50 protein-coding genes and 1 tRNA gene (1 of these 51 cut by a window edge) are annotated in these 55,309 nt (G+C 67.7%); 18 read left to right on the forward strand and 33 right to left on the reverse strand.

What is annotated here, in order from left to right:
• Positions 1–326: 326 nt before the first annotated feature.
• From queF to yaaA, 4 genes are read right to left on the reverse strand one after another with little or no spacing between them, the layout of a single operon-like run.
• Entirely contained in the window at positions 327–1,184 is an 858-nt protein-coding gene (gene queF / locus AC1DF3_RS27350) for an NADPH-dependent 7-cyano-7-deazaguanine reductase QueF (RefSeq protein WP_286538589.1), read from the reverse strand.
• Entirely contained in the window at positions 1,181–2,074 is an 894-nt protein-coding gene (locus AC1DF3_RS27355) for an alpha/beta fold hydrolase (RefSeq protein ID WP_478141497.1), read from the reverse strand. Before AC1DF3_RS27355 ends, queF begins: the two co-directional genes overlap by 4 nt.
• A 10-nt stretch (positions 2,075–2,084) precedes the next feature.
• Positions 2,085–2,945, reverse strand: a complete 861-nt coding sequence (locus AC1DF3_RS27360) for a 2OG-Fe(II) oxygenase (protein WP_478141498.1) — start codon at positions 2,943–2,945, stop codon at positions 2,085–2,087.
• Entirely contained in the window at positions 2,942–3,751 is an 810-nt protein-coding gene (gene yaaA, locus AC1DF3_RS27365) for a peroxide stress protein YaaA (RefSeq protein WP_286538585.1), read from the reverse strand. Before yaaA ends, AC1DF3_RS27360 begins: the two co-directional genes overlap by 4 nt.
• An 87-nt stretch (positions 3,752–3,838) precedes the next feature.
• On the opposite strand from yaaA, the gene AC1DF3_RS27370 reads away from it, so the two are divergent.
• The 3 genes from AC1DF3_RS27370 (at position 3,839) to galU (ending at position 8,756) form a co-directional block, all read left to right on the forward strand.
• Positions 3,839–4,816 carry an MBL fold metallo-hydrolase gene (locus tag AC1DF3_RS27370; RefSeq protein WP_286538584.1) on the forward strand — a complete coding sequence of 326 codons (978 nt, stop codon included), beginning with the start codon at positions 3,839–3,841 and terminating at the stop codon, positions 4,814–4,816.
• An 85-nt stretch (positions 4,817–4,901) separates the two neighbouring features.
• A complete protein-coding gene (locus tag AC1DF3_RS27375) occupies positions 4,902–7,772 on the forward strand; it encodes a valine--tRNA ligase (protein WP_286538582.1) in 2,871 nt (956 codons plus the stop codon).
• 93 nt (positions 7,773–7,865) lie between these two features.
• Positions 7,866–8,756, forward strand: coding sequence for a UTP--glucose-1-phosphate uridylyltransferase GalU (galU, locus tag AC1DF3_RS27380; protein ID WP_286538580.1), 891 nt, complete (start codon positions 7,866–7,868; stop codon positions 8,754–8,756).
• Here the strand turns inward: galU and AC1DF3_RS27385 are convergent.
• The 5 genes from AC1DF3_RS27385 to cysM are packed head-to-tail and all read right to left on the reverse strand — an operon-like array spanning position 8,737 to position 12,661.
• Entirely contained in the window at positions 8,737–9,747 is a 1,011-nt protein-coding gene (locus AC1DF3_RS27385; RefSeq protein WP_478141499.1) for an SGNH/GDSL hydrolase family protein, read from the reverse strand. The two genes, galU and AC1DF3_RS27385, sit on opposite strands and share 20 nt — an antisense overlap.
• The gene (locus AC1DF3_RS27390) at positions 9,744–10,967 is read right to left on the reverse strand and encodes a glycosyltransferase family 61 protein (RefSeq protein WP_286538575.1); all 1,224 of its coding nucleotides are present in this window, start codon (positions 10,965–10,967) and stop codon (positions 9,744–9,746) included. Before AC1DF3_RS27390 ends, AC1DF3_RS27385 begins: the two co-directional genes overlap by 4 nt.
• A gap of 1 nt (position 10,968) precedes the next feature.
• Positions 10,969–11,196, reverse strand: coding sequence for a sulfurtransferase TusA family protein (locus AC1DF3_RS27395; RefSeq protein ID WP_286538574.1), 228 nt, complete (start codon positions 11,194–11,196; stop codon positions 10,969–10,971).
• A 26-nt stretch (positions 11,197–11,222) separates the two neighbouring features.
• The gene (locus tag AC1DF3_RS27400) at positions 11,223–11,753 is read right to left on the reverse strand and encodes an NUDIX hydrolase (protein WP_286538573.1); all 531 of its coding nucleotides are present in this window, start codon (positions 11,751–11,753) and stop codon (positions 11,223–11,225) included.
• 5 nt (positions 11,754–11,758) lie between these two features.
• Complete coding sequence (gene cysM / locus AC1DF3_RS27405; RefSeq protein ID WP_478141500.1) at positions 11,759–12,661, reverse strand: cysteine synthase CysM; 903 nt, start codon at positions 12,659–12,661, stop codon at positions 11,759–11,761.
• A gap of 40 nt (positions 12,662–12,701) precedes the next feature.
• Here cysM and AC1DF3_RS27410 point away from each other — a divergent pair.
• A tRNA-Leu gene (locus tag AC1DF3_RS27410) sits at positions 12,702–12,786 on the forward strand.
• Positions 12,787–13,085: 299 nt separating this feature from the next.
• Here AC1DF3_RS27410 and AC1DF3_RS27415 read toward each other — a convergent pair.
• Together AC1DF3_RS27415 and AC1DF3_RS27420 are read right to left on the reverse strand one after the other, a co-directional pair.
• Complete coding sequence (locus AC1DF3_RS27415) at positions 13,086–14,342, reverse strand: cation:proton antiporter (RefSeq protein ID WP_286538569.1); 1,257 nt, start codon at positions 14,340–14,342, stop codon at positions 13,086–13,088.
• 46 nt (positions 14,343–14,388) lie between these two features.
• Positions 14,389–15,318, reverse strand: a complete 930-nt coding sequence (locus tag AC1DF3_RS27420) for an NAD-dependent epimerase/dehydratase family protein (RefSeq protein WP_286538567.1) — start codon at positions 15,316–15,318, stop codon at positions 14,389–14,391.
• A gap of 39 nt (positions 15,319–15,357) precedes the next feature.
• On the opposite strand from AC1DF3_RS27420, the gene AC1DF3_RS27425 reads away from it, so the two are divergent.
• Entirely contained in the window at positions 15,358–16,422 is a 1,065-nt protein-coding gene (locus tag AC1DF3_RS27425; protein WP_286538564.1) for a CDP-6-deoxy-delta-3,4-glucoseen reductase, read from the forward strand.
• Between the two features lie 28 nt (positions 16,423–16,450).
• Positions 16,451–17,422 (forward strand): Bug family tripartite tricarboxylate transporter substrate binding protein, encoded by a 972-nt coding sequence (locus tag AC1DF3_RS27430; protein ID WP_478141501.1) that lies wholly within the window; start codon positions 16,451–16,453, stop codon positions 17,420–17,422.
• Here AC1DF3_RS27430 and AC1DF3_RS27435 read toward each other — a convergent pair whose 3' ends face one another.
• From AC1DF3_RS27435 to AC1DF3_RS27470, 8 genes are all read right to left on the reverse strand, one after another.
• Complete coding sequence (locus AC1DF3_RS27435; RefSeq protein WP_478141502.1) at positions 17,423–18,139, reverse strand: ABC transporter ATP-binding protein; 717 nt, start codon at positions 18,137–18,139, stop codon at positions 17,423–17,425.
• 1 nt (position 18,140) lies between these two features.
• Entirely contained in the window at positions 18,141–18,911 is a 771-nt protein-coding gene (locus tag AC1DF3_RS27440) for an ABC transporter ATP-binding protein (RefSeq protein ID WP_478141503.1), read from the reverse strand.
• A 14-nt stretch (positions 18,912–18,925) separates the two neighbouring features.
• Entirely contained in the window at positions 18,926–20,107 is a 1,182-nt protein-coding gene (locus tag AC1DF3_RS27445) for a branched-chain amino acid ABC transporter permease (protein WP_286538562.1), read from the reverse strand.
• Between the two features lie 10 nt (positions 20,108–20,117).
• The gene (locus AC1DF3_RS27450) at positions 20,118–21,047 is read right to left on the reverse strand and encodes a branched-chain amino acid ABC transporter permease (protein ID WP_286511123.1); all 930 of its coding nucleotides are present in this window, start codon (positions 21,045–21,047) and stop codon (positions 20,118–20,120) included.
• 255 nt (positions 21,048–21,302) lie between these two features.
• Complete coding sequence (locus AC1DF3_RS27455; protein ID WP_286524908.1) at positions 21,303–22,595, reverse strand: replication-associated recombination protein A; 1,293 nt, start codon at positions 22,593–22,595, stop codon at positions 21,303–21,305.
• Between the two features lie 12 nt (positions 22,596–22,607).
• The gene (gene lolA / locus AC1DF3_RS27460; RefSeq protein WP_478141504.1) at positions 22,608–23,240 is read right to left on the reverse strand and encodes an outer membrane lipoprotein periplasmic chaperone LolA; all 633 of its coding nucleotides are present in this window, start codon (positions 23,238–23,240) and stop codon (positions 22,608–22,610) included.
• An 11-nt stretch (positions 23,241–23,251) separates the two neighbouring features.
• On the reverse strand, positions 23,252–25,639 hold the full coding sequence (locus AC1DF3_RS27465; RefSeq protein WP_286538560.1) for a DNA translocase FtsK: 2,388 nt from the start codon (positions 25,637–25,639) through the stop codon (positions 23,252–23,254).
• A 130-nt stretch (positions 25,640–25,769) separates the two neighbouring features.
• Positions 25,770–26,444 carry a Crp/Fnr family transcriptional regulator gene (locus AC1DF3_RS27470; RefSeq protein ID WP_286538558.1) on the reverse strand — a complete coding sequence of 225 codons (675 nt, stop codon included), beginning with the start codon at positions 26,442–26,444 and terminating at the stop codon, positions 25,770–25,772.
• A gap of 166 nt (positions 26,445–26,610) precedes the next feature.
• On the opposite strand from AC1DF3_RS27470, the gene trxB reads away from it, so the two are divergent.
• The 3 genes from trxB to rpmG all read left to right on the forward strand — a co-directional run bounded on the left by trxB (position 26,611) and on the right by rpmG (position 28,172).
• Positions 26,611–27,561, forward strand: coding sequence for a thioredoxin-disulfide reductase (trxB, locus tag AC1DF3_RS27475; RefSeq protein WP_286524911.1), 951 nt, complete (start codon positions 26,611–26,613; stop codon positions 27,559–27,561).
• Positions 27,562–27,753: 192 nt separating this feature from the next.
• A complete protein-coding gene (gene rpmB / locus AC1DF3_RS27480) occupies positions 27,754–27,987 on the forward strand; it encodes a 50S ribosomal protein L28 (RefSeq protein WP_028251282.1) in 234 nt (77 codons plus the stop codon).
• 11 nt (positions 27,988–27,998) lie between these two features.
• Positions 27,999–28,172 (forward strand): 50S ribosomal protein L33, encoded by a 174-nt coding sequence (gene rpmG, locus AC1DF3_RS27485; RefSeq protein ID WP_007830291.1) that lies wholly within the window; start codon positions 27,999–28,001, stop codon positions 28,170–28,172.
• A gap of 119 nt (positions 28,173–28,291) precedes the next feature.
• Here rpmG and AC1DF3_RS27490 read toward each other — a convergent pair whose 3' ends face one another.
• From AC1DF3_RS27490 to AC1DF3_RS27500, 3 genes are all read right to left on the reverse strand, one after another.
• Positions 28,292–29,506 (reverse strand): DesA family fatty acid desaturase, encoded by a 1,215-nt coding sequence (locus tag AC1DF3_RS27490; protein ID WP_286524913.1) that lies wholly within the window; start codon positions 29,504–29,506, stop codon positions 28,292–28,294.
• 130 nt (positions 29,507–29,636) lie between these two features.
• Entirely contained in the window at positions 29,637–30,908 is a 1,272-nt protein-coding gene (locus AC1DF3_RS27495; RefSeq protein ID WP_286534421.1) for an RsmB/NOP family class I SAM-dependent RNA methyltransferase, read from the reverse strand.
• Positions 30,909–30,920: 12 nt separating this feature from the next.
• A complete protein-coding gene (locus AC1DF3_RS27500; protein WP_478141505.1) occupies positions 30,921–32,777 on the reverse strand; it encodes a M48 family metallopeptidase in 1,857 nt (618 codons plus the stop codon).
• A gap of 35 nt (positions 32,778–32,812) precedes the next feature.
• On the opposite strand from AC1DF3_RS27500, the gene AC1DF3_RS27505 reads away from it, so the two are divergent.
• Positions 32,813–33,058, forward strand: coding sequence for a DUF1653 domain-containing protein (locus AC1DF3_RS27505; RefSeq protein ID WP_286524918.1), 246 nt, complete (start codon positions 32,813–32,815; stop codon positions 33,056–33,058).
• 16 nt (positions 33,059–33,074) lie between these two features.
• Here the strand turns inward: AC1DF3_RS27505 and purN are convergent, their stop codons facing one another.
• Entirely contained in the window at positions 33,075–33,659 is a 585-nt protein-coding gene (gene purN / locus AC1DF3_RS27510; protein ID WP_478141506.1) for a phosphoribosylglycinamide formyltransferase, read from the reverse strand.
• Between the two features lie 143 nt (positions 33,660–33,802).
• Here purN and AC1DF3_RS27515 point away from each other — a divergent pair, with 143 nt between their 5' ends.
• The 3 genes from AC1DF3_RS27515 to AC1DF3_RS27525 all read left to right on the forward strand — a co-directional run bounded on the left by AC1DF3_RS27515 (position 33,803) and on the right by AC1DF3_RS27525 (position 37,592).
• A complete protein-coding gene (locus tag AC1DF3_RS27515) occupies positions 33,803–34,984 on the forward strand; it encodes an acyl-CoA dehydrogenase family protein (protein ID WP_478141507.1) in 1,182 nt (393 codons plus the stop codon).
• A 24-nt stretch (positions 34,985–35,008) separates the two neighbouring features.
• The gene (locus AC1DF3_RS27520) at positions 35,009–36,124 is read left to right on the forward strand and encodes an acyl-CoA dehydrogenase family protein (protein ID WP_478141508.1); all 1,116 of its coding nucleotides are present in this window, start codon (positions 35,009–35,011) and stop codon (positions 36,122–36,124) included.
• 88 nt (positions 36,125–36,212) lie between these two features.
• Positions 36,213–37,592, forward strand: a complete 1,380-nt coding sequence (locus tag AC1DF3_RS27525) for an alpha/beta fold hydrolase (protein ID WP_478141509.1) — start codon at positions 36,213–36,215, stop codon at positions 37,590–37,592.
• Between the two features lie 14 nt (positions 37,593–37,606).
• Here the strand turns inward: AC1DF3_RS27525 and AC1DF3_RS27530 are convergent, their stop codons facing one another.
• Positions 37,607–38,164: an HNH endonuclease gene (locus AC1DF3_RS27530; protein WP_286369795.1), complete on the reverse strand. Its 558-nt coding sequence runs from the start codon at positions 38,162–38,164 to the stop codon at positions 37,607–37,609.
• A 164-nt stretch (positions 38,165–38,328) separates the two neighbouring features.
• Here AC1DF3_RS27530 and AC1DF3_RS27535 point away from each other — a divergent pair, with 164 nt between their 5' ends.
• The 4 genes from AC1DF3_RS27535 to AC1DF3_RS27550 all read left to right on the forward strand — a co-directional run bounded on the left by AC1DF3_RS27535 (position 38,329) and on the right by AC1DF3_RS27550 (position 44,512).
• Positions 38,329–39,366 carry a bifunctional riboflavin kinase/FAD synthetase gene (locus AC1DF3_RS27535; protein ID WP_478141510.1) on the forward strand — a complete coding sequence of 346 codons (1,038 nt, stop codon included), beginning with the start codon at positions 38,329–38,331 and terminating at the stop codon, positions 39,364–39,366.
• A 109-nt stretch (positions 39,367–39,475) separates the two neighbouring features.
• Positions 39,476–42,319 (forward strand): isoleucine--tRNA ligase, encoded by a 2,844-nt coding sequence (gene ileS / locus AC1DF3_RS27540; RefSeq protein WP_478141511.1) that lies wholly within the window; start codon positions 39,476–39,478, stop codon positions 42,317–42,319.
• A complete protein-coding gene (lspA, locus tag AC1DF3_RS27545) occupies positions 42,319–42,822 on the forward strand; it encodes a signal peptidase II (RefSeq protein WP_286524932.1) in 504 nt (167 codons plus the stop codon). Before ileS ends, lspA begins: the two co-directional genes overlap by 1 nt.
• A gap of 34 nt (positions 42,823–42,856) precedes the next feature.
• The gene (locus AC1DF3_RS27550) at positions 42,857–44,512 is read left to right on the forward strand and encodes a Na/Pi cotransporter family protein (protein WP_478141512.1); all 1,656 of its coding nucleotides are present in this window, start codon (positions 42,857–42,859) and stop codon (positions 44,510–44,512) included.
• Between the two features lies 1 nt (position 44,513).
• Here the strand turns inward: AC1DF3_RS27550 and AC1DF3_RS27555 are convergent, their stop codons facing one another.
• The 5 genes from AC1DF3_RS27555 to AC1DF3_RS27575 all read right to left on the reverse strand — a co-directional run bounded on the left by AC1DF3_RS27555 (position 44,514) and on the right by AC1DF3_RS27575 (position 49,934).
• Positions 44,514–45,497 (reverse strand): quinone oxidoreductase family protein, encoded by a 984-nt coding sequence (locus AC1DF3_RS27555; RefSeq protein ID WP_301813871.1) that lies wholly within the window; start codon positions 45,495–45,497, stop codon positions 44,514–44,516.
• 23 nt (positions 45,498–45,520) lie between these two features.
• Positions 45,521–46,318, reverse strand: a complete 798-nt coding sequence (locus AC1DF3_RS27560; protein WP_286534433.1) for an SDR family oxidoreductase — start codon at positions 46,316–46,318, stop codon at positions 45,521–45,523.
• Positions 46,319–46,334: 16 nt separating this feature from the next.
• Complete coding sequence (locus AC1DF3_RS27565; RefSeq protein WP_478141513.1) at positions 46,335–47,255, reverse strand: DMT family transporter; 921 nt, start codon at positions 47,253–47,255, stop codon at positions 46,335–46,337.
• Between the two features lie 92 nt (positions 47,256–47,347).
• The gene (locus AC1DF3_RS27570) at positions 47,348–48,961 is read right to left on the reverse strand and encodes a gamma-glutamyltransferase family protein (protein ID WP_478141514.1); all 1,614 of its coding nucleotides are present in this window, start codon (positions 48,959–48,961) and stop codon (positions 47,348–47,350) included.
• 1 nt (position 48,962) lies between these two features.
• Positions 48,963–49,934, reverse strand: a complete 972-nt coding sequence (locus tag AC1DF3_RS27575) for a Bug family tripartite tricarboxylate transporter substrate binding protein (protein ID WP_286534439.1) — start codon at positions 49,932–49,934, stop codon at positions 48,963–48,965.
• A 97-nt stretch (positions 49,935–50,031) separates the two neighbouring features.
• On the opposite strand from AC1DF3_RS27575, the gene AC1DF3_RS27580 reads away from it, so the two are divergent.
• A complete protein-coding gene (locus AC1DF3_RS27580; protein WP_286534441.1) occupies positions 50,032–50,961 on the forward strand; it encodes a LysR family transcriptional regulator in 930 nt (309 codons plus the stop codon).
• Positions 50,962–51,015: 54 nt separating this feature from the next.
• On the opposite strand, the gene AC1DF3_RS27585 is transcribed toward AC1DF3_RS27580, so the two are convergent.
• From AC1DF3_RS27585 to AC1DF3_RS27600, 4 genes are all read right to left on the reverse strand, one after another.
• On the reverse strand, positions 51,016–52,527 hold the full coding sequence (locus AC1DF3_RS27585; RefSeq protein ID WP_286534442.1) for a tripartite tricarboxylate transporter permease: 1,512 nt from the start codon (positions 52,525–52,527) through the stop codon (positions 51,016–51,018).
• 10 nt (positions 52,528–52,537) lie between these two features.
• Positions 52,538–53,026 (reverse strand): tripartite tricarboxylate transporter TctB family protein, encoded by a 489-nt coding sequence (locus AC1DF3_RS27590; protein WP_478141515.1) that lies wholly within the window; start codon positions 53,024–53,026, stop codon positions 52,538–52,540.
• A gap of 104 nt (positions 53,027–53,130) precedes the next feature.
• On the reverse strand, positions 53,131–54,918 hold the full coding sequence (gene tfpB / locus AC1DF3_RS27595) for a type IV pilus assembly ATPase TfpB (RefSeq protein ID WP_286524947.1): 1,788 nt from the start codon (positions 54,916–54,918) through the stop codon (positions 53,131–53,133).
• A 7-nt stretch (positions 54,919–54,925) separates the two neighbouring features.
• Positions 54,926–55,309, reverse strand: the 3' portion of a protein-coding gene (locus AC1DF3_RS27600) for a class I SAM-dependent methyltransferase (RefSeq protein ID WP_286534445.1). Its footprint extends 360 nt past the window's final position; the window shows 384 of its 744 coding nt (coding positions 361–744); its start codon lies off the right edge, out of view; it ends in the stop codon at positions 54,926–54,928.

Genomic DNA, 55,309 nt, shown 5'->3' on the forward strand with positions numbered 1-55,309 from the left:
CTTCGTCAACCTCGAGAGGCTTTTTCTCTCCCGCCAGTCACTTCGATCAACTCGCAAACCTCGAGAGGCTTTTTCTCTCCCGCCAGTCACTTCGATCAACTCGCAACCCTTAAAGCTGCTTCGTCGCCGTCGTTTTCAGCGGAGCCTTCGATTATGACACAGTTTTTAGAACCAGATCAAGACCGAAGGGCCTTTTTTCTCTACCGATCGTTTCGGGGTGGTGATGCTTCCCGAGGGAGGCTCAACCACCGAGTCGCCTCAGCAGAGCCATCGATTATGGCACGGTTTCGAGGGTTTCCCCTTGCCTCCCCAAACTTTTCGCAGACCTACTGCCGGGCCGTCCGTATGTTGGCAGGCAGCGCCTGCGGCCAGCTGGTGCGGAAGGGATTGATGTCCAGGCCGCCGCGCCGCGTGTAGCGCGCATAGACAGCCAGCTGGGTGGGCTGGCAGCGCTTCCAGATGTCCGTGAAGATGCGCTCGGCGCAGGGCTCGTGGAATTCGTTGTGGTTGCGGAAGCTCACTATATAAGCGAGCAGTCCGGCCTGGTCGATGGGCGGGCCGTTGTAGCGGATCTGCACGCTGCCCCAATCCGGCTGGCCGGTCACCAGGCAGTTGCTCTTGAGCAGCCGGCTGGTCAGGGTCTCGGTCACAGGGGGCTGGGTCAGGTCGGCGGACAGCAGTTCGGGCGCCGGCTGGTAGTGCGAGCACTCGATGTCCAGGCGGTCGAGGTCGAGGCCGTCGAGTTCATGCACCGGCTCCAGGTCGAAGGCATCGGGCGCCAGCAGCCTGACGCCGATGCCCGCCGTGCGATCGCTGCCGCGCCACACGGCTTCGCCGAGGTCGGTCCGCAGGCGATCCCGCACCGCCTGGGCATCCGCGAACACGGTACTGTTGAAGCTGTTCAGGTAGAGCTTGAAGGACTTGCTCTCGATGATGTTGGGCGTTTCGCAGGGAATCGTGAAATGCGCGATCGCCAGCTGCGGCTTGCCGCGCGGGTTGAGCCAGCTCAGTTCGAAGGCGGTCCAGAGGTCGGCGCCGAAGAAGGGCAGCTTGTCGCTGGCGATGCCCATCGCGTCGCGCTGGGCCGCCCGCGGGATCGGAAACAGCAGGCTGGCGTCGTACTGGTCGACGTAGGCGGATGCGCGGCCGAGCTGCGACTGCTCCGGGGTGTTGTCCAGGCTCATGAGCGGCTCTCGGCGTTGTCCAGAAAAGGAAGAATGTGATGCATGAGAAGTTCGACCACCGGCGGCGGCAGGTCGTGCCCCATGCCCGGGATCGAGACGAAGCGGGCACCGGGTATGCGCTGCGCCGAATCCCGCCCACAGGCGATCGGCACCAGGGTGTCGGCCTCGCCGTGCAGCACCAGCGCCGGACTGGCGATGCGCGGCAGCAATTCGGCGCGGTCGCGGTCGGCGACGATCGCGAGCATCTGCCGCACCACGCCGGCTGGCCGGTAGGCGCGGTGCATGTAGCGCCGGATGCGCTCGGCGACCACCTGGTCGTCCTGCGGGTAGGCCGGGCTCTGGATAAGCCGCACCATCCCCATGCTGCGTGCCACCAGCGCCGCCTCGGTGCGGCTCGGCGGACGCCGCAGCAGGGCGGCAGCGACGTCGGGACGCGGGCCCGGCAGCTGGCGGGCGCCGCTCGAACTCATGATGCTGACCAGGCTCGCGGTGCGCTGCGGCGCGCTGGCCGCCAGGCGCTGGGCGATCATGCCGCCCATCGAGGCGCCGACCACGTGGGCGCGTGCTATGCCCAGTGCATCAAGCACGCCCAGCGAATCATCGGCCATGTCCTGCAGGCTGTAGGCCGAGCGCACCGGCAACCCGATGCGGCGGCGCACGCTCTGCCATAGCAGGTTGCCGGCACCGGCTTCGTCGAAACCCTGGCTCAGGCCGATGTCGCGGTTGTCGTGGCGCACGACCCGGTAACCGGCGTCGACCAGCGCCTGCACGAAATCGTCGGGCCAGCCGATCAGCTGCATGCCGAGCCCCATGACCAGCAGCGCCACCGGCCGCCCCTCCCCGCCGCTGTCCTCGACCTCGATCTCGATCCCGTTGGCTTTGATCTTCATGGTGCCTGCGTCAGATGAATTCGCGTTCGCGCAGCCACTTGGTCGCGACCCACTTTTCGCCGGACAGCACGGGCGCACCGCCGTGCAGGGTCCGGGTCGAGGGGTCGGGCTTGTCGTAGCTGAAGAAGACGCCGGTGCCGCGCTTGGGCGCGACCTCGAGGCCGACGTCGGGGAAGGTCGTGCCGCCGCCCTGTCCGGGTTCCTGCAAGTACATCACCAGGGTGGCCACGCGCTGCCCGCCGCGGCGCAGGATGGTCGGCGTGCCGGGCTCGCCCGGATCGAAATAGTCGTAGTGCGGGCGGTACTGGGCGCCCGGCGCGTAGCGCAGGATCTGCAGCCCCTCGCCGAACTCGATCGGCCAATTCAGCAGCGCCGCGATGCGCTGCTCGAGCCGGGCGACGATGGCGTTCTCGCCGCGCTCGAAGAACATGCCGTCGCTGGTTCGATCGACGTTGAGGGCTTCACCGCCGGTCTGCGTCTCGACCGTGAGCGAGCGCGCGAGGCGCAGGCGGGCGGCGGCGATCAGGCCCTCGCATTCCTCGTCGGACAGCAGGTCCCCGAACACGATGACGCGCGGAAGGCGCATGGTCTGGAGCACCTGCACGCGGCGGTCGCCGGCGTCGATGTACAGCGGAGAACTCGACAGGTCCGGGCCCGGCAGGCCGGCGGTCGATGCCTCGGCCGGCAAGGGCTCGGCGACCGGGACGACCGCGGCCTGCCTCTCGATGCCCTGCAGGGCGAGATCGATCGCGGCGTCCTGCCAGCCGGAGGTCCGCATCGCAGCACGCAGGCTGGGCACCGAATGGCCGGCCGCGAGCTGCGCCACGATCCATTCGCGGAGTTCGGGGCTGATCGCCTGGCCCGTGCTCATGCCGGCCTCCGGCGGAACACCATCCGATCCGGCCTCGACGCGGTGGCGTCGAAGGCATAGCCCTCGAGGTCGAATCGCTCCAGCGCCTGGGGCGTGGCCGCCTTGTGCAGCACCGCCCAGCGCGCCATCAGGCCGCGTGCCCGCTTGGCGAAGAAGCTGATGATCTTGTAGCGCCCCGGATCGGCCTTGGCGCCGGTGCCGGCCTTCCATTCCTCGAAGATGCACTCGACCACGCGGGCCTTGAGCACGCGCCGGTCGACCGACTTGAAGTACTCCTGGGAGGCCAGGTTGATCACCACCGGCGTGCGATCGGCCACCAGCCGCTCGTTGAGATGCTCCGCGATGCGCGGACCCCAGAAGGCATAGAGATCCTTGCCATGGCGGTTGGCGAGCTGGGTGCCCATTTCCAGCCGGTAGGGCTGCAGCAGGTCGAGCGGGCGCAGCACGCCGTAGAGTCCGCTCAGGATGCAGACGTGGTCCTGGGCCCAGGCCAGCTGCCTGGCGTCGAGGGACTTGGCGTCGAGCCCGCCGTAGACGTCGCCGTCGAAGGCCAGCGCGGCCTGCTTGGCGTTCTTCGCGCTGCCCCTGGACGCCCAGGCCGCGTAGCGCGCCACGTTGAGCGCCGACAGCTTGTCCGACAGGTGCATGAGCTCGGCGATCTGCTGCGGGGATTTCTCGCGCAGGATCCGGATCAGCTCGGCCGCGGGGCTCCTCGGGCCCTCGAAACGCGCCTGCGTGGCGGGAACGGCGTCCGGGACCGGGGTGTCGTAGTCGAGCGATTTGGCAGGGGAAAGCAGAAACAGCATGGCCGAATTATCGATCGCCGGGCCAACCGGCGCGACCCGGTATAGAGTGCGCCTGCAATCCCCACCCCATTCAGCTGGAGACCCGAGATGAAGCTTGCCCGCCTCTTTCGTACCGGTGCGTTCGTGCTGGTCGCCGCCTGCGCCGGTACCGCGCTCTGGCATCCGCCCGCTGCCCACGCCACGGCGCCGCTCGCCAAGGAGCAGGCGCCGGGCTTCTACCGGCTGATGGTGGGCGATTTCCAGGTCACGGCCCTGTCGGACGGGACGGTCGCGCTGCCGGTCGATCAGTTGCTGACCCGCACCACGCCCGCCCAGGTGAAGAAGATCCTGGCCCGCTCCCACCTGGAGAGCCCGCTGGAGACCTCGGTCAATGGCTACCTGATCAATACCGGCAGCAAGCTGGTGCTGGTGGACACTGGCGCCGCGGCCCTCTTCGGCCCCACGCTGGGCAAGCTGGTAGCGAACCTCAAGGCCGCCGGCTACCAGCCCGAGCAGGTCGACGAGGTCTATATCACCCACCTGCACCCCGACCACGTCGGCGGCCTGCTGGCGGGCGACAAGCCGGCCTTCCCGAACGCCACGGTGCGCGCCGACCGGCACGATGCCGACTACTGGCTCAGCCAGTCCAACATGGACCAGGCGCCGGCCGACGCCAAGGACTTCTTCAAGGGCGCGATGGCGTCCCTCAACCCCTACATCGCGGCCGGCAAGTTCAAGCCCTTCGACGGCGACACCGAACTGGTCCCCGGCATCCGGGCCCAGGCGGCCCGCGGGCATACGGCCGGCCACAGCATCTTCATCGCAGAAAGCAAGGGCCAGAAGATCGTCTTCTGGGGTGATCTGATGCACGTGGCGGCCGTGCAGTTCGAGAACCCTTCGGTGACGATCCAGTTCGACACCGACTCCAAGGCCGCGGCCAAGGAACGGCGCAAGGCGTTCGCCGACGCGGCACACCACGGCTACCTCGTGGCCGGGGCGCACCTGGCCTTCCCGGGCATCGGCCGCCTGCGGGCCCAGGGGGCGGGCTACGTCTGGTTGCCGGTGAACTACGCGCCGCCCCAGTGACGCGCCCGCGCAGTCGAATAAAATCCCCTGACCTTCACCCCCACAAGCGGCATCCTGCGGGATGCCGCTCGTCTTTGCAAACGCCATGAGCGACACCCTGCCCCAACCCGGCCTCGAGAGCCTTTCCAAATCCTTCGAACCCGTTGCCATCGAGGCGCACTGGGGTCCCGAATGGGAGCGCCGCGGCTATGCCGCCGCCGGCTACCGCGGCACGCAGAAGCCCAAGGATGGCGCGCCCTCGTTCGCGATCCAGCTGCCGCCGCCGAACGTGACCGGCACGCTGCACATGGGCCACGCGTTCAACCAGACCATCATGGACAGCCTGGCGCGCTACCACCGCATGGCCGGCGCCAACACGCTGTGGGTGCCGGGCACCGACCACGCGGGCATCGCGACCCAGATCGTGGTCGAGCGCCAGCTGCAGGAGCAGAAGCTCAGCCGCCACGACCTCGGGCGCAAGAACTTCGTCGCCCGGGTCTGGGAGTGGAAGCAGCAGTCCGGCAACACCATCACCAACCAGATGCGCCGCATGGGCGACACGGTGGACTGGAGCCGCGAATACTTCACCATGGACGACGACCTGTCGAAGGTCGTCACCCAGACCTTCGTGCAGCTCTATGAAGAGGGCCTGATCTACCGCGGCAAGCGGCTGGTCAACTGGGACCCTGTGCTCAAGACGGCGGTCAGCGACCTCGAAGTCGAGAGCGAGGAAGAAGACGGCTTCCTGTGGCACATCGCCTATCCGCTCGAGGACGGTTCGGGCACGCTCACGGTCGCGACCACCCGGCCCGAGACCATGCTCGGCGACACCGCGGTCATGGTCCACCCGGAGGACGAGCGCTACAAGCACCTGATCGGCCAGCGCGTCAGGCTGCCGCTGGCCGACCGGCTGATCCCGGTGATCGCCGACGACTACGTCGACAAGGAGTTCGGCACCGGTGTCGTCAAGGTCACGCCGGCGCACGACCCGAACGACTACGCGGTGGGCCAGCGGCACAAGCTCGAAAGCATTTGCGTGCTGACGCTGGACGCCACCATCAACGACAACGCGCCCGAAAAGTACCGCGGGCTCGACCGCTTCGTGGCGCGCAAGGCGGTGGTGGCCGATCTCGAGGCGCTGGGCCTGCTGGTCGAGACGAAGAAGCACAAGCTGATGGTGCCGCGCTGCGCCCGCACCGGCGCGGTGGTCGAGCCGATGCTGACCGACCAGTGGTTCGTCGCCATGACCAAGCCCGACGCCAGCGGCCAGTCGATCGCGCAGAAGGCGATCGAAGCCGTGAGTTCGGGCGAAGTCAGCTTCGTGCCCGAGAACTGGGTCAACACCTACAACCACTGGATGGAGAACATCCAGGACTGGACCATCTCGCGCCAGCTCTGGTGGGGTCACCAGATCCCGGCCTGGTACGACGCCGAGGGCAAGGTCTACGTGGCGCGCAGCGAAGAAGAGGCGCAGGCCCAGGCACCCGGCAAGACGCTCACGCGCGACGAGGACGTGCTCGACACCTGGTATTCGTCGGCGCTGATTCCGTTCTCGTCGCTGGGCTGGCCCGAGAAGACGCCGGAACTCGACCTCTACCTGCCCTCCACCGTGCTGGTCACGGGCTACGACATCATCTTCTTCTGGGTCGCCCGGATGATCATGATGACCAAGCACTTCACGGGCAAGGTGCCTTTCAGGCACGTCTACATCCACGGCCTGGTGCGCGATTCGCACGGCAAGAAGATGAGCAAGTCCGAAGGCAACGTGCTCGACCCGGTCGACCTGATCGACGGCATCGCACTGCCCGAACTGCTCGACAAGCGCACCCAGGGCCTGCGCAAGCCCGAGACCGCGCCCGCGGTGCGCAAGAACACGCAGAAAGAATTCCCGGACGGCATCCCGGCCTTCGGCGCCGACGCGCTGCGCTTCACCTTCGCCTCGCTGGCCTCGCTGGGCCGCAGCATCAATTTCGACGCCAAGCGCTGCGAGGGCTATCGCAACTTCTGCAACAAGCTCTGGAACGCGACCCGCTTCGTGCTGATGAACTGCGAAGGCCAGGACTGCGGCCTGCGCGAGCACACCAAGGAAGAATGCGCGGTCGGCGGTCCGGCCCACGGCTACCTCCAGTTCAGCCAGGCCGACCGCTGGATCAGCTCGAAGCTGCAGCGCGTCGAGGCCGAGGTGGCCAAGGGCTTCGAGGAGTACCGGCTCGACAACGTGGCCAATGCGATCTACCAGTTCGCCTGGGACGAGTTCTGCGACTGGTACCTGGAAATCGCCAAGGTCCAGATCCAGCAAGGCGACGCGGCGCAGCAGCGCGCCACGCGGCGCACGCTGATCCGAACGCTCGAGGCCCTGCTGCGGCTGGCGCATCCGGTGATCCCGTTCATCACCGAAGCGCTGTGGCAGAAGGTCGCGCCAGTGGCCGGCCGCGAGGGCGAGTCCGTGATGATCGCCGCCTACCCGAAGAGCCAGCCCGAGAAGATCGACGAAGCCGCCGAGGCCCACGTGGCCCGGCTCAAGTCGCTGGTCGATGCCTGCCGCACGCTGCGCGGCGAGATGAACGTCTCGCCCGCCACGCGAATGCCGCTCTACGCCGTGGCCGACGATGCCGCGAGCAGCGCCTTCCTGCGCGATGCGGCACCGGTGCTGCAGGCGCTGGCCAAGCTCAAGGAAGTCAAGGTGTTCGACGACGCCGCGGCCTGGTCGGCCGCCGCCGAGGCGGCCCCGGTGGCGGTGGTCGGGGACGTGCGCATCTGCCTGCACATGGAAATCGACAAGGCCGCGGAAAAGGTCCGCATCGGCAAGGAGCTTGCGCGAATCGAGGGCGAGATCGCCAAGGTCAATGCCAAACTCGGCAACGAAGCCTTCGTCGCCAAGGCGCCTCCCGCGGTGATCGACCAGGAGCGCAAGCGGCTGACGGACTTCAGTGCCACGCTCGAACGGCTGCGCGACCAGCTTGTCCGCCTCGGCTGACAGACTGGCTGCAGCCGAGGCCTTTAGTATTGGGGTCGGTACCTCCGGGTGCCCTCCCGCCCTCCCTTTCATCCTTCAGATCGACGAAAGCCCATGTCCCAAACTTCGACGCGCATTCGCAAGGCCGTGTTTCCCGTAGCAGGCTTTGGCACCCGATTCCTGCCGGCCACCAAGGCCCAGCCCAAGGAAATGCTGCCGGTGGTGGACAAGCCACTGATCCAGTACGCGGTCGAGGAAGCCTATGCCGCCGGCATCCGCGACATGATCTTCGTCACCGGACGCAACAAGCGCGCGATCGAGGACCACTACGACACCGCCTACGAACTCGAGTCGCAGCTCGAGGCCAGCGGCAAGACCGCATTGCTCGAAATCGCCCGCTCGGTGATGCCCGAGGACATGACCTGCTCCTATGTGCGCCAGCCCCGCATGCTGGGCCTGGGCCACGCGGTGCTGTGCGCCGAGCACCTGGTCGGCGACGAACCCTTCGCAGTCCTGTTGGCCGATGACCTGATGGTCGGTCCCGACAACGGCGAGCCGGTGCTGGCGCAGATGACGCGGGTCTTCGATCGCCTTGGCGGCTCGTTGCTGGCGGTGCAGGAAGTCCCGCTGGAACATGTCAAGCGCTATGGCATCGTCGCTGGCGAGGCAGTCGAGGACGGCCTGGTCAAGGTCAGCCGCATGGTCGAAAAGCCCAAGCCCGAGGAAGCGCCCTCGCGCCTGGGCGTCGCCGGCCGCTACATCCTCACACCCGGCGTCTTCGCCGAGATCCGCAACCAGCCCAAGGGCGCCGGCGGGGAGATCCAGCTGACCGACGGCATCGCCGCGCTCATGAAGAAGGAATCGGTCCACGCCTACGCCTACAAGGGCACGCGCTACGACTGCGGCAGCAAGGAGGGCTTCCTGCAGGCCACCGTCGAACTGGCCCTGGCACACCCGGAGGTGGGCGCGTCGTTCCGCGACTACCTCAAGAGCCTGGCGCTCTAGCCGCCTCGAACAGCGGCTCGAGGAAGCGAACGACTTCCTCGTCGCCGATCGGCGTCAGCGGCAAGCCGAAATCAACGATCAGCTGCTGTACCAGCGATTGCGCCCACAGCGTGTTGATCGCGACGCCGCCGTGGTCGTCCGACAGGGTCGAATTGTGCGGATCATCGCCCACGGAGTGCGTCACCCGGATGCGGGGCCCGATGGCGATCGTCCGGTAATCCGGCTTGCCGGCTGGCGTGCGGGTGCCCGTCAGGGCCGCCAGCCACGCGCCGAAGTCGGCGAATGCGATTCGAGGATCGCCCGCACCGATCCCGCGAATGGCGCCGTTGACCAGGGCGAGCGCGGCCCTGAAGTTGGCGGTTTCCTCGGCGGTCTGCCACCGATCTACATACAGGGGATCGTCCGCTTCCCCGGACAGGCCGACCAGCACGATGCGCGCCGCCGGATGGGCGCCGTGGATCAGCGCGACCGCCCGTCCGATTTCGCGCGCGCAGTGTTCGGCGACGGCGCGCAGTGCCGGCGCCGACGGGTCCTTGGCCGCCAGATCCACATGGGGCGTGAAGTCGTTGCTGCCGATCCGGATCACGACGACGCCGCCGCGCCAGCGCTCGGGCTGCTTGTTCATCAGCGCCACCAGCCGGGGGGCCTGGCGGATCCGATTGCCCATCAGGTGCTCGCAGGCGGCCCCCGTGACGGCGAAGTTGTAGAGGTAGTCTTCCTTCCTCGGCACGCGATGCCCGTTCAGGCCCACCAGCTCGCGCAGCCGGGCGACGCGGTTGCGCGACCCCCAGCGCACCCAGGGCCCGAGATCGATTTCGTCCGGACGCAGGCGGGCGAGGGCCTCGGTCCACTGGAGGGTCAGCGGACGAAAGACACCGCCGCGCTCGTTCGGCGCGACGAACACGAGTCTGTCCTGGTAGGAGTGGCCGCCTGAATCGCCCAGCACCGCCAGCGAAACGGCGCCTGCTGCGGGAGGCGCCGAACCGGTCATGCGTCGACCGTCGTTCGCGTGAGCCCCACCTCGTTCTCGAGCAGGCGCTGCACCGCGGGAAGATCGGCATCGAACCAGTCGTCTTCGTGGTTTTCGTTGCCGCACAGGAAGAAGTGACGCTGTCCCAGCCCGCAGGCCAGCGAATGGAAGTAGTTGCCGGCCACGCTCGTCGAGTAGAGGGCCACCAGGTCGATGTCGCCCGAGAAGAAGATGGTGCCGAGGCCGGCGCCGTGCGGTCCCAAGACGATCTCCGCGCGGTGGAACAGCGCCACCTGTTCTTCGAACGGGAGCTTTTCCAGCTGGACGCTGCGAAAGCCGTAGCCCTCGAGAAGCTCGACCAGCGCGTCTTCGTTGCGCACCCGGCGATGCCCGGCGTTGCGCCGGCTGATGTAGAGCCGCTCGGTCTTCTCGTGGGTGGCCGGCAGGCCGATGCGCTTGAAGATGGGGGCCCGTATGGCCTCGTAGTATTCCTTCGGCAGCACGCCCATGCACAGGCCCGAGGCCACGGACGCCCAGATGAACCGCTCCGGCTGGATCCACGGATCTGCTTCGGCGTCCAGGTAGACGAGCTTGAAGTTCGGCGGCAGGACGCTCTCCAGCGTGAAGCGCTGGAAGCCGAGCGCCGTCGACGGCATGCACACGGTCAGCGGCTGGCCGGCCATCGCCAGCTCGAGCGAGCGGATCTTGGGCAGGCAGTCGATCATCCAGTGCCAGAAGTTCTCGGAGTTGCAGTAGGCCAGGGTGGTCCAGGCGCCCTCGACCCGCCGCACCGTGGCGGGCCGGCGCTGGCGAAAGGGCGGATAGAGGAAGCGCCGATGCTCCATGCCCTTGTCGGCGATCAGCTTGAAGTCCTTGGTGCAGACCATGCCGCTGCGCACGAAGACGTTGGCGTCGGGAATCTCGCAGACGAACACGTCGGGCCGATCGAACCACCCGTCCTTGTAGTACTGGGCGACACGGGTGAACGGATCCTTTTCGCCGGCGCCGATCCTGACCCGCTCCGCCGGCAGCATCACGCGCAGGTTGCGCACTCCGCCCCCCCGCGCGGCTTCTTCTTCGGGCAGGACGTAGCGACCGATGAACTTCCCGGGCAGGAGCGCGACCTTGGCATCGATCGCCAGATTGCGAAGGCGATGGACCTGCGCACGGGCGCCCGGAAAGACCTTCAGGATCAGATCGCGGACCGTGCCCTTGACCTGACGAAGCACCGCGGTGGCCATCTCAGCGACGCCGCAGCACGTGGATGAAGTCGCTGCCAACCGTCTGCTGGTCGACCAGGTCGTTGCCCGTCTGCCGGGCGAAGGCCTGGAAGTCGCGCACTGATCCGGCGTCGGTCGACACCACCCTCAGCAACTCGCCGCTGTGCATCTCGTTGAGCGACTTCTTGGCCTTCAGGATGGGCAAGGGACAATTGAGGCCGCGGGTGTCGAGTTCTTTGTGGATCTGCATGGCCGTTCCTTGAGACTGCGAAGATTCTAGGAGGTTGGCCGCGGCCATTCCATGAATTGGGGCTCGTGCCCGCGGGTGCGCAGCCAATCCGCCAGCCCATAGCCGGTGCCAGCCGGCCAGCAGCGCAGGTCGGGCAGGTCATAGAGCCGGTAGTCCACCAGTTCGGGCGAGAGCGACACCTCGCCGTCGGCCACGGCGTGGTAGACGATGATGACCTGGTTCATGCGCTGGAAGTCGTAGACCCCGACCAGGTTCAGCTCGCTCGCGTCGAGGTTGGTTTCTTCCTTGATTTCGCGCGCGATGCCCTCCTGCGGCGTCTCGCCGGCCTCCATGAAGCCGGTGATCAGGGCATAGGCCTTGTGGGCCCAGGCGGCGTTGCGGGCCAGCAGCACCTGGCCGCGGTATTCGATGATGGCGGCCAGCACCGGCGTCGGGTTGTTCCAGTGGGTCCAGCCGCAGGCCGGGCAGCGCAATCGCGACTTCGGGCCGCCGTCCTCGGCGAGTTCGATGGAGGCCAGCGGCGTGGCGCAGTCGGGGCAGAACTTGGGATGGGGCATGGGTCTCAGGCGGGGAAGACGCCGGTGGAAAGGTAGCGGTCGCCGCGGTCGCACACCACGAAGACGATCGTCGCATTCTCGACCGTGCGGGCGATCTCGAGCGCCACCCACAACGCGCCGGCGGCCGAGATGCCGCCGAAGATGCCCTCTTCGCGCGCCAGCCGGCGGCACATCTCCTCGGCGTTGTCCTGGCTCACGTTGACCACCTGGTCGACCCGGCTCGGGTCGTAGATCTTCGGCAGGTACTCCTGGGGCCACTTGCGGATGCCCGGGATGCGCGAGCCTTCGTCGGGCTGGGCGCCGACGATCCGCACCGCCGGGTTCTTTTCCTTCAGGAACCGCGACACGCCGGTGATGGTGCCGGTGGTGCCCATCGCGCTCACGAAATGAGTGATGCGCCCGCCGGTGTCGGCCCAGATCTCGGGCCCGGTGGTCTCGTAGTGGATGCGAGGATTGTCGGGATTGGCGAACTGGTCGAGCACCCGGCCCTTGCCCTGCTGCATCATCTGCTCGGCGAGATCGCGCGCGTATTCCATGCCGCCGCTCTTCGGGGTCAGCATCAGTTCGGCGCCGAAGGCCTTCATGGTCTGGGCGCGCTCGACCGACAGGTCCTCCGGCATGATCAGCACCATGCGGTAGCCCTTGATCGCCGCCGCCATCGCGAGCGCGATGCCGGTGTTGCCGGAGGTGGCCTCGATCAGGGTGTCGCCGGGCTTGATCTCGCCGCGCTCCTCGGCCCGCTTGATCATCGACAAGGCCGGTCGGTCCTTGACCGAGCCGGCCGGATTGTTGCCTTCGAGCTTGCCCAGGATCACGTTGCCCCGCTGGGCGTTGGCCGCGGCGTCGATGCGCTGCAGCGCGACCAGCGGCGTCTTTCCAATCGCGTCTTCAATCGTCGGATATTGCATGGAGCCACTGTGCCATAATTTTGGGCTGCCTTCCTTCCGTGCCCGGGTGGTGAAATTGGTAGACGCAGGGGACTCAAAATCCCCCGCCGCAAGGCGTGCCGGTTCGATTCCGGCCCCGGGCACCACGTGTTCAGGCGCGCTGGTCAGGTTCGATCAAGGGGTCGGCGCCATCATGACGCCCTCCTCCGACCCTCCAAGGTCTTGCCCGCTTCGGCGGGCTTTTTCTTGGGCGCGACCGGCCCGAACGGGCCCGCAGTGAAAGACAAGACAACCGCCGGCATCGAGGAACCGTCCTGAACGGGCGGGTGCCGAAGCCACCTCTACCAGCGCCGGGCGGTCGTCCACACCGAGTATGCGGCGCGAATCTGACGCCTGCATGAAGCCCCCCGGCAGAAGGGTTTCTGTTCGAGCGGCGCAGGACGGCTCAGGCCGGCGCCTCGACGCCGGCCGCGGGCCGCCGGTCGCGCGTCACCCAGTTGAACAGCGGCGTCGCCATCAGCGTCGTGAAGATCGCCATCAGCACCAGGATCGAGAACAGGCCCGGCAGGATGACGCCGGCCTGCAGGCCGATGTTGATGATGATCAGCTCCATCAGGCCGCGGGCATTCATCAGGGAACCGATCGCGAGCGCATCGCGCTGGCTCTCGCCGGCCGCCCGCGCCGCGGCCCAGCAGGCGATGCCCTTGCCGCAGAACGAAGCCGCGAGGATGGCGATGGCACCGAGCAGGATGCCGGGCTCGAACAGCACCGCCAGCCGGGTGTTGAGGCCGGAATAGGTGAAGAACAACGGCAGCAGGAAGATGACGACGAAGGGCTGCAGCTGTTCGCGCAGCTTCTCGGTCAGCGCACCGCGCGGCAGCGCCGCCCCGAGCAGGAAGCCGCCGAAGACCGCGTGGATGCCGATGGCGTCCATGGCAAAGGCGCTCAGGCAGAACAGCACCAGCACCACGGCCAGCAGCGACGAACTCAGCGGCGCGTCCGGGCGCACGTGCGCGGCCAGCCGCTTGAGCAGCCGCGAGCCCACGAAGACCATGAACAGCGCATAGGCCACGCCGCCGCCGATCGCGGCATAGGCGCCGCCCCAGGCACCGCCGAAGCTGGCCAGCACCACCGCCAGGATGCACCAGGCCGCGGCATCGTCGACCGCGCCCGCCGTCAATGCCAGGGTGCCGAGCGAGGTCCCGGCGAGGCCGCGTTCGTGGATGATCCGCGCCAGCATGGGAAAGGCGGTGATGGCGATCGCCGCACCGAGGAACAGCGCGGCCTCCAGCGGCTTGGCGCGGGCCGAGAACAGGCCCGGGATCTCGTGCAGCCACGGCGCCAGCGCGAAGGCCAGCACGAACGGCACCAGGATGCCCGCCGCCGACACCGAAGCCGCGCTGCGGATGCGGCTCTTGAAATGGTCGGCCCGGAATTCGGTGCCGACCAGGAACATGTACAGGCCGACGCCGAGCTGGCCGCCCACGTAGAGCATGGACAGCGTTTCCTTCGGGAAAAGGGCGCGCTGCAATTCGGGAAAGAAAAGCCCGAACAAGGACGGCCCGAGCATCACGCCGGCAATCATCTCCCCCACCACTTGGGGCTGGCCGACCCAGCGTGCCAGCCGGCCCACGAGCTGGCAGATCGCGATGATGGCGGCGACCTGGAGAAAGAAATAGACGGAGAGCTGGGTCGTGGGCATCGCCCGATTTTGCCTTGCCGCGGTGCCTGCCCTGCTGCCCGATGTTTCAGCCCGACGCGAGCCCCGCCGCCACCGTCGGATAGCGCAGCCGCAGCCGCAGCTCGCGCTTCAGCCGGGTGTTGTCGAGCCGCCTCGACTCACCCATGAAGCTCAGCAGCGACAAGGGCAGCTGTGCCTGCGCCTCGTCGCGGGCGATCCGGGGCGGCAGCGGCAGGCCGTAGAGGCGGGCGGCCAGGTCGATGTAGTCGCCCATCTTGATCTCGCTGTCGTCGCTCGCATGGAACGCGCGCTGCGGGCCGCCGCGCCACAGCGCAGCCACGCAGGCGCGGGCCAGGTCGTCGGCATGGATGTGGTTGGTGTAGACGTCGTCCTCGGCCCGCAGCACCGGGGTGCCGCGGCGCAGCCGTTCGCGCGGCGTGCCGCCTTCGCGGTCGGGCGCGTAAATGCCCGGAATGCGCAGGATCCGCACCGCGACGCCGGCACGGCCCAGCCAGCGCACGGTGCGCTCGGCATCGACGCGGCGGTGCGCGCGCGGCGTCTCGGGCCGCAGCACGCGCGTCTCCGCGACCAGGGCGCCGCCGCAATCGCCGTAGACACCGCTGGTCGAGCCATACACGAAGGCCGACGGCAGCGACCGCAGGCGCAGGGCGCGCGCCAGCGCCAGCGTGCGGGCATCGCGCCACCATTGGGCACCCTCCTCCACGCGCGCCGGCGGCGCCAGGTGCAGCACCCGGGTGGCAAGCCCCGCCAGCCGGCGCAGCGATGCCGGTTGGTCCAGGTCGGCCACGATCGGGGTCAGGCCGGCCTGCCGCAGCTGCGGCACGCGCGCGGGCGACGAGGTCAGCGCGATCAGCCGCAGCCGGCCCCGCAGCAGCCCGGCCGCGCGCATCCCGACGTCGCCGCAACCGACCACCAGTACGCGCTCGCGCCGGAAGCGTGAAGGCCTCGCCCCGAGGGGGCTGTTGATTGAGGGCAAAATCCGTTCTCCCTTTTGAGCAGAAAACGAAGAATACCCATGACCAGCGCAGCGCCGAGCGAGGCGGGCTTCCAGATCACGGTCGAACCGAGCGGACGCCATTTCACCGCCCTGGCCGACGAGACCATCCTCGCGGCCGGTATTCGCCAAGGCATCGGCCTCCCCTATGGCTGCAAGGACGGCGCCTGCGGCTCCTGCAAATGCAAGAAGCTGTCGGGCATGGTCACCCTGGGCCCGCACCAGAGCAAGGCGCTCAGCGCCGAGGAACAGCTCGCCGGCTACGTGCTGACCTGCTGCGCCCGCGCCGAGAGCGACGTGGTGCTCGAATCGCGCCAGGTGACGGAGGCCGGCGCCTTTCCGATCCGCAAGATGCCGGTGCGGGTGCAGGCGCTCGCCAGGCAGTCGCACGACGTGGTCCAGCTGCGCCTGCAGCTGCCGGCCGGCGAGCCCTTGCAGTTCCACGCCGGCCAGTACGTGGAGTTCATCCTGCGCGACGGCGCGCGGCGCAGCTACTCGATGGCCAACGCGCCCCACACGCTGCAGCAGCCCGGCACCGGCCTCGAGCTGCACATCCGCCACCTGCCCGGCGGCAAGTTCACCGACCATGTCTTCGGCACGATGAAGGAAAAGGAAATCCTGCGCATCGAGGGCCCCTACGGCAGCTTCTTCCTGCGCGAGGACTCCGACAAGCCGCTGATCCTGCTGGCCTCCGGCACCGGCTTCGCGCCGATCAAGGCACTGCTGGAGCACATGAAGTTCAAGGGCATCGAACGCCCGGCGACGCTCTACTGGGGCGGCCGGCGGCCAGAGGACCTCTACATGGACGACTGGGTGCGGGCCCAGCTGCAGCAGATGCCGCAGCTGCGTTACGTGCCCGTGGTCTCCAACGCGGTGCCCGAGGACGACTGGCGCGGCCGCACCGGCTTCGTCCACCGGGCGGTGCTGGAGGACTTCGACGACCTGTCGGGCCACCAGGTCTATGCCTGCGGCGCGCCGGTGGTGGTCGATTCCGCCAAGCAGGACTACGTCGCGCAGCGCGGCCTGCCCGAAGAAGAGTTCTATGCCGACGCCTTCACGACCGAGGCCGACAAGGCCCTGCCTTGAGGACCTGACACAAAAACCGATGGAATCCATGAAAGCCAGACACTTCCTCCTGACCCTGCTGTCGACCGCCGCCCTGCTGGCCGCCGGTACGGCGAGCGCCCAGCAACGGCCGATCCGGCTGATCGTCCCCTACGCCGCGGGCGGCCCGATCGACGTCACGGCGCGGGTCCTGGCCGAGCGCGTCAAGGACTCCCTGGGCACCGTCATCATCGACAACAAGCCGGGTGCGGGCGGCAACATCGGTGCCGATGCGGTGGCCAAGGCGGCCCCCGACGGCCTGACCATCGGCATCGCGGCCACGGCCACGAACGCGGTCAATCCCTGGCTCTACGCCAAGATGCCCTTCAACGCCGCCACCGATTTCGCGCCGGTGACGCAGATGGTGCGCGTGCCCAACGTGCTGGTCATGAACGCCGACACCGCGCAGCGGCTCAAGATCAACAACCTGGCCGACCTGATCGCCTACGCCAAGGCCAACCCCGGCAAGCTCAACTACGGCAGCGGCGGCAACGGCAGCGCCGGCCACCTGGCGGGCGAGATGTTCAAGAAGGAAGCCGGCATCTTCGCGGTGCACATCCCGTACAACGGCGGCAACCCGGCGCAGCTCGCGCTGCTGTCGGGCCAGGTCGACTTCAATTTCGACAACCTCGCGACGGCGGCGCCGAACATCCGTTCGGGCAAGCTGAAGGCGATCGCGGTGACGACGGCGCAGCGCAGCAGCGCGCTGCCCGAGGTGCCGACGGTGGCCGCCACGCTGAAGGGCTTCTCGATCGACACCTGGTGGGGCCTGGTCGCACCGGCGGGCACACCGCCCGAGGTGGTCGCCAAGCTCAACCACGCCTTCGTCGCCGCGCTCGACTCGCCCGACACCAAGACCCGCTTCGCGACGCTGCTGGCCGAACCCGTGGCCAGCACGCCGGATCAGTTCGGCGCCTTCATGAAGAACGAGCTGGCCAAGTACGAAAAGGTCGTCAAGGCCACCGGCGCCAAGGTGGACTGATCACTCGCCGAGGTAGGCGGCCCGCACCTTCGGGTCGCTCAGCATCACCTTGGCGTCGCCGCTCATGGTGATCAGGCCCGACTCCATCACGTAGCCGCGATCGGCCAGCTGCAGCGCGCGGCTGGCGTTCTGCTCGACCAGCAGCACCGTGACGCCCTGGTCGTAGACCTGCTTCACGACTTCGAAGATCTTGTCGACCATGATCGGCGACAGGCCCATCGACGGCTCGTCGAGCAGCAGCACCTTGGGCCGCGCCATCAGCGCACGGCCCATCGCCAGCATCTGCTGCTCGCCGCCCGACATGGTGCCGGCCAGCTGCGTGGCACGCTCCTTGAGCCGCGGAAAGGTCGCGAACACGCGCTCGATGTCCTTCGCGATCTCGGCCTTGTCCTTGCGGATGTAGGCGCCGATCTGCAGGTTCTCGGTGATCGTCATGCGCGTGAAGACGCCGCGCCCCTCGGGCACCATCACCAGGCCCTCGCCGACCAGGTCCCAGGCGCCACGGCCCTTGATGCTCTTGCCGAGGAACTCGATGTCGCCGCCGAGGAAAGGCAGCGTGCCGGTGATGGCCTTCATGGTGGTGGTCTTGCCGGCGCCGTTGGAGCCGATCAGCGACACCAGTTCGCCCTCGCGGACCTCGAAGTCGATGCCCTTGACGGCCTGGATGCCGCCGTAGGCGACCTTCACGCCGCTCACCTTCAGTAGTGTCTGTGCCATCTCAGTGCCCTCCCGTGCCGAGGTAGGCCTCGATCACCTTTTCGTTCTTCTGCACGTCGGCGGGCGTGCCCTCCGCGATCTGCTTGCCGTAGTCGAGCACCGTCACGCGGTCGCACAAGCCCATCACCAGCTTGACGTCGTGCTCGATCAGCAGGATGGTGCGGTTGTCCTTGCGGATGCGGTCGATCAGCTCGCGCAGCATCACCTTCTCGGTCGCGTTCATGCCGGCGGCGGGCTCGTCGAGCGCGATCAGCTGCGGATCGGTGGCGAGTGCGCGGGCGATCTCGAGCCGCCGCTGGTCGCCGTACGAGAGCGTGCGGGCCTTGTAGTCGGCGAACTTGCCGATGCCGACGTACTCGAGCAGTTCATGCGCGCGCTCGGTGATCGCGGCCTCCTCGGCCTTGAATCGCGGCGGGCGGAAGATCGCGCCGAAGACGCCCGAATGGGTGCGCACGTGGCGTCCCACCATCACGTTCTCGAGCGCGGTCATTTCCGCGAACAGCCGGATGTTCTGGAAGGTGCGCGCGATGCCGGCCTTGGCGACCTCATGGACCGCGGTCGGCTGGTAGGGCTTGCCGGCCAGTTCGAAGCTGCCGCTGTCGGGCGTGTAGAGCCCGGTGATCACGTTGAAGAAGGTGGTCTTGCCGGCGCCGTTGGGGCCGATCAGGCCGTAGACCTGGCCGCGCAGGATCTTGATGCCGACGTCGGAGAGGGCCTGCAGGCCGCCGAAGCGCTTGGAGATGCCGCGGACGTCGAGGATGGTTTCAGTCATGTTGCGTCCCTGGCTCACGGATTGATCGACATCGGACGCGAGGCGGCACCGGGCACTTCATCGGCCGGCGTCTCGACGCCGGGCGCGGCCGCGGGCATGCCCGAGACGGGCTGGGTGCCTCGACGCGCCAGCGACTTCCCATGTTCGGGCGTGGGCCAGAGGCCGCGCGGACGCACCAGCATGATGATGATCATCGCCAGCGCGATGAACAGCTGGCGCAGGATCGAGGCGTCGAGCCGGCCGCCGGTCATCGACTGCAGCGGCGCGGCCACGTAGCGCAGCACCTCGGGCAGCGCGGCCAGCAGGACGGCGCCCAGGATCACGCCGGGCAGGTGGCCGATGCCGCCGAGCACCACCATCGCGACGATCATCACCGACTCCATCAGGCTGAAGGACTCGGGCGACACGAAGCCCTGGAACGACGCGAACATCGCGCCGGAGACGCCGCCGAAGCTGGCCCCCATCGCGAAGGCCAGCAGCTTCATGTTGCGGGTGTTGATGCCCATCGCCTTGGCCGCGATCTCGTCCTCGCGGATCGCCATCCAGGCGCGGCCGATGCGCGAGACCTGCAGCCGATGCGAAATCATGATGGTGAAGATCACCAGCGCCAGGAACAGGTAGTAGTACAGCGTCACCGAGGAGAGGGTGAAGCCGTCGAACTTCAGGGACTTGCCCAGGTTCAGGCCCCAGAAATGGATCGGGTCGATGGCGGTGATGCCCTTCGGTCCATTGGTGAGGTTGATCGGGTGGTCCAGGTTGTTCAGGAACACGCGGATGATCTCGCCGAAGCCGAGCGTCACGATCGCCAGGTAGTCGCCGCGCAGCTTGAGCGTGGGTGCGCCCAGCAATGCGCCGAACAACGCCGCCAGGCCGAGCGCCGCGGGGACCACCAGCAGCAGCGAACTGTGCAGCCCGTTCGGGAACATGGCCTTGACGGCCGGGAAGGTGTCGGTCAGGTGCGGCGACCCCAGCAGCGCGTACAGGTAGGCGCCGATGGCGAAGAAGGCCACGTAGCCCAGGTCGAGCAGGCCCGCGTAGCCGACCACGATGTTGAGGCCGAGCGCCAGCATCACGTAGAGCAGGGCGATGTCGGCGATCCGGACCCAGGCATTGCCCTGGCTCTGCAGCAGCAGCGGCAGCACCAGCACCGCGAGCATGCCGAACGCGTACAGGAGGGTGTTCTTGCTGTTCTTCATGGTTCGGTCCTCAGGCGCGGTCCGCCACTCGCTCGCCGAGCAGGCCCGAAGGCCGCAGCGTGAGCATGATGATCAGAACGATGAAAGCGAAGATGTCGCTGTAGTGGCTGCCCAGCACATCGCCGGTCAGGGCGCCGATGTAGCCCGATCCGATGGCCTCGATCAGCCCCAGCAGGATGCCGCCGACCACCGCCCCGGCGAGGTTGCCGATGCCGCCGAACACGGCCGCCGTGAAGGCCTTGAGCCCCGGTATGAAGCCCATCGCGTGCTGCGCGATGCCGTAGTTCGAGGCATACATCACGCCCGCCACCGCCGCCAGCACGGCGCCGATGATGAAGGTGGCGGAGATCACCATGTCGGGGCGGATGCCCATCAGCGCGGCCACCCGCGGGTTCTCCGCCGTGGCGCGCATCGCGCGCCCCAGCTTGGTGTAGTTGACCAGCCAGCTGAGGACCGCCAGGCAGATCGCGGTCACCGCGAGGATCATCACCTGGGTCGGCGAGATCACTGCGCCGCCGACATGAATCGGCGTGGTCGACAGCAGGTTCGGATAGGCCTTGTTGGTCGGCTTCCAGATGATCATCGCCAGCGTCTGCAGCAGGATCGACATGCCGATCGCGGTGATCAGCGGCGCCAGCTTGGGACTGTTGCGCAGCGGCCGGTAGGCCACCTTCTCGATGACGAAGTTGAGCGTGGCGGCGACCACGCAGGCGATCAGCAGTGCGATGAGCAGGATCAGCCAGCCCGGCGTGCCGGGCATCGACTCCTGCATGAGCCCGATGATGCTCCAGCTGGTCAGTGCCCCGACCATGAGCACTTCGCCGTGGGCGAAATTGATGAGGTTGATGATGCCGTACACCATGGTATAGCCCAAGGCTATCAAGGCGTACATGCTGCCCAGAACCAGACCGTTGATGATCTGCTGCAGCAAGATGTCCATAACGAGAATCCCTTTTTTTGTGTTGACGCCCTCGAGAGGCGCCCGGCTGACCCTGGCGCTCTGGTTGGAACGCTGAGGTTTCACTTAGCAAAAAACCCGCCAGCATGTGACGACGGCGGGTTTGTGGCGGGATTGTAATTTCGCCCGAACGCCGTTCTGGTGCGGTTTCGACGGGGTTTTCCCGCTGGCGCGCGCTGGAAGTGCGTCAATGTGCGCGCAGCGCGCAAGGGAGTATCGACCAACTGACCGGGCTGGTCAGCTGGCCGCGTCCGTATTGCGCTTTCGCAGCTCGCGCAGCTTTTCCGCAATGCGGATTTCGAGCCCGCGCTCCACCGGGCGATAGAAGGGTGGCGCATCGAGGCCCTCGGGCAGGTAGGTCTCGCCGGCCGCGAAGCCGCCCTCCTCGTCGTGCGCGTAGCGATAGCCCTTGCCGTAGTCGAGCTGCTTCATGAGCCGGGTCGGGGCGTTGCGCAGATGCATGGGCACCGGCCGGGTGCCGTCCGACTTGATGAAGGCCTTGACCTCGTTGTAGGCCTTGTAGACCGCGTTCGATTTCGGCGCCACGGCCAGGTAGACCACGCACTGGGCCAGCGCCAGCTCACCCTCGGGGCTGCCCAGCCGCTCGTAGACCTCGGCCGCATCGAGCGCCAGCCGCAGCGCGCGGGGGTCGGCCAGGCCGATGTCCTCGCTCGCCATGCGAACCAGCCGGCGCGCCATGTAGCGCGGATCGGCGCCGCCGTCGAGCATGCGAACGAACCAGTACAGCGCGGCATCGGGATCGCTGCCGCGCACCGATTTGTGCAGGGCGGAGATGGTGTCGTAGAACTGCTCGCCGCCCTTGTCGTAGCGGCGCAGCCGCTCGCCGAGCACCCGCAGCAGCCAGGCATCGGTGATGGCGTCGAGTTTCTCGGCGCCGGCGGCGACCGCCAGCGTCTCGAGCGTGTTGAGCAGGCGCCGGGCGTCGCCGTCGGCGTAGGCGACCAGCCGGTCGACCGCCTCGGCGTCGATCGCCGGCACCGCCTGGATGGCCTGGGCCCGCTCGACGATCTGCTGCAGGTCGGCTTCGCCGAGCGGCTGCAGCACGTACACCGCGGCCCGCGACAGCAGGGCCGAGTTGACCTCGAAGGACGGGTTCTCGGTGGTGGCGCCGATGAAGGTGAACAGGCCCGACTCGACATGCGGCAGGAAGGCGTCCTGCTGGCTCTTGTTGAAGCGATGCACCTCGTCGACGAACACGATGGTGCGGCGCTGCTCCAGCCCGTCGCGCGCGGAGGTGGCGCGCTCCACCGCCTCGCGGATGTCCTTCACGCCGCCGAGCACCGCGCTGATGCTCAGGAACTGGGCATCGAAGGCATCGGCCATCAGGCGCGCGATCGTCGTCTTGCCGACGCCGGGCGGGCCCCACAGGATGCACGAGTGCGGCTGGCCCGATTCGAAGGCGATGCGCAGCGGCATGCCCGCACCGAGCAGGTGCTGCTGGCCGATGACCTCCCCCAGCGTCCGGGGGCGCAGTCGTTCGGCGAGGGGCGGGAGGTTGGAGGTGGCCATCCGCGGCCGGCGCTACTGGCGGATCACGTCGGCACCGCTCGGCACCTTGAACTGGAAGGTCGAGGGCGGCAGCGACGGATTGACGTCGACCTTGCCGAACTTCAGCACCGAGCGCTGGCCGAAACTGTCGAGGATCTCGAGCGCGGACAGGGCCTCGCCCTGGAAACCGATCTGGACGCTCTGCAACTGGCCGTCCTTGCTCTTGGGCGTGGCCTTGACCCACTGCAGGCCGTCGCGATCGGCTGCGCCCTCGAGCGTGAAGTCGGCCTGCAGGGCCCGCAGGTCGGGCGCGGCGGCGATCAGCGCGGCCGGCGTCGAGCCCAGGGCCTGCGCCTGCTTGCGCTGCGTGACCTGGTTCAGGTCGGCGTCGTAGAGCCAGAGCGTCTGGCCGTCGGCGACGATGTTCTGCACGAAGGGCTTCTGGTAGTCGAACCTGAACTTGCCCGGACGCTGGAACGCGAAGCTGCCGGTCGACACCTTGGGCCGTGACTCCTGGCCGTCCTTGGGCGGCGCAGTGACGGTTTGCGTGAACTCGGCACGGCCGGACTTCACCGTCTTGACGAAGGCCTCCAGGCTTTCGAGGCCGCCCGCCCAGGCGCCGCCGGCCAGCAAGGCCAGCGCCACACCCGCTATCAATTTCTTCATCTGGACTCCGTTCACTCGGCCCGGGCCGGCACCAGGATCTCGCGCTGGCCGCTGCCGCTCATGGCGCTCACCAGGCCGGCGTTCTCCATGTCCTCGACCAGCCGCGCGGCCCGGTTGTAGCCGATCTTCAAGTGGCGCTGCACCAGCGAGATGCTGGCCTTGCGGTGCTTCAGAACGACCTCGACCGCCTGGTCGTACATCGGGTCCTTCTCGCCGCCGCCATCGCCGCCGCCTTCGCCCARCAGATCGCCGTCGCCATCGACCGTACCGCCTTCGAGCACGCCTTCGATGTAGTCCGGCTCCCCTTGCGACTTGAGGTAGGCGACCACGCGGTGCACTTCCTCGTCGCTCACGAAGGCGCCGTGCACGCGCACCGGCAGCCCGGTGCCGCTCGGCATGTAGAGCATGTCGCCCATGCCGAGCAGCGCCTCGGCACCCATCTGGTCGAGGATGGTGCGCGAGTCGATCTTGCTCGACACCTGGAACGCGATGCGGGTCGGGATATTGGCCTTGATGAGGCCGGTGATCACGTCGACGCTGGGCCGCTGGGTCGCCAGGATCAGGTGGATGCCGGCCGCCCGCGCCTTCTGCGCCAGACGGGCGATCAGCTCCTCGATCTTCTTGCCGACAACCATCATCAGGTCGGCCAGTTCGTCGATCACCACCACGATGTGGGGTTCGCGGGCCAGCGGCTCGGGGCTGTCGGGCGTCAGGCTGAAGGGGTTGTAGATGAACTCCTCGCGCGCCTTGGCCTCGTCGATCTTCTGGTTGTAGCCGGCCAGGTTGCGCACCCCCAGCTTGCTCATCAGCTTGTAGCGGCGCTCCATCTCGGCCACGCACCAGTTCAGGCCGTGGGCCGCCTGCCGCATGTCGGTGACGACCGGCGCCAGCAGGTGCGGGATGCCTTCGTAGACCGACATCTCGAGCATCTTCGGATCGATCATGAGCAGGCGCACGTCGCGCGCCTCGGCCTTGTACAAGAGGCTCAGGATCATCGCGTTGATGCCGACCGACTTGCCCGAGCCGGTGGTGCCGGCGACCAGCACGTGCGGCATCTTGGCCAGGTCGGCCACCACCGGATTGCCGATGATGTCCTTGCCCAGGCCCATCGTGAGCATCGACTTGCCCTCGTTGTAGACCTGCGATCCGAGGATCTCGCTGAGCCTGATCGACTGCCGCTTGGCATTCGGCAGCTCGAGCGCCATGTAGTTCTTGCCGGGAATGGTCTCGACCACGCGGATCGACACCAGCGACAGCGAACGCGCCAGGTCCTTCGCGAGGCCCACGATCTGCGAGCCCTTGACGCCGGTGGCGGGCTCGATCTCATAGCGGGTGATCACCGGACCCGGCGAAGCCAGCACCACGCGGACCTCGACGCCGAAGTCCTTGAGCTTCTTCTCGATCATGCGCGAGGTCATCTCGAGCGTGTCGGGCGACACCGTTTCCTGGCGCGCCTGCGCGGCATCGAGCAGGTCGACCTGCGGCAGCTTGCTGTCGGGCAGCTCGCGGAACAGCGGCTTCTGGCGTTCCTTCGCCACCCGGTCGCTCTTCGGCACCTCGGCCAGGGCCGGCTCGATCTGGACCGGCGGCGACGGCGCGCGCCGCTTGGGCCGCGGCAGAATGCGCAGCTCTTCGTCGGGCACCTCGGGTTCGGGCCCGCTGTCGAAAGCCGACAGTTCCTCGCGCTCGCGCACCGCCTGCTTGCCCATGGCGATGTCCTGGGCGATCTCGCGCTTCTCGCGCCGCGACTCGAACAGCGAATACAGGCGCGAGCCGATGCGCTCGGCGATCTGGCCCCAGGAAAAACGGAACACCAGGGCCGAGCCGATGACGCCGCCGGCGATAGCGATCAGCGCCGAACCGGTGAAGCCCATCCACTTCACGCTGGCCGGGCCGACCAGGTAGCCGAGCACCCCGCCGCCGTGACCCGGCAGCCGGAATTCGAGCCGATAGAGGCGCGACCATTCGAGCATGGCGCTGGCGCACAGCAGCAGGATCAGGCCGAACCAGAAGGCCAGGCGACTGCGATTGAAGGGCCCGCGCGGCGCTTGCTCGGCCGCGGCCGCCTCGCCGCCGCGCATCCATCCGGCCAGCGAGGACAGCCAGACCCGCAGCCCAGCCGCCAGGCACCACCAGACCGAATAGCCGGCCAGGAAGTAGCTGGCATCGGCCAGCCAGGCGCCGATGCGGCCGCCCCAGTTCTTGACCTCGCCCCCGGTGCCCGAAGTCGACCAGGCGGCATCCGACGGCGTGAAGCTCAGCATCGCGAGCAGCCAGAACAGCAGCACGACGAAACCGGCGATCAGCGTGATCTCGTGGGCGAAGCGCATTGCGCGCAGCCGGACCGGCTGCGGCTCGCCGGCCGCGGAGTTTTGAAGGGTATTGAGCGAATAAGTCATGAAAGGCAGGCCGTCCGGCCCGCGACGGCGGGCAGGAGATCCGGCAACACTACAACGAAAACGCCCACGGCCGCGTTGTCAGGGCCGGCGACGTTGTGGCCGGCGCGCTGCGGCGCCGCCGGCCTGACTGTCAGGTGAGCGATGAGAGCCGTTCCTTGACGATCATCGAGCCATCGACCTGGGTCTGGACGAAGCCGCGCTCCTCCAGGTCCTTCATGACGCGGCTGACCATCTCGCGCGACGCGCCGACCATCTTGGCCAGGTCCTGGCGCGAGATCTTGTCGCGCACCTTGAGGTTGCCTTCGCCGTCGTCGACCGCGAACTCGAGCAGCGAACGCGCCACCCGGCCGTAGACATCCATCAGTGCCAGCGATTCGATCTTGCGGTCGGCATGGCGCAGGCGCGACACCAGGCCGCGCATGATGTTGTAGGACATCGAGGAGTTCTCGGGCAGGCAGCGCGCGAAGGCGTCCCGGCCGAGCATCAGCACGTCGGTCTGGATCTCGGTGCGCACCGTGGCCGAATGCGGCTCGTCGTCGATCATGCTCATCTCGCCGACATAGTCGCCCGGATGCAAGGTCGCCAGGATGACTTCCCGGCCCCGGCTGTCGGTGCTCATGACGCGGGCCCGGCCGGTCAGGATGATGTAGAGCGCATCCGACTTCTTGCCCTGTTCGACCACGACCTCGGCGCGCTTGAAGCGCTTCTTGACGATCGCGTCCGCGATGCTTGCGGACTGGGCGGGCGTCAGCGCTGCGAACAAAGGCACGCGACGGAGCAACTCAAGATTGGACAACATCGACATTCATCAATCCCCGAAACGGCGCAATTGCATCACCGATGGATTCATACAATCGCCCCCATTGAAAGGAGCCACCGGCCGGCCTTGAACCGAACGGTGATACTCCATATCTATCAAACACCCTGAAAATGTACACGCTGCTGCAGCGCCAATCCTAGGTTTTCTACTCATGTCATCCCCTCGCCACGCTAAGGTCCTCATTCTCGGCTCCGGCCCGGCCGGCTACACCGCGGCAGTCTACGCGGCGCGCGCCAATCTCGAACCGATGCTGATCACCGGCATGGCCCAGGGCGGCCAGCTCATGACCACCACCGAAGTGGACAACTGGCCGGCCGACGTCCACGGCGTGCAGGGTCCCGACCTGATGCAGCGCTTCCTGGAGCACGCCGAGCGCTTCAAGACCGAGATCGTCTTCGACCACATCAGCAAGGTCGACTTCAGCCAGCGCCCCTTCACCCTCACCGGCGACAGCGGCGTCTACACCTGCGACGCGCTGATCATCGCCACCGGCGCCTCGGCCAAGTACCTGGGGCTCGATTCCGAGCAGCATTTCATGGGCCGCGGCGTCTCGGGCTGCGCCACCTGCGACGGCTTCTTCTACCGCGAGCAGGAAGTCTGCGTGATCGGTGGCGGCAACACCGCGGTCGAGGAGGCACTGTACCTGTCGAATATCGCCAGCAAGGTCACGCTGGTGCACCGGCGCGACAAGTTCCGAGCCGAGCCGATCCTGATCGACAAGCTGCACGCCAAGGTGGCCGAGGGCAAGATCGAGCTCAAGGTGCACAACACGCTGGAGCAGGTGCTCGGCGACGACTCGGGCGTGACCGGCATCCGGCTCAAGAACACCCAGACCGGCGCCACCGAGGACTTGCAGCTCAAGGGCTGTTTCATCGCCATCGGCCACCACCCGAACACCGACATCTTCCAGGGCCAGCTCGAGATGAAGGACGGCTACATCCTCACCCGCTCGGGCCTTCAGGGCTTCGCGACCATGACCAGCGTGCCCGGCGTGTTCGCGGCCGGCGACGTGCAGGACCATGTCTACCGCCAGGCCATCACCAGCGCCGGGACCGGCTGCATGGCCGCCCTCGACGCCCAGCGCTTTCTCGAGCAGGAGTAAGCGGCAGACGGCCTCACTGGAGCCGAGGGGGCGATTGGGCTATAATCCAAGGCWTTGCCGAAATTGACCCATGTGGTCGGGGCGGCAAGCCGGGGTACCGCCACCCGTTTTCTGGCGAGGTCAAGCTGCAAACCACCCACGCAACCCTGCTGCGTTGCCTTGGTGCCAGCTGTTCAAGAAAGAGTGTCCAACATGGCACGCGTCTGCGAAGTCACGGGCAAGGGCCCGATGGTCGGAAACAATGTTTCCCACGCCAACAACAAAACCAAGCGCCGGTTCCTGCCGAACCTGCAATACCGTCGTTTCTGGGTCGAAACGGAAAACCGCTGGGTTCGCCTGCGGGTTTCGAGCGCTGCCCTGCGCCTGATCGACAAGAACGGCATCGACGCCGTGCTCGCAGACCTGCGTGCACGCGGCCAAGCTTAAGGAGCTGAATCATGGCAACGAGCAAAGGCGGACGCGAGAAGATCAAGCTGGAATCCACCGCGGGTACCGGCCATTTCTACACGACCAGCAAGAACAAGAAGACGATGCCTGAAAAGATGTCGATCATGAAGTTCGACCCGAAGGCACGAAAGCACGTCGAATACAAGGAAATCAAGCTGAAGTAATTCGGCGCTTTTCCATAAAAAACCCGCTGCGATCCAGCGGGTTTTTTGTTGCCCGTCAATTTGTGCAGGCAAGAAAAAGCCGGCGCTAAAGCCGGCTCTTCAGTGGGGGCGCTGCAGCGTCAGGCGCGAGCGGCACGCAGGCGCGTGGAGAACTCGCGCAGGCCGGCGATGCCGCTGGCCTCGGCGCGGTGGCACCAGGCGGCCAGGTCGGCCGCCAGCTGTTCGCGCGAGTTCGAGGTGTTGAGCCACAACTGGCGCAGCTCTTCGCGCATGGTCACCATCTTGTCGAGCACCGGGTGGGCCGCGCGGGCCTGGACCAGGTTCGAGCGCGCAGCAGCCGGCACCTTGTCGTCGTCGCGGTGCAGCCAGGTCTTGGCCGCCTTCAGTACCGACAGGTCGGCGCCCTTGGCCTTGAGCTGCGCCAGCTCTTCGCGGGTGGCACGGCGCATTTCCCGTGCATAGCCGGCCATGACTTCATAGCGGTTGGCGATCACGGCCTCGAGGGTCTTCTCGTTGGCCACCGGCACCACGTCGCCCAACTGCATCTTGGGCGGCAGCTTCTTGACCTTGGCCCAGCCGATCTTCTGCATCAGGCTGATGTAGACCCAGCCGATGTCGAACTCGTACTTCTTGACCGAGAACTTGGCTGAGGTCGGGTAGGTGTGGTGGTTGTTGTGAAGCTCTTCGCCGCCGATGATGATCCCCCAGGGGATCAGGTTGGTGCTGGCGTCGGTGGCTTCGAAATTGCGGTAGCCCCAGAAATGGCCGATGCCGTTGACGACGCCGGCGGCCCAGAACGGAATCCAGAGCATCTGCACCGCCCAGACAGTCAGGCCGAGCATGCCGAACAGGGCGACGTTGATGATCAGCATCAGGCCCACGCCCTGCCAGCTGTAGCGGGTGTACAGGTTGCGCTCGATCCAGTCGTTGGGCGTGCCGTGGCCGAAACGCTCCATCGTTTCCTTGTTCTTGGATTCCTTGCGGTACAGCTCGGCGCCGCGCCACATGACTTCGTCGATGCCCTTGACCTGCGGGCTGTGCGGATCGTCCACGGTTTCGCACTTGGCGTGGTGCTTGCGGTGGATGGCGACCCATTCCTTGGTCACCATGCCGGTGCCAAGCCAGAGCCAGAAGCGGAAGAAATGCGAGGGAATCGGGCCCAGGTCCATGGCCCGGTGCGTTTGCGTCCGGTGCAGGAAGATCGTGACCGCTGCGATCGTGATGTGCGTGGTGACGAGCGTGTACAGCACGACTTGCCACCATGCGAGGTCCCACAAGCCGTGTCCGAGCCAGTCGATGGCCGCGCTCAGTACGGCAGAGTCAGGAAGCAACATTGAGTTCAGTACTCCATGGCCGCACGAAGGTGCAGCCTTCAGGTAACCAGCGATTTTAAAGGTTCGAGCCTGAAAAGGGGCTTAAATCCTTGATTTGCCGCAAGTTTTACCCTTCTTTGGGTCCTGCCGCCTATTTTCGGTTCCACACGGCGGCAAAAAAACCGTCCGTGGCATGCCGATGGGGCCATAGCCGCAGGTAGCGGGTGCCGTTGTCGCCGCCGGCGCACAGCGCATCGGCGCCCTCCACCTTCAATCCCGCCAGCAGCGCAGCCGCATCCTGCGGCTCGAAATCGGGGTTCGCGGCAGCAAAGGCTTCGGCGATGGCCTCGTTTTCCTCCGGCAGCACGCTGCAGGTGGCGTAGACCAGCCGGCCGCCCGATTTCACCAGGCGGGCCGCGCTCTGAAGGATCGCGGCCTGCTTGACCGTCAGCTCCTGCACCGACTGCGGCGACTGGCGCCACTTCAGGTCCGGGTTGCGCCGCAGCGTCCCCAGGCCCGAGCACGGCGCGTCGACCAGCACCCGGTCGATCTTGCCGGCCAGCCGTTTGATGCGGTCGTCGCGCTCGTGGGCGATGGCCGCCGGATGGACGTTCGACAGACCGCTGCGCGCCAGCCGGGGCTTCAGCGCATCGAGCCGGTGGGCGGAAGTATCGAAGGCATAGAGCCGGCCAGTGTTGCGCATGGTGGCACCGATGGCCAGGGTCTTGCCGCCGGCGCCGGCGCAGAAATCAACCACCATTTCGCCGCGCTTGGCGTCGAGCAGCAGCGCGAGCAGTTGGGAACCCTCGTCCTGGACCTCGAGCGCGCCGCGGGTGAAGGCATCCAGCTTGTTCAGCGCCGGCTTGCCGTCGACCCGCAGGCCCCAGGGCGAGAACGGGGTCGGGACGGCCTTGATCGACGCCTTGGCAAGCTCCTTCTGCAGATCGGGCCGCTTGTCGCTGAGCGCGTTGACCCGCAGGTCGAGCGGCGCCGGCTGCTGCAGGCTTTCGACCAGCGGCCAGAACTGGTCGCCGAGCTGCGCCTTGAGCGGCGCCACCAGCCACTCGGGCAGGTTGTGGCGATGACGCTCGAGCAGGTCGTCCTGCTTGACGGCGTCGCAGTTGTCGAGCCAGCGCTTTTCGGTGTCGTTGAGGGCGCTCTTGAGGAAATCGCGCGGACCGTGAAAGCCGAGGATTGCCATCCGGCGCTCTTTCGGGCCGCTGCCCGAGGGCGACAGGTGGTCGAACAGCAGCTTCTTGCGCAGTACCGTGTAGACCGTCTCGGCCAGGGTCGCACGCTCGCGCGGCCCGAACTCGCGGTGGTCGCGGAAGAAGCGTGAAACGACCTGGTCGGCCGGGTGATCGAATTTCAGGACCAGGCCGACCAGGTCGGCGGTGGCGTCAAGCAGGGCTTTGGGGTGCATGCCCCGATTGTCTCAGGCAGCCCGGCTCCAGATCTCGCCGAAGGCCTGGCGCTCGATCTGCTCCAGCGTCGGCGAATAGCCGGCCCACAGCACCAGCGCGGCGCCCGGCAGGCTCAGGGTCTGTTCGAGCTGCCGGCACAGCTGCCAGCGCTCGTCGTCGCCCATCTGCGGCAACTCGAGGAACACCACGTAGGCCCGCCGCCACGGGAACTCGCGCAGGTTCTTGCGCACCAGCCAGGCCCGCGACACCGGCATGCAGCGCGCCAGATCGGCCTTCAGCTCGCCGAGTTCGAACTCGCTCAGGTCGTGGCGGGTGATTTGGCTGAAGCAGGGTGTCGCGGTGATCTCTTCCCAGGCCCGCTGCTCGGCTTCTTCCGCCGTCTTGGTCCGCTCGCGCCAGAGCTTGAGCGCGCGTTCGTCGTGGCCGCCGGCATCGGGATCCTCGAGCGCGGCGACCGCGGTCCTGGCGGCCCACCAACGGCTGGCCACGCTGGATTCGTGCAGCCGCTCTAGCACCGCGAGCCGGGCGCCGCGGTCCTGCGCCGGCAGCAGCTGCGCCAGTCCGCGCAGCGCGCCGGGGTGGTTCTCGGTCAGCTGCAGGGCGCGCTCATAGTGCCCACGCACGTCGGCCGCGGCATCGAGGCGGCGGGCGCAGTCGGCCCACTCGACCATTTCGTCCGCGTTGTTGCGCCCGGCACTGGCGGCCAGTGCCGCCACCCGCTCGCCGACCCGCACCAGGTAGGCATGGTGCTGTTTCCAGTCGGTGGCATGGTCGCGGCGCCATTCGTCGTCGAAATGGGCGGTCCAGCGCGGCGCATCGGCCAGCAGCGCCAGCGCCGATTTCTCGGACCAGGACGGCAGGCCCGGCTTCTCGTCGAGCGCTTCCAGGCGATCTCGCAACACCGGATGGGTGTCGTCGACATCGCTGACGCTGCGCAGCGCGGCACGCAGCGCGGCGCGCGCGAAGTCCGGCGCCATCGGCGTCCTCAGCTGCGATGCCATCGCGGAGAACGGGCCGGCCGGGATCGGCTCACCGGCCGCCCGCGACCAGTGCGCCGGCCAGAAGGTCTCGGCATACCAGGCGCTCTTGACCACGATCTCGGTCAGGGCGCCGGCCACCACGCGCGTGCCCAGCAGGCGGGCCGCCACGCGGTCGGCTTCGTATTCGTCCTGGCGCGCCAGCGCGAAGGTCTTGGCCGCGAAGCGCGGGAAATACCAGCGGAAGAAGGCCTGCGACGCGAACGCCATCACGCCTTCGTCGCGCTGGAAGCTGGCGTCCAGCTTGAGCCATGACATCCGGGTGCGGTAGATCCAGGCGCTCAGCTTGCCGTGGTTGCCGCGCAGGTGCCCGTATTCGTGCGCCAGCACCGACAGCAGGCGCCGGCGATCCAGCGCCATCAGCAGCGGCAGGCCGATGCTGAGGTGGTTGACCGCGCCGCCGAAGAGGCCGAAGCGCGGCAGCTGCCGGATGCTGGCGTTGAATTCACTGTCGAGGTAGACGCGGTGCACCGCCGGGCCATCGATGCGCTGCCGGATACGGTCCAGCGCCTCGAACAGCGCCGGCGCGTCGGCGCGCTCGAGGGGGACGCCGTCGGGCTCGTCGAAGCGCACCCAGAGCGCGCGCAGCGTGGCCCACAGCAAACCGAGTGCGAACAGCAGCAGCCAGCCCCGCGTGAAGCTGAAGCGCGCGCCCTGGCCGAGCCCGCCGACCACCCAGGCGATGATCCCGACCGCCAGCCCCAGGCAGGCGAAGACCCAGAGGTAGCCCAGCGCGGCGAAGACCGCGACCCCGCGCCGGTAGCCGTCGCTGTCGTCGGCGCTGGCATGCTCGCTCAGGCGCACGAGATGAACAAAATCCGCCCTATCCATCCCGACCTTTCAATTCCCTGAAGGAAATACACAGCGTGAACGACGACGACCTGCCACCCCTGATCGAGACCCCGCCCGGACGCTACCGCCACTACAAGGGCGGCGAATACGAAGTCCTGGGCACCGCGCGCCACAGCGAGACGCTGGAGCCGATGACGCTCTACCGCGCGCTCTACGGCGAGCGCGGCCTCTGGGTGCGCCCGGCCGCCATGTTTGGCGATCGCGTGGAGATCGACGGCTCGTCACAGCTGCGCTTCGTGAAGCTCGAAGAGAAAAAATGAGACCTCGTTGATTGTGTCATTTTGTTTCTACTAGCCACGCGGCAATTGCCTGCGGGTAAACCCGATGTTCGTGAACAAGGACACGTTCTGCCAGGCTCGCCGCGGTGTCGTCGGGCAGCACCGGCACTACCGCCTGGGCCAGGATCGGCCCGTGGTCGAGTTCCACCGTCACCTGGTGCACCGTGAGGCCCGCCACCTTGCAGCCGGCCTCGATGGCGCGCTGGTGGGTGTGCAGCCCGGGGAAAGCGGGCAGCAGCGAGGGGTGGATGTTGAGCAGGCGGCCTGCGTAGCGGGTCACGAACCCCGGCGTCAGGATGCGCATGAAGCCGGCCAGCACCACCAGCGACGGCGCATGGGCGTCGATGGCCTGCGCCAGCGCGGCGTCGAAGTCCTCGCGGCTGGCGAAGTCCTTGTGCGGGACCACCGCGGTCGCGATGCCGGCCGCGCGCGCGAGGGCCAGGCCCGCCGCGTCCGGCTTGTTGCTGATGACGGCGGCGACGCGGGCATTGAATCGGGCGGCCCAGCGCTCCTGCTCGGCGGCCCGCACGATGGCCGCCATGTTCGACCCGCCGCCGGAGATAAGGATCACAATATTCTTCATCGGACGCGGGATTATCCGTTGCGCATTTCCGCCGCCCGCGTTGTCGCGGCGCGGACACCCCGGAAGCGCACGACCGTGCTAAAACCGGCGATTCCGGAGACACGCCGCGTCCGCGGCGGATCGATCAACACAGCGAGGCACGCATGGATTTGAGCTTCACACCCGAAGAACAGAAGTTCCGCGAAGATATTCGCGCCTGGGTCAAAGAAAACCTTCCCCAAGACATCTCGCACAAGGTGCACAACGCGCTCGAACTGACGCGCGACGACCTGCAGCGCTGGGCCAAGATCCTCGGCAAGAAGGGCTGGCTGGGCTACGGCTGGCCGAAGGAATTCGGTGGCCCCGGCTGGACCGCGGTCGAGAAGCACCTGTTCGAGGAAGAGGCCGCGCTGGCCGGCGCGCCGCGCATCGTTCCCTTCGGCCCCGTGATGGTGGCGCCGGTGATCATGGCCTACGGCAACCCCGAGCAGCAGAAGCGCTTCCTGCCCGGCATCGCGAGCGGCGAGGTCTGGTGGAGCCAGGGCTACAGCGAACCGGGTTCCGGTTCGGACCTGGCTTCGGTCAAGACCAAGGCCGAACGGCAGGGCGACAAGTACATCGTCAACGGCCAGAAGACCTGGACCACGCTGGGCCAGTACGGCGAGTGGATCTTCTGCCTGGTCCGCACCAGCAACGAGGGCAAGCCCCAGACCGGCATCAGCTTCCTGCTGGTCGACATGAAGTCCAAGGGCGTCACGGTGCGCCCGATCAAGCTGCTCGACGGCGGCTACGAGGTCAACGAGGTCTTCTTCGACAACGTCGAAGTGCCGGCCGAGAACCTGATCGGCGAGGAGAACAAGGGCTGGACCTACGCCAAGCACCTGCTCTCGCACGAACGCACCAACATCGCCGACGTCAACCGCGCCAAGCGCGAGCTGGAGCGCCTCAAGCGCCTGGCCAAGAGCGAAGGCGTCTGGGAAGACGCCCGCTTCCGCGACGAGATCGCCAAGCTCGAAGTCGACGTGGTCGCGCTCGAGATGCTGGTGCTGCGGGTGCTGTCGGCCGCCACCTCGGGCAAGAACTCGCTCGACATCGCCGGGCTGCTCAAGATCAAGGGCAGCGAGATCCAGCAGCGCTACTCCGAGCTGATGATGCTGGCCGGCGGCCCGTACTCGCTGCCGCTGATCCGCGAGGCCATGGAAGCCGGCTGGCAGGGCAACTTCCCGGGCGGCCATCCGCAGCTGGCCCCGCTCACATCGACCTACTTCAACATGCGCAAGACCACCATCTACGGCGGCAGCAACGAAGTGCAGCGCAACATCGTCGCCCAGACGGTGCTGGGTTGAAAGCGAACTGACAAGGATCAAGCAATGGACTTCAATTTCAGCGACGACCAGCAGCAGCTTCGCGACGCGGTCGCCAAGTGGGTCGAAAAGGGCTATGGATTCGAGCGCCGCCGCGGCATCGAGGCCGCCGGCGGCTTCTCGCGCGAAGCCTGGGACGAACTGGCCGAACTCGGGCTGGGCGGCCTCTACATTCCAGAAGACGAAGGCGGCCTGGGCATGGGCCCGGTCGAGGGCATGGTGGTGATGGAAGAGCTGGGCCGCGGCATCGTGCTAGAGCCGCTGGCGCAATCCTTCATTGCCGGCGCCCTGCTGGCCGGCCACGCCGACGCCGACACCAAGGACAGCTGGCTGCCGCGCATCGCCGGCGGCCAGGCGCTGGTGGTGCTGGCCTACCAGGAGCGCCAGGCGCGCTACCGGCTCGATGTCTGCGACGCCAAGGCGCAGAAGGCCGGCGACAGCTTCACGCTGCACGGCACCAAGAGCCTGGTGCCGGCCGGCGACGAGGCCGATGCCTTCCTGGTGCCGGCGCAGCTCGACGGCAAGATCGCCCTGTTCCTGGTCGAGCGCGCGGCCGACGGCGTGGCTGCCCGCGGCTACGGCACCCAGGACGGCAGCCGCGCGGCCGAAGTGGTGTTCGACGGCGCTGCCGCCACGCTGGTCACGCGCGACGGCTTGGCGGCGCTCGAGCACGGGGTCGACATCGGCATCGCCTCGACCTGCGCCGAAGCCGTCGGCGTGATGGACCAGACGCTCGCGGTGACGGTCGACTACATGAACACGCGCAAGCAGTTCGGCGTCGCGATCGCCACCTTCCAGGCGCTGCGCCACCGCCTCGCCGACATGAAGATGCAGGTCGAACTGGCGCGCTCGATGAGCTACTACGCCAGCCTCAAGCTGAATGCGCCGGCGGCCGAACGGCGCCAGGCGATGGCCCGCGCCAAGTACCAGCTCGGCGTCTCGATGCGCTTCGTGGGCCAGCAGTCGGTGCAGCTGCACGGCGGCATCGGCGTGACCGACGAATACATCGGCAGCCACTACTTCCGCAAGCTCACGCAGCTCGAGATGACCTTCGGCGACAGCCTGCATCACCTGGGCGAGGTCTCGGCCCGCATGCAGGACACGGCGGGGGTGTTCGCCTGACCGTCGATCGCTGTTCGGCCCGATAGTCCTTCGCGCCCGCTGGCCTTGCCCGCGGGCGCTTTCATTTTCAATCGAGACCCGTCATTCCATGCACACTCGCCGCCACCTGATCGCGCTCGGTTGCGCAACTGCCCTGCTCGCTGCCTGTTCGACCACCGTGCCGACCGGCGAGCGGCCGCCGATCGTGTTCGTCCACGGCAACGGCGATTCGGCGGCGCTGTGGCAGACCACGATCTGGCGCTTCGAATCGAACGGCTGGCCGCGCGACCGCCTGTTCGCGGCCGACCAGCCCTTCCCGCTGGCGCGCGACGACGACGGCGTGGCGCAGCCGGGACGAAGCTCGACCGCCGAATCGATGGCCTTTCTGAAGGCCGAGGTGGAACGGGTCCTGAAAAGCACCGGCGCCACCCAGGTCGTGCTGATCGGCAACTCGCGCGGCGGCAACACGATCCGCAACTATGTGCAGAACGGCGGCGGCGACCGGGTCGTGAGCCACGTGGTGCTGGGCGGCAATCCGGCGCACGGCATCTGGGCCGTGAAAGGGCGCGCCGAGGGCAGCGAGTTCTCCGGCTTGAGCGCTTTCCTGCAGCGGCTCAACGCACCGAAGAACGCCGAGGGCCACGAGGTGACGCCGGGCGTGAAATGGCTCACGCTGCGCTCGGACAACAATGACAAGTACGCCCAGCCCGACGGCCTCTGGATCGGCAGCAAGGGCCAGCCGACGCTGATCGGCTTCGACGGGCCGGCGCTCAAGGGCGCGACCAACCTGGTGCTGCCGCGGGTCGACCACCGCGAGACATCCTTCTCGCCGGCCGCCTTCGAGGCGACCTGGCGCTTCCTCACCGGCGAGGCGCCGCGCACCCTTCAGCCGATCCCCGAAGATTCGGTGGCGCTGTCCGGCAAGGTCACGGGCCTGGGCCTCGATCCGACGAACCCCGCGAGCGGCAATTTTCCCGACAACCTGCCGCTGGCGGGCGCCCGCCTGACGGTGTTCGCGGTCGACCCGGCCAGCGGAATCCGGCGCGGCCCCGCGGCCTGGGACCAGGCGATCGGGACGGACGGCCGCTGGGGGCCGTTCGCCGGCCGCCCCGACACCGCCTACGAGTTCGTCCTGGCGGCGCCCGGCTACGCCACGACCCACATCTACCGCAACGCCTTCCCGCGCTCGAGCGGCATCGTCCAGCTGCGTCCGGAACGCATCGCGGAGGCCGATCGCGACGCCCGGGCCCTGGTGATCTTCACGCGGCCGCGCGGCTATTTCGATGCCGAGCGCGACCGCATGCGCTTCGACGGCCAATCGACGCCACCGGGCGTGCCGCCGAAGGGTGCCGGCGTGTCGAGCTCGAAGATCAAGCTGGGCAGCGACGCGCCGCGGCCGGTGGAAGCCGAGTTCAATGGCGAACGCGTGGTGGGGCGCACCTGGCCGCTGGCGCAGGGAGAGGTCAGCGTGCTCGAACTGACCTACTGACGGCTGCGGTTCGCCTATCCGTGCAGCCTCGAACTCTGCGGCAGGTGGGCCATCAGAAACTCCATCTGGTCCGCCAGGATGCGGCGGTTGCGCAGGATGAAATCCTCCCACAGGCTGGGCACGTAGGGCGCGTACAGCAGCGCCATGCCGGCCTGCTCGGGCGTGCGGCTGCTCTTGCGATGGTTGCAGGGGCGGCAGGCCGTGACCACGTTCATCCAGGTGTCGATGCCCTTCTGGGCGAACGGGATGATGTGCTCGCGCGTGAGTTCGTCTTCGTGGAAGTGGCCGCCGCAGTACGCGCAGACATTGCGGTCGCGGGCGAACAGCTTGCTGTTGGTGAGGCCCGGGCGCTGCGTGAAGGGATTGATGCGCGGCACGCCCTTGGTGCCGATGATGCTGTTGATCGCGATCTGCGACTGCTGGCCGGTGACCGCGTTGTGGCCGCCCCGGAACACCGCCACCTGCGCGCCCACTTCCCAGCGGACCTCGTCGGAGGCGTAGTGGATCACCGCCTGCTCGAGCGAAATCCACGATTGGGGCAGCCCTTGGGCCGACAGCTTCAAGACCTTCACCAGACGCCTCCTCAAGAAAAGAGAACCACGGAAAGACCAGGACAAGACGCTCGCCTGAGAGGCTTGCGCATGACGCAGTGCGTCACAATATACCGGCTTTGTGACAAAAAGGCCTTCACGTGCCCATTCCATGGGCGCAAAGTGCTATCAAAAAGATACTGACAATGCAGGTTTTCCGGGGTTTCAGGCATCCGGGCGTGGCTCCGGCCTGCGCCCTGACCATTGGCAATTTCGACGGTGTGCACCGTGGCCACCAGGCCATGCTGGGGCTGCTCAACACCGAGGCGCGGCTGCGCGGGCTGCCGAGCTGCGTGCTGACCTTCGAGCCGCACCCGCGCGACTACTTCGCGGCGCTCACCAAGCGGCCCGAACTGGCGCCGGCGCGCATCGGCACCCTGCGCGACAAGCTCGGCGAACTCGCCGCCGGCGGCGTGGCGCAGACCATCGTGCTGCCCTTCGATGCCCGGCTGGCCTCGCGGACGCCGGAAGAATTCATCCAGCACGTGCTGATCGAAGGCCTGGGCGCGCGCTACGTGCTGGTCGGCGACGATTTCCGTTTCGGCGCCAAGCGCGCCGGCGACTACGCGATGCTCGACCGCGCCGGCGAGCAGCACGGCTTCGACGTCGCCCGCATGAACAGCTACGAGGTGCACGGGCTGCGGGTGTCGAGCTCGGCCGTTCGCGAAGCGCTGGCCGAAGGCCGGATGGCCGATGTCCAGGCCCTGCTGGGCCGGCCCTACGCGATCTCGGGCCACGTGGTCCACGGCCGCAAGCTGGGACGCGCCCTGGGCGCCTCGGCGCCGGGCCGCAACGACGGCTTCCGGACCCTCAACCTGCGTTTCAAGCACTGGAAGCCGGCCGCCAGCGGCATCTTCGCGGTGCTGGTGCACGGGCTGGCCGACACACCGCTGCCGGGGGTCGCCAACCTGGGCGTACGCCCTTCGCTGGACGCCAACGACGTCAACGCCGGCCGGGTGTTGCTCGAAACCCACTGCCTCGATTGGCCCGCCGAACTGGGCAGCGAGGGGGCCTACGGTAAAATCGTGCGCGTGGAACTGCTGCACAAACTGCACGACGAATTGCGCTACACCAGCCTCGAGGCCCTGACGGCGGGCATCGCGAAGGATGGCCGCGACGCGCGCGCGTTCTTTGCATCCACCCACGCCGAGACCCATCGCCAGACCACGCGCGACCGAATTTAGAGCGGAAACCGTCGCTTTCCGCCGCGTTCGGCCGCCCTGGGATGCCAGGGGCCGCATGCCCCCCTCGATCCCCGAGCGCTGCAAGGCAGCGCAGATTTCTGGAACCCCCATGGCTGACACCAAGACCGACGGCGCCACCGACTACCGCGCCACGCTGAACCTGCCCGACACCCCCTTCCCGATGCGCGGCGACCTGCCCAAGCGCGAGCCGGGCTGGGTCAAGGAATGGCACGACGAAGGCCGCTACCAGCGCCTGCGCGACGCCCGCCACGGCGCGCCCAAGTTCATCCTGCACGACGGCCCCCCCTACGCCAACGGCCAGATCCACATGGGCCACGCGGTGAACAAGATCCTGAAGGACATGATCACCAAGGCGCGCCAGCTCGAAGGCTACGACGCGCTCTACGTGCCGGGCTGGGACTGCCACGGGCTGCCGATCGAGAACGCGATCGAGAAGAAGTACGGCCGCAACCTGAGCCGCGACGAGATGCAGGCCAAGAGCCGCGCCTACGCCACCGAGCAGATCGCCCAGCAGATGGTCGACTTCCAGCGCCTGGGCGTGCTGGGCGAATGGGACCATCCCTACAAGACGATGGATTTCGCCAATGAAGCGGGCGAGCTGCGCGCCTTCAAGCGCGTGATCGAGCGCGGCTTCGTCTACCGGGGCCTGAAGCCGGTCTACTGGTGCTTCGACTGCGGCTCGTCGCTGGCCGAGTTCGAGATCGAGTACGCCGACAAGAAGTCGCAGACCCTCGACGTCGCCTTCAAGGCCCACGATCCGGCCAAGCTGGCGGCCGCCTTCGGCCTGCCGTCGCTGGCCAAGGACGCCTTCGCGGTCATCTGGACCACCACCGCCTGGACCATCCCGGCCAACCAGGCCATCAACCTCAACCCCGAGCTCGACTACGCGCTGGTCGACACCGAGCGCGGCCTGCTGGTGCTGGCGGCCTCCCTGGTCGAGATGTGCATGAACCGCTATGCGCTCGACGGCACCGTGCTGGCCACGGTCAAGGGCGAGAAGCTCGGCGGGCTCGAGTTCGAGCATCCGCTGTACGACGTCGATGCCGGCTTCCGCCGCCTGTCGCCGGTCTACCTGGCCGACTACGCGACCGCCGACGACGGCACCGGCCTGGTCCATTCCTCGCCGGCCTACGGCCTGGACGACTTCAACTCCTGCGTGGCGCACGGCCTGTCCTACGACGACATCCTGAATCCGGTGCAGGGCAACGGCTCGTACGCGCCGGATTTCCCGCTGTTCGGCGGCCAGAACATCTGGAAGGCGGTGCCGGTGATCATCCAGGCGCTGCGCGATGCCGGCCGCCTGATGACGACCGAAGCCATCAGCCACAGCTACCCGCACTGCTGGCGCCACAAGACGCCGGTGATCTACCGCGCCGCGGCCCAGTGGTTCATCCGCATGGACGAGGGCGAAGGCGTGTTCACCAAGGACAAGGCGCCCAGGACGCTGCGCCAGACCGCGCTCGAAGCCATCGAACAGACCACCTTCTACCCGGAGAACGGCAAGGCGCGGCTGCACGACATGATCGCCAACCGGCCCGACTGGTGCATCAGCCGCCAGCGCAGCTGGGGGGTGCCGATCCCGTTCTTCCTGCACAGGGATTCGGGCGAGCTGCACCCGCGCACGATGGAAATCCTCGACCAGGCCGCGGCGATCGTCGAGCAGGGCGGCATCGAGGCCTGGAGCCGCGTGACGACCGAGGAGATCCTCGGCGCCGAGGACGCGCCGCACTACACCAAGAGCACCGACATCCTCGAGGTCTGGTTCGATTCGGGCTCGACCTTCTGGCACGTGCTGCGCGGCACCCATCCGAACGTGCACCACGAGACCGGCCCCGAGGCCGATCTCTACCTCGAAGGCCATGACCAGCACCGCGGCTGGTTCCATTCGTCGCTGCTGATCGCCTGCGCGCTCGAAGGCCGCGCGCCCTACCGCGGCCTGCTCACGCACGGCTTCACGGTCGACAGCCAGGGCCGCAAGATGAGCAAGTCGCTCGGCAACGGCATCGACCCGCAGGAGGTCAACAAGAAGCTCGGCGCCGAGATCACCCGCCTGTGGGTGGCCGCCAGCGACTACTCGGGCGACATCGCGGGCGACGACAAGATCCTCGCGCGGGTGGTCGACGCCTATCGCCGGATCCGCAACACGCTGCGCTTCCTGCTGGCCAACACCAGCGACTTCGACATCGCGAAGGACGCGGTGCCGCTCGACCAGCTGCTCGAGATCGACCGCTACGCGCTTGCGCGTGCAGCCGAGTTCCAGGCCGAGATCCTGGCGCACTACAAGGTCTACGAGTTCCACCCGGTGGTGGCCAAGCTGCAGGTGTATTGCTCGGAAGACCTCGGCGCCTTCTACCTCGACGTGCTCAAGGACCGGCTCTACACCACCGCGCCCGGCTCGCATGCGCGCCGCAGCGCCCAGACCGCGCTCTGGCACATCACGCAGGCGATGCTGCGCTGGATGGCGCCGTTCCTGAGCTTCACGGCCGAGGAGGCCTGGAAGTTCTGCGGCGACGGCCGCTCGATCTTCGTCCAGACCTACAGCGACCTCGGCACACCCGATGCCGCGCTGCTGGCCAGGTGGACCCGCATCCGCGAGATCCGCGACGCGGTCAACAAGGAGATCGAGACCGTGCGCAGCGCCGGCCAGGTCGGCTCGTCGCTGCAGGCCAACGTGGCGATCGCCGCCGCGGCCGACGACCATGCGCTGCTGGCCTCGCTGGCCGACGACCTGAAGTTCGTGCTGATCACCTCGGCGGTGACCCTGGCCGCGGGCGACGCCCTGTCGATCCAGGTGACGGCGAGCGCGGCGACCAAGTGCGAGCGCTGCTGGCACTGGCGCGACGACGTCGGCCACGATGCCGCGCACCCCGGCCTGTGCGGCCGCTGCACCAGCAACCTGTACGGCGCCGGAGAACAAAGGACACTCGCCTGATGGCCCGCAAATCTTCGGGCGGGTCGGGCCTCGGCATCTGGCCCTGGCTCGGCCTCGCGCTGGTGATCGTGATCATCGACCAGTTCACCAAGACGCTGATCCTCGGCTACTACAAGTACGGCGACGCCACCTACGTCACCAGCTTCTTCAACGTGGTCCGGGCCCACAACACCGGCGCGGCCTTCTCGTTCCTGGCCGATTCGTCGGGCTGGCAGCGCTGGTTCTTCACCGCGATCGGCGTCGCCGCGGCGGTCTTCATCGTCTGGATGCTGAAGTCGCACGCCGGCCAGAAGCTGTTCTCGTTCTCGATGGCGGCGATCCTGGGCGGCGCGATCGGCAACGTGATCGACCGGATGATGCACGGCTACGTGGTCGACTTCCTCGACTTCCACCTCGCCGGGCGCCACTTCCCGGCCTTCAACGTCGCCGACAGCGCGATCACCATCGGAGCGATCTGCCTGATCCTGGACGAACTGCTGCGCGTGCGGCGCGGCAAGAAATAGCCCTTGCGAGGGCGGCGTATAGTCGTCGCCTTCCATGAAGCATCTGTTGAATCTGCTCGCAGCCGTGGCGCTGCTGGTGTGGGGCACCCATCTCGTTCGCACCGGCGTGCTGCGCGTCTTCGGTGCGAACCTGCGCAAGATCCTGGTCCAGAGCATGCGCAACCGCTTCACGGCCGCCCTGTCGGGCATCGGCGTGACGGCCCTGGTGCAGTCGAGCACCGCGACCTCGCTCATGACCTCGTCCTTCGTCGGCCAGGGCCTCGTGACCCTGCCGGCCGCGCTGGCGGTGATGCGCGGCGCGGACATCGGCACCGCGCTGATGTCGGTGCTGTTCTCGGCCGACCTCTCATGGCTGTCGCCGCTCTTCATCTTCGTCGGCGTGGTGCTGTTCATCACGCGGCCGTCCAGCGTGGCCGGGCGGGTCGGGCGCGTGCTGATCGGGCTCGGCCTGATGCTGCTCGCGCTGCAGCTGGTGGTCGCGGCCACCGGACCGCTGTTTGCCGGCCAGGCGATGCGCGAACTGCTGGGCAGCCTCGGCAGCGACGTGCTGCTCGAGATCACGATCGGCGCCGCGCTCGCGATCGTCGCCTATTCGAGCCTGGCGGTGGTCCTGCTGGTGGCGGCGATGGCCAGCTCGAACGTGGTGCCGCTCGACGTCGCCATGGGCCTGGTGCTCGGCGCCAACCTCGGCAGCGGCCTGCTGGCGGTGCTGACCACGGCCAAGTCGACGGTCGCCGTCCGGCAGGTCACGGTCGGCAACCTGCTCTTCAAGCTGCTCGGCGTCGCGATCGCGGCACCTTTCGTCGGCCTCTGGCTGCGCGAGGTCCGGCCCTACATCTCGGACGCGACGCAGTTCGTCGTGCTCTACCACCTGGCCTTCAACGTGCTCGTGAGCCTCGGCTTCATCGGGCTCACCGACTGGGTCGCCGGGCTGGTGACGCGGCTGCTGCCGGAGCCGCCCGAGCCGGCCGCCACGCGGCGCCAGCAGCACCTGGACCCCTCGGCCCTGTCGACGCCGTCGCTGGCGATCTCCAACGCGGCGCGCGAGGCGCTGCACCAGGCCGACGTGGTCGAGACCATGCTGATCGGCGTGCTCAACGTGATCCGCAACAACGACCTGCGGCTGGCCCAGGAGCTGCGCAAGCTCGATGACACGGTCGACGAGCTGTACTCGGCCATCAAGTACTACATGACGAAGATCTCGCGCGAGGCGCTGGGCGAGGAAGAGAGCCGGCGCTGGACCGACATCATCAGCTTCACGATCAACATGGAGCAGATCGGCGACATCATCGAGCGTGTGGTGATCGACATCGAGGACAAGAAGATCAAGCCGCAGCGCAACTTCTCCGAGGCCGGGATGCGCGAGATCGTCGAGCTGCACGAGCGGCTGGTGGCCAACCTGCGGCTGAGCATGAGCGTGTTCCTGAACGGCAGCGTGCGCGACGCCCAGAGGCTGCTGGAGGAAAAGGCGCGCTTCCGCGACCTGGAGCGCGCCTACGCGACCACCCACCTCGGACGCCTGTCGGACCAGACCACGCTGAGCATCGAGACCAGCTCGCTGCACATCGACCTGATCAGCGACCTGAAGCGAATCAACTCGCACATCTGCTCGATCGCCTATCCGATCCTGGAGTCGGCCGGCGCGCTGGCCCCGACCCGGATGCGCGAGTCAAGGCTCGGGACGCTCTAGCCTACAGCGTGAGGATGGTGCAGCCGGTGGTCTTGCGGGCTTCCAGATCGCGGTGGGCTTGCTGCACGTCTTCGAGCGGGTAGCGCTGGTCGATCGGGATCTTCACGGCGCCGCTCTCGACGATCGCGAACAGCTCGTCCGCCATCGCCTGGGTGGTTTCGCGCGTCGCGATGTGGGTGAACAGCGTCGGGCGCGTGACGTAGTAGGAGCCCTTGGCCAGCAGGCCGAGGTTGAAGGCCGACACCGGACCCGAGCCGTTGCCGAAAACCGCCAGCAGGCCGAACGGCCGCAGGCAGGCCAGCGAGCCTTCGAAGGTGTCCTTGCCGACCGAGTCGTAGACCACCTTGACCCCCTTGCCGCCGGTGATCTCCTTCACGCGCTCGGCGAAGTTCTCCTTGCTGTAGTTGATCGCATGCGCGGCGCCGTGGGCCAGCGCGAGCTGGCACTTGGCGTCGGTGCCGGCGGTGCCGATGAGCTGCAGGCCGAGCGCCTTCGCCCATTGGCAGGCGATCAGGCCGACGCCGCCGGCCGCGGCATGGAAGACGATGAAGTCGCCCGGCTGGAGGCCTTCGGCCGGCAAGGTCCGGCGCAGCAGGTACTGGGTCGTCAGGCCCTTCAGCATCATCGCGGCGCCGGTCTCGAAGGAGATCGCATCGGGCAGCCTGCAGACGGTCTTGGCCGGCATGACGCGCAGCTCGCAGTAGGAGCCCGGGGGCGGACTGGCGTAGGCCGCGCGGTCGCCGGCCTTCAGGTGCGTGACCCCCTCGCCCACCGCCTCGACCACGCCCGAAGCCTCCATGCCCAGCTGCAGCGGCATCGCGAACGGATAGAGCCCGCTGCGCTGGTAGGTGTCGATGAAGTTCAGGCCCACGGCCTTGTGGCGGATCCGGATCTCGCCGGGGCCGGGGTCCCCGACCTCGACCTCGACGATCTTGAGTTCCTCGGGACCGCCGTGGCGGTCGATGCGCACTGCCTTGCTCTTCATTCGCGTCTCCTGGTCGACGTGGATCAATAGGTTCCGGGGTAGGCGCCGCCGTCGGCCAGCACGTTCTGGCCGGTGATGTAGCCGGCATGCATGCTGCAGAGGAAGGCGCAGATGGCGCCGAACTCGGCGGCGGTGCCGAAGCGGCCGGCCGGGATGCTCTTCTGGCGGCTGGCGCGGATCGCGTCGATGTCCTGGCCGGTCTTCTTGGCCGCGCCCACCAGCGTGCCCTTGAGCCGGTCGGTGTCGAACGCGCCCGGCAGCAGGTTGTTGAGGGTCACGCCCTTGGCTGCCAGCCCGGTGCGCGCCACGCCGGCGACGAAGCCGGTCAGGCCGCTGCGCGCGCCGTTGCTCAGGCCCAGGATGTCGATCGGCGCCTTGACCGAACTCGAGGTGATGTTGACGATGCGCCCGAAGCCGCGCGCCGCCATGCCGTCGACCGTGGCCTTGATCAGCTCGATCGGCGTCAGCATGTTGGCGTCGAGCGCCTTGATCCAGGCCTCGCGGTCCCAGTCGCGGAAGTCGCCGGGCGGCGGGCCGCCGGCATTGGTGACCACGATGTCGAAGTCGGCATGCAGCGCAAAGGCCGCGGCGCGGCCTTCGGGGGTCGTGATGTCGGCCGCCGCGTGCTTCACGAAGGGCTTGCCGGGCGCCGTCGCCGCCACGGCCTGCAGCTGCCTGGCCGCGGCGTCCAGCGCCTCGGCGCCGCGCGCCATGACCACCACGTTGACGCCCTCGCGCACCAGCGCTTCGGCGCAGCCGTAGCCCAAACCCTTGCTGGCGCCGCCCACCAGCGCCGTCCTGCCTGCGATACCCAGGTCCATGTTGATTCCTTCGGGCTCAGCGCCCCGTTCGTGTGAAGACAAAGATGCCGGTGACGACCAGCACCGTGCCGGCCGCGATCCAGAGGGTGAAGGGCTCGCCGAGCAGCAGCACCCCCATCAGGATCGTCGACATCGGCCCGACCATACCCGTTTGTGCCGCCATCGCGGGGCCGATGCGCTCGATCGCCATCATGACGGCGAGGACAGGCACCGCGGTGCACAGCGTGGCGTTGAGCACCGACAGCCAGATCACCTCGGGCGCCACCTCGAAGGCGGCGCTCATCGGCCGCAGCAGCAGGAACTGGGCGATGCACAGCAGGCAGGCCACGCTGGTCGCCAGCCCGACCAGGCGCAGCGAGCCGAGCCGCTTGACGAACTCGCCGCTGGCGACCAGGTAGACCGCATAGCTCACCGCGCTCAGGAACACCAGCAGGGCGCCCCAGGCGGCGGCCGCGCTCTGGCCCAGGCTGACTTCGTGGCCGAACACCAGCAGCACGCCCGAATAGCTGACCGCCATGCCGGCGAACTGCAAGCGCGTGATGCGGCGCCGGTAGACGATCCAGCCGAACAGCAGCACCAGGGTCGGGTTGAGGTAGAGGATCAGCCGCTCCAGGCTGGCCGTGATGTAGGCCAGGCCGGCGAAGTCGAGAAAGCTCGACAGGTAGTAGCCCGAGAAGCCCAGCCCGACGACCCCGAACCAGTCGCGCCGCGTGAGCGCCGGCTTGCCGCGCCCGGCCCACCACGCCATCAGGGCGAACAGCGGCAGCGCGAACAGCATGCGCAGCATGATCAGCGTCACGGCGTCGACGCCGTGACGGTAGGCCAGCTTGACGATGATCGCCTTGCCGCTGAAGGCGATCGCGCCGAAGGTGGCGAGCGCCAGGCCCGGCGCGAGGCTCTTGCGTGCGGCGTGGTGCGTCGCAGCCTGGGCTTGCATCAAGGCTCAGGCCGACGCCGGGCCGCCCCAAGGCGGCCTGCGCCCCCTCGGGGGGCAGCGACCCACACGCAGTGGGGGAGCGTGGGGGCCATCTAGAACCCCGCGGCCAAGCCGTCGCGGCGCGCATCGCTGGCGGCCACGTAGCCTTCGACTGCCGGGTCGCCCGTGCGCCAGATGAACTGGCCGGCGCCGAAATCCTGGTAGGAGTCGTTGATGACGTCGACCTTGTGGCCTAGCGCCGACAGCCCCTGCACCGTGGCCGGGTCCATCGCGGCCTCGACGTTGATCTCGACCCCGGAGTTGAAGCGCCAGCGCGGTGCGTCGCAGGCCGCCTGCGGGTTCTGCCCGTAGTCGAGCATGCGCACCAGCGTCTGCATGTGGCCCTGCGGCTGCATGTTGCCGCCCATCACGCCGAAGCTCATGACCGGCGCGCCGTCCTTGGTGAGGAAGGCCGGGATGATGGTGTGGAACGGGCGCTTGCCCGGCGCCACCAGGTTCGGGCTGCCGTCCTTGAGGCTGAAGCCGTGGCCGCGGTTCTGCAGGCTGATGCCGAACTCGGGCTCGACGCAGCCCGAGCCGAAGCCCATGTAGTTGCTCTGGATGAAGCTCACCATCATGCCGCTCTCGTCGGCCGCGGTCAGGTAGATGGTGCCGCCCTTGACCGGGTTGCCGGCCTGGAAGTCCTGCGCCTTGTTCACGTCGATCAGTTTGGCACGCGAGGCCAGGTAGGCGCCATCGAGCATTTGCAGCGGTGTCACCTCCATCGACGATGGCTCGGACACGTAGCGGTAGGTGTCGGCGAAAGCCAGCTTCATGGCCTCGATCTGCAGGTGCTGGGAGCGCACCGAGTCGACCGGGATCGAGCCGATGTCGAAATGCTGGAGGATGCCGAGCGCGATCAGCGCCGCGATGCCCTGGCCGTTGGGCGGGATCTCGTGCAGCCGGTGGCCGCGGTAGTCCTGGCCGATGGGCTCGACCCATTCGGGCTTCCAGCCGGCGAGGTCGCTGGCCTTCAGGCTGCCGCCGTGCTGGTTCGAGAACTTCTCCAGCGCGGCGGCGATCTCGCCGCCGTAGAAGGCGTCGCCCTTGGTGGCCGCGATGGCCTTCAAGGCGCGCGCCGCGGCCGGGAAGCGGAACAGTTCGCCGACTTCGGGCGCGCGGCCCCAGGGCAGGAAAGTCTGCGCGAAACCGGGCTGCGACTGGAGCACCGGCGTCGCCGCGGCCCACTTCTGCTGCACCACCGGCGGCATCAGGTAGCCGCGCTCGGCGATCTCGATCGCCGGCGCCATGAGGTCGGCGAAGGGCAGCTTGCCGAAGCGCTCCGACAGCGCGACCCAGCTGCCCACCGCACCCGGCACCGTGACCGAGTCCATGCCGCGCATCGGCGGCGTCGCGGCGTCGGCGCCGTGCTTCTTGCGGAAGTATTCGGGCGTCCACGCAGCGGGCGCGCAGCCCGAGGCGTTGAGGCCATGCAGCTTCTTGCCGTCCCAGAGGATGCAGAAGGCATCGCTGCCGAGGCCGTTGCTGACCGGCTCGACCAGCGTCATGACCGCCGCGGTCGCCACCGCGGCGTCGACCGCATTGCCGCCCTGCTGCAGGATCCGCAGGCCGGCCTGGGCCGCCAGCGGGTGCGAGGTCGAGACGACGTTGCGGGCGAAGACCGGAATGCGGGTCGTGGTGTAGGGGTTTGCGTAGTCGAATTTCATGTCAGTCGCCCGTGATCTTCCTGTCGGTGATGATCTGCTTCCACTTGGCCGCGTCGGCCGCCACCAGGCTCGCGAGCTGCGCCGGCGTGCTGGTGGTGGGCTCGATGCCCAGGCGCGCCAGCTTGTCGCGCACCTCGGGGTCGCTCAGCGACTGGTTGGCGGCCGTGTTGATGCGGGCCACCATGTCGGCCGGCAGGCCCTTCGGGCCATAGAGGCCGAACCAGGTGTTGGACTCGAAGCCCGGCAGCACATCGGCGATCGGCGGCAGCTCGGGCGCCAGCGGGCTGCGCTTGAGCGTGGTCACGCCCAGCGCACGCAGCCGGCCGTCGCGCACGTGCGGCATGCCGGTCGGCAGCGAATCGAACAGCACGTCGACCTTGCCGGTGATCAGGTCGGGGATCGCCAGCGCCGTGCCCTTGTACGGGATGTGGGTGACGAACACGCCGGCCTGCGACTTGAACAGCTCGGCCGTGAGCTGGACGATCGTGCCGTTGCCGCTCGACGCGTAGTTGAGCTTGCCGGGGTTCTTCTTGGCGTAGTCGATCCACTCGCGCACCGTCTTGGCGGGCGAGTTGTTGGGCACCAGCATGATGCTCGGCGCATCGCCCACGTGGGCGATCGGCGTGAAGTCGCGCACCGTGTCGTAGGGCAGCTTGGGGGTGATCGCCGGGCCGATCGAATGGGTGCTGGTGGTGGCCAGCAGCAGCGTGTAGCCGTCGGGCGTCGCCTTGGCGGCCATGTCGGAACCGATCGCGCCGCCGGCGCCGGGCTTGTTGTCGATCACCAGCGTGGTGCCGAGCTTCTCGCCCATCTTCTGCGACAAGGTGCGCGCGAACAGGTCGGTGGCGCCGCCGGCCGGAAACGGCACGATCAGGCGGATCGGCTTGGTCGGATAGCCCTGCGCGAGGCTGGCGGAGGACGCTGCCAGGCACAACGCAGCGGCGCAGGCCTGGATGAACTGGATTCGTTTCATGGTCTCGATTTTGTTCCCTGTGGACGGAATTCCGATGCTATGCAAGGCTGGCGCATCAAGCCAGATAATCCGGTTTATCGAACTATGAATTGAATTTATGACTCGGATCGCCGGCGAAGAGATCTCCCTGCAACAGCTGCGGGCGCTGGCGGCGGTCGCCGACACCGGCAGCTTCACCCTGGCGGCGGAGGCCCTGCAGCTGACCCAGCCCGCGATCAGCCACCTGATCAAGCGCATGGAACACGAGCTCGGACAGCCGCTGGTCGTGCGCGGTCGCCGCATCCGCATCACCAATGCGGGCCAGATGATGGTCGACACCGCGGTGCGTGCGCTGCGGCTGATCGACGAGTCGGTCGGCGCCTGCCGCTCGCAGTCCCAGCTTCGCGAAGGGCGCGTGGTGCTGGCGGTGGGCCACCTCACGGCGGGCGCCCTGCTGCCGCCCCTGCTGGGCCGCTTCTCGCAGCAGTACCCGGCGCTCGCGACCACGCTGATGGACAGCACGGCCGAGCAGATGATTTCGCGGATCCTGTCGCAGGAGGCCGACCTGGGCTTCGGCTCGGACATCGGCCAGCGGCATTCGGAACTGGCGACCGAGCCGCTGTTCGTCGAGCGGATGGCCCTGTTCGTTCGCGACGACCACCCGCTGGCGCAGCGGGTGGTGATCGATGCCCGCCACCTGGAGTCACTGCCGTTCATCCATGTCAATCCGGACGCCAACATCTGGCGCGCGGTCAGCCGGCAGCTGTCGAGCGTGGCCAACGTGTATCCGCGGGTGGCCCATCACGTGTCGATGCTGTCGACGGCCTTCGGGCTGATCCAGGCCGGTGCCGGCGTCGCGCTGCTGCCGCGCTACGTCGAGGTCCTGATGCCGGGCAACCTGCGGGCGGTGGCGGTCACGCGCCCGACGCTGGAATATCCGGTGGTCGCCGTGCGGTTGGCCAAGCATCCGCTCAACCCCGCCGCCCTGGCCTTCCTGGCCATGGCGCGGCAGCACATGAAGCCGCCGCGCGCGCCCAAGCCGGCATAAAAAAAAACGGCACCCGAAGGCGCCGTTTTCTTGCTTGCCGCGAGGCGAAGGGGATCAATCCTCGACGAAGGCTTCTTCGCGCTTGGACTTCACCGCCGGCAGCAGCACGATGATCAGCAGCAGCAGCGCCGCGGCCAGCAGGCCGGCCGAGATCGGCCGCGTCACGAAGACGATCCAGTCGCCGCGCGACAACAGCAGGGCGCGGCGCAGGTTCTCTTCCATCATCGGCCCCAGGATGAAGCCCAGCAGCAGCGGCGCCGGCTCGCAGCCCAGCTTGAAGAAGGCATAGCCGATGAAGCCGAAGGCCGCCACCATCCAGATGTCGAAGGTGTTGTTGTTGGTCGAGTAGACGCCGATGGCACAGAACAGCACGATCGCCGGGAACAGGTACTTGTAGGGCACCGACAGCAGCTTGATCCACATGCCGATCAGCGGCAGGTTCAGGATGATCAGCATCGCGTTGCCGAGCCACATCGAGGCGATCAGGCCCCAGAACAGCTCGGGGTTGCTGGTCATGACCTGCGGACCCGGCTGGATGTTGTGGATCGTCATCGCGCCGACCATCAGCGCCATCACGGCGTTGGGCGGAATGCCCAGCGTGAGCAGCGGGATGAAGGAGGTCTGGGCGCCGGCGTTGTTGGCCGACTCGGGCGCGGCCACGCCGCGGATGTTGCCCTTGCCGAACGGCACTTCGCCCGGATGCAGCTTGGTCTTCTTCTCGATGGTGTAGGCCGCGAAGGCCGCCAGCAGCGCGCCGCCGCCGGGCAGGATGCCCAGCGCCGCGCCGAGCGCCGTGCCGCGCAGCACGGCGGGCAGCATGCGCTTGAAGTCTTCCTTGGTCGGGAACAGGCCGGAGACCTTGGCGGTGAAGACTTCGCGGTCTTCTTCCGGCCGCGACAGGTTGGCGATGATTTCACCGTAGCCGAACACGCCCATGGCGATGGCGACGAAGCCGATGCCGTCGGTCAGTTCGGGGATGTCGAAGCTGAAGCGCGCCACGCCCGAGTTGACGTCGGTGCCGACCAGGCCCAGCAGCAGGCCGAGCACGATCATCGCGATCGCCTTGAGCAGCGAACCCGAGGCCAGCACCACGGCACCGATCAGGCCCAGGATCATCAGCGAGAAATACTCGGCCGGGCCGAACTTGAAGGCCAGTTCGGTCAGCGGCGGCGCGAAGGCGGCCAGGATCAGCGTGCCCACGCAGCCGGCGAAGAACGAGCCGAGGCCGGCCGCAGCAAGCGCAGGCCCGGCCCGCCCCTTGCGTGCCATCTGGTAGCCGTCGATCACGGTCACGACCGAGGACGATTCGCCCGGCAGGTTGACCAGGATGGCGGTGGTGGAGCCGCCGTACTGGGCGCCGTAGTAGATGCCGGCCAGCATGATCAGGGCCGACACCGGCGGCAGTGCATAGGTCGCCGGCAGCAGCATCGCGATGGTGGCGACCGGGCCGATGCCCGGCAGCACGCCGATCAGCGTGCCGAGAATACAGCCGACCAGGCAGTACAGCAGGTTGGTGAAGGTGAACGCGACACCGAAACCGAGGGAGAGATTGTTTAGGAGTTCCATTTGCCGGTCCTCAGCCCGTGATGAAGGTAGGCCAGACCTGGATCTGCAGCTTGAGCGCCCAGATGAAGGCGATGTAGCTGCCGATCGCGAGCACCGTCGCGAGGATCAGCACCTTGGGCAGTTCGAAGTGGGCGCCGGCCAGGCTGGAGATGATGACCAGGGCATAGATCGCGATGATCAGACCCATGGCCGGCACGCCGACGCTGGGCAGTCCGCCGAGCAGCACGCCGAAGGCCAGGTTGGCGCCGAGGATGTAGGCCACCTGCTTCCAGGCCCATTTGCCGATCAGCTCGCCGTCCTCGGTCTCGACCGTGAGGCCGGTGAACATGATCACGAGGCCGATCAGGGCCATCAGGATGCCCAGCATCAGCGGGAAGTAGCCGGGGCCCATGCGGGCGCCGCTGCCGACGTTGTAGGTCGTCGCCCCCCAGGCGAAGGCGACTCCGACGACGGCGAACATCACCCCCGAGAAGAAGTCTTTCTGACTCTTGATTTTCACGAACAGTCTCCACGAAAAAACTCGATCGGAGATTGTGTGGTCAGGTGACAGTCAGCTCGATGTGGATTCCACCTATCGGTTTTTCAGGGTAATCCCTGGTTGCCTCACTCCAGTGGCGGGGTGGCGCTGAGCACTTCCTCGATCGTGGTCACGCCTTCGGCGACCCGCAGCGCGCCGGCCAGCCGCAGCGGCCGCATGCCGTCGACCACGGCCTGGCGGCGCAGGCCGATGGTGTTCGGTTCCTTCGTGACCAGGGCCTTGAATTCTTCGCTGACGCTCAGCAGCTCGTAGAGGCCCATGCGGCCCATGTAGCCGGTCATACGGCAGTCGACGCAGCCGACCGGCTTGTAGGCCCGCACCGAACCGCTGATCTGCCAGGGCTTGACGAACTCGGCCAGTTTCTCGCGCGTGACCGTCTCGTCGGGCTGCTTGCAGTTGGGGCACAGCGTGCGCACCAGCCGCTGCGCCAGCACGCCGAGCATCACCGCGGTGATCAGGTAGGAGGGCACGCCCAGTTCCATCAGCCGCGTGATCGCGCTCGGCGCGTCGTTGGTGTGCAGGGTGCTGAAGACCAGGTGGCCGGTGAGCGCCGCCTGCACCGCCATCTCGGCGGTGGCGAGGTCGCGGATCTCGCCGACCATGATGATGTCCGGGTCCTGCCGCATGAGCGCCCGCAGTCCTTCGGTGAAGCCGAAGTCGAGCTGGTGCTGCACCTGCGTCTGGTTGAACGAGGGCTCGATCATCTCGATCGGGTCCTCGACCGTGCTGACGTTGACCTCCTCGGTCGCGATACGCTTGAGCGTGGAGTACAGCGTGGTGGTCTTGCCGGAGCCGGTCGGCCCGGTCACCAGGATGATGCCGTGCGGACGCGTCACGAGCTTTTCCCAGCGCTGGGCGTCGTGCGGGACGAAGCCGAGGGCGTCGAGGTCCTTGACCGCGGTGTCGGGGTCGAAGATCCGCATCACCATCTTCTCGCCGAAGGCCGTGGGCAAGGTCGACAGCCGCATCTCGACCTCGTCGCCGCGCAGGTTGCGGGTCTTGATGCGGCCATCGAGCGGACGCCGCTTCTCGACTACGTCCATCCGCCCCAGCAGCTTGATGCGCGCCACCATGGCGTTCAGCACGCCCATCGGCATCTGGTAGGCCGGATGCAGCACGCCGTCGATGCGGAAACGGATCATGCCCTGGTCGCGCCTGGGCTCGAGGTGGATGTCGCTCGCGCGCTGGTCGAAGGCGTACTGCCACAACCAGTCGACCACTTGCACGACGCTCTGGTCGTTGGCGTCGAGCTGCTTGTTGCTCTTGCCGAGCTCGACCAGCTGTTCGAAGCTGGCGCCGCCGGTGTTGCCGCCGGCCTTCTGCGCCGCGCGCACCGACTTGGCGAGCGAGAAGAACTCCGCCGTGTAGCGCTGGATGTCGGTCGGATTGGCGACCACCCGGCGTACCGAACGGCGCGACTGGCGCTCGACCTCGGCGATCCAGTCGGTCAGGAAGGGCTCGGCCGTGGCCACCACCACCTCGCTGGCCGTGACCTGCACCGGCAGCACCTTGTGCCGCTCGGCGTAGGCCGCGCTCATGGTGTCGGCCACCTTGCCGACGTCGACCTTGAGCGGATCGATGCGCAGGTAGGCCAGCCCGGCCCGGCCGGCCAGCCACTGCGTCAGCATCTCGAGGTCGAGCGGCTTGCCGTCGCTCTCGCGGGTCATCGCGACATTGGCCAGCCGCACCATCGGCGGCTGGCGGCTCTCGGCCTGGGCGCAGCGCGCCAGCGTGCGCTTGGCCTCGACCGGCGAGATCAGGCCATCCTTGGCCAGCCATTCGATCAGGTGGCGCAGGACCAGGGGCCCTTCGTGGCGGGCGGCATCGGATGCGGTGGCGGGCAAGGCGCTCATGAGGCGGTCAACTCTGCGGTTTGAACACCCGCAGCCACTTCGGCGCAGGCAGGCCCCAGCGAGTCTGGATGCTTTGGGCCCGGTCGGCAAGCGCGGGACGCTTCGGACGGCTGGCGCTCGCCTGGGCCAGCACCACGGTGTTGCCCTCGCGCGTCGGCTTGAAGGCCCAGACCGCCTCGGCACCGAAGGCGGTCACGATCTTCTCGAGACTGCGCTCGTAGCTCGACGAGCGACCGAAGAGGTTGACCGTCATCGCACCGTCCTCCGTGAGCAGCGCACGGCAATCGGCATAGAAGGCCTCGCTGTCGAGCACCGGCGCCGCCGCCTCGTGGTCGTAGAGGTCGACCTGGAGCGCGTCGACCGTGCCGTGCCAGCGCGGCTTGCGGATTTC

The sequence above is a fragment of the Variovorax sp. 10N432 genome (genome assembly GCF_056394465.1).

Excerpts from the sequence above, each read along its gene's own strand:
- rpmG (WP_007830291.1), top strand. The coding sequence starts at position 27,999 with ATGGCAACGAGCAAAGGCGGACGCGAGAAGATCAAGCTGGAATCCACC.
- AC1DF3_RS27385 (WP_478141499.1), bottom strand. The coding sequence starts at position 9,747 with ATGACCGGTTCGGCGCCTCCCGCAGCAGGCGCCGTTTCGCTGGCGGTG.
- AC1DF3_RS27560 (WP_286534433.1), bottom strand. The coding sequence starts at position 46,318 with ATGGACCTGGGTATCGCAGGCAGGACGGCGCTGGTGGGCGGCGCCAGC.
- AC1DF3_RS27360 (WP_478141498.1), bottom strand. The coding sequence starts at position 2,945 with ATGAGCACGGGCCAGGCGATCAGCCCCGAACTCCGCGAATGGATCGTG.
- purN (WP_478141506.1), bottom strand. The coding sequence starts at position 33,659 with ATGAAGAATATTGTGATCCTTATCTCCGGCGGCGGGTCGAACATGGCG.
- rpmB (WP_028251282.1), top strand. The coding sequence starts at position 27,754 with ATGGCACGCGTCTGCGAAGTCACGGGCAAGGGCCCGATGGTCGGAAAC.
- AC1DF3_RS27575 (WP_286534439.1), bottom strand. The coding sequence starts at position 49,934 with ATGAAACGAATCCAGTTCATCCAGGCCTGCGCCGCTGCGTTGTGCCTG.
- AC1DF3_RS27440 (WP_478141503.1), bottom strand. The coding sequence starts at position 18,911 with ATGACTGAAACCATCCTCGACGTCCGCGGCATCTCCAAGCGCTTCGGC.
- AC1DF3_RS27555 (WP_301813871.1), bottom strand. The coding sequence starts at position 45,497 with ATGAAGAGCAAGGCAGTGCGCATCGACCGCCACGGCGGTCCCGAGGAA.
- AC1DF3_RS27425 (WP_286538564.1), top strand. The coding sequence starts at position 15,358 with ATGACCAGCGCAGCGCCGAGCGAGGCGGGCTTCCAGATCACGGTCGAA.
- AC1DF3_RS27535 (WP_478141510.1), top strand. The coding sequence starts at position 38,329 with ATGCAGGTTTTCCGGGGTTTCAGGCATCCGGGCGTGGCTCCGGCCTGC.
- AC1DF3_RS27390 (WP_286538575.1), bottom strand. The coding sequence starts at position 10,967 with ATGGCCACCGCGGTGCTTCGTCAGGTCAAGGGCACGGTCCGCGATCTG.
- AC1DF3_RS27470 (WP_286538558.1), bottom strand. The coding sequence starts at position 26,444 with ATGTCGATGTTGTCCAATCTTGAGTTGCTCCGTCGCGTGCCTTTGTTC.
- AC1DF3_RS27430 (WP_478141501.1), top strand. The coding sequence starts at position 16,451 with ATGAAAGCCAGACACTTCCTCCTGACCCTGCTGTCGACCGCCGCCCTG.
- AC1DF3_RS27375 (WP_286538582.1), top strand. The coding sequence starts at position 4,902 with ATGAGCGACACCCTGCCCCAACCCGGCCTCGAGAGCCTTTCCAAATCC.
- AC1DF3_RS27450 (WP_286511123.1), bottom strand. The coding sequence starts at position 21,047 with ATGGACATCTTGCTGCAGCAGATCATCAACGGTCTGGTTCTGGGCAGC.
- ileS (WP_478141511.1), top strand. The coding sequence starts at position 39,476 with ATGGCTGACACCAAGACCGACGGCGCCACCGACTACCGCGCCACGCTG.
- lolA (WP_478141504.1), bottom strand. The coding sequence starts at position 23,240 with ATGAAGAAATTGATAGCGGGTGTGGCGCTGGCCTTGCTGGCCGGCGGC.
- AC1DF3_RS27435 (WP_478141502.1), bottom strand. The coding sequence starts at position 18,139 with ATGGCACAGACACTACTGAAGGTGAGCGGCGTGAAGGTCGCCTACGGC.
- cysM (WP_478141500.1), bottom strand. The coding sequence starts at position 12,661 with ATGCAATATCCGACGATTGAAGACGCGATTGGAAAGACGCCGCTGGTC.
- AC1DF3_RS27580 (WP_286534441.1), top strand. The coding sequence starts at position 50,032 with ATGACTCGGATCGCCGGCGAAGAGATCTCCCTGCAACAGCTGCGGGCG.
- AC1DF3_RS27500 (WP_478141505.1), bottom strand. The coding sequence starts at position 32,777 with ATGGATAGGGCGGATTTTGTTCATCTCGTGCGCCTGAGCGAGCATGCC.
- AC1DF3_RS27370 (WP_286538584.1), top strand. The coding sequence starts at position 3,839 with ATGAAGCTTGCCCGCCTCTTTCGTACCGGTGCGTTCGTGCTGGTCGCC.
- AC1DF3_RS27585 (WP_286534442.1), bottom strand. The coding sequence starts at position 52,527 with ATGGAACTCCTAAACAATCTCTCCCTCGGTTTCGGTGTCGCGTTCACC.
- AC1DF3_RS27445 (WP_286538562.1), bottom strand. The coding sequence starts at position 20,107 with ATGAAGAACAGCAAGAACACCCTCCTGTACGCGTTCGGCATGCTCGCG.
- galU (WP_286538580.1), top strand. The coding sequence starts at position 7,866 with ATGTCCCAAACTTCGACGCGCATTCGCAAGGCCGTGTTTCCCGTAGCA.
- lspA (WP_286524932.1), top strand. The coding sequence starts at position 42,319 with ATGGCCCGCAAATCTTCGGGCGGGTCGGGCCTCGGCATCTGGCCCTGG.
- AC1DF3_RS27415 (WP_286538569.1), bottom strand. The coding sequence starts at position 14,342 with ATGCCCACGACCCAGCTCTCCGTCTATTTCTTTCTCCAGGTCGCCGCC.
- AC1DF3_RS27400 (WP_286538573.1), bottom strand. The coding sequence starts at position 11,753 with ATGCCCCATCCCAAGTTCTGCCCCGACTGCGCCACGCCGCTGGCCTCC.
- queF (WP_286538589.1), bottom strand. The coding sequence starts at position 1,184 with ATGAGCCTGGACAACACCCCGGAGCAGTCGCAGCTCGGCCGCGCATCC.
- AC1DF3_RS27525 (WP_478141509.1), top strand. The coding sequence starts at position 36,213 with ATGCACACTCGCCGCCACCTGATCGCGCTCGGTTGCGCAACTGCCCTG.
- AC1DF3_RS27550 (WP_478141512.1), top strand. The coding sequence starts at position 42,857 with ATGAAGCATCTGTTGAATCTGCTCGCAGCCGTGGCGCTGCTGGTGTGG.
- AC1DF3_RS27455 (WP_286524908.1), bottom strand. The coding sequence starts at position 22,595 with ATGGCCACCTCCAACCTCCCGCCCCTCGCCGAACGACTGCGCCCCCGG.
- tfpB (WP_286524947.1), bottom strand. The coding sequence starts at position 54,918 with ATGAGCGCCTTGCCCGCCACCGCATCCGATGCCGCCCGCCACGAAGGG.
- AC1DF3_RS27395 (WP_286538574.1), bottom strand. The coding sequence starts at position 11,196 with ATGCAGATCCACAAAGAACTCGACACCCGCGGCCTCAATTGTCCCTTG.
- AC1DF3_RS27515 (WP_478141507.1), top strand. The coding sequence starts at position 33,803 with ATGGATTTGAGCTTCACACCCGAAGAACAGAAGTTCCGCGAAGATATT.
- AC1DF3_RS27355 (WP_478141497.1), bottom strand. The coding sequence starts at position 2,074 with ATGAAGATCAAAGCCAACGGGATCGAGATCGAGGTCGAGGACAGCGGC.
- AC1DF3_RS27520 (WP_478141508.1), top strand. The coding sequence starts at position 35,009 with ATGGACTTCAATTTCAGCGACGACCAGCAGCAGCTTCGCGACGCGGTC.
- AC1DF3_RS27490 (WP_286524913.1), bottom strand. The coding sequence starts at position 29,506 with ATGTTGCTTCCTGACTCTGCCGTACTGAGCGCGGCCATCGACTGGCTC.
- yaaA (WP_286538585.1), bottom strand. The coding sequence starts at position 3,751 with ATGCTGTTTCTGCTTTCCCCTGCCAAATCGCTCGACTACGACACCCCG.
- AC1DF3_RS27495 (WP_286534421.1), bottom strand. The coding sequence starts at position 30,908 with ATGCACCCCAAAGCCCTGCTTGACGCCACCGCCGACCTGGTCGGCCTG.
- AC1DF3_RS27570 (WP_478141514.1), bottom strand. The coding sequence starts at position 48,961 with ATGAAATTCGACTACGCAAACCCCTACACCACGACCCGCATTCCGGTC.
- AC1DF3_RS27565 (WP_478141513.1), bottom strand. The coding sequence starts at position 47,255 with ATGCAAGCCCAGGCTGCGACGCACCACGCCGCACGCAAGAGCCTCGCG.
- trxB (WP_286524911.1), top strand. The coding sequence starts at position 26,611 with ATGTCATCCCCTCGCCACGCTAAGGTCCTCATTCTCGGCTCCGGCCCG.